Origin of the sequence: Bacillus cereus group sp. N6, assembly GCF_016483705.1 — a bacterium.
Classification (GTDB): Bacteria; Bacillota; Bacilli; order Bacillales; family Bacillaceae_G; genus Bacillus_A; species Bacillus_A wiedmannii.
This window is the reverse complement of the sequence record NZ_JAEHBI010000013.1, coordinates 1-56,669: the sequence shown is the minus strand read 5'-3', so window position 1 is coordinate 56,669 and position 56,669 is coordinate 1. Positions and strand designations below refer to the sequence as shown.

Below are 56,669 nucleotides of genomic sequence, written 5' to 3'. Positions count from 1 at the left end.
CTCTTCTGATTTTTGTAAAATACGCGGAAGATGTACTTCATGATAATATTGCTTCGTTTTCGTTAATACTGTCTTTGCGGCCGCATAAGCAGCCCACTTCTTCACTTGTTCACGCACTTGCGCTTTTTTCATTTCCCATTCGTGCAGTAAATCACCGTACGTACTACCTTCTTCTAAATTCGCGATTTCCATACGATGTTTCGCAATACGCTCTGTCAGTTCTTTCTCTTTCATAAGACAATTTTGCGCAGCTGTCATTTCTTGCTTTAATTTTTCATCATAACCGTCAGCCTCATAATGTTCAGCTAATGATAAACTCGTTAAACGCTGTTCTAACAGATCAATTTGCGGTAATAAACGCCCGACTTGCTGCTCAGCATCTTCACGTTTTTCTGCCAGTTTACATGCTTCTAAAAACATCTCTTCATCTGTAGAATGTGCGATATGCCATAAACTATCTCGTTCTACTAACAGTTGTTTCAATTGCTCTTGCATGAACTCATATTCTTCTTGCCATTCCACAAGCTTCTCTTTTAACTGCTTACAAGTTTGGCGCTTTTCTTTCTCATTTTGCATACGGCTTTGCGCCTCGTGCAGCTTACTATATTCCACACTACCGATAACAGTTTCTAGTTTATGTTCAAATTGCGAAATCATTTCATATAATGAAGATTTCCGCTCACTTTGTTTCTCTAACTCGCGATATAATTGCTGCATTTTTTCCATACGCTCAAACGCCGGCAATATGTGTGCATACGTATAAAATTCAGGGAACATATAGCGCACTTTATACACATTTACTTGTTCGCTAATGCGGAACGTTTCTCTCTCCCATTCCTCATACGATGAAACGACTTTATCATAAGCTCGCTCCATTTGCTGTAACTTATACGACTCACGCTCAAATAATTTACGTATCTCTTCATCTTTTTCTAATTGATAACGAACTGACATTGCTTCTTCACTTTGTCTCCCACCAGCACTTTGCTGAAGAGTAAGAAGCTCTTCTTGTAATCCACTTGACGGATCTTTATATAAAACGAGGGCAAGAACAATCCCTACAAAAACAATGACACTAATAAATAAGAGCGGGCGGTTGTCTATAAATAAGCTTGTGAATAAAACGACTGTGTTAATAAGAAGTAACAGAAGACAAACTCTTTGCCACTGTTTTTTCTTTTGCACTGCCGCTCCTGCCTTCTCTTCATACTTGCGCTTCATTCTCTCTGCGCCCATACCGATAAACGCCGCATCTTGGAATGACTTTTCTTTCTCAACTAGCGTATTTCGTTCTTCATCCGCTAACATTTGGTGCTTAACCTGTCTTATGTTTTCTTCTTGTTCTTCTAATTGCTCCTGCGCTACTTTGAAACGATCGTCAAGCTGTACTTTTTGCGTTTCTAGTTCGCGCGCCTTTTGCACCGTTTGCGTAATTAACTCTTTCGTTGCCAAACTCATATCAAACGAAAGAACTGTTTCTTTTTCAAAAGTAGCACCAATTTGTTGCTCTAATTCTGTCAGTTCTTCTTTTATATTCGTAATCGTTCCTGTTATATCACGCATTTCTTGGCGTGCATTTTCGTAAGACATATGCTGCATACGAAGTTCTTCTACATAACTTTCTTTTTGTAAAAATTCTTCATCTATTTGAATCGATTCAATTTCCGTTTGCACAGTCTCTATTTTCTTATGGAGTGAATCCACTTGTAATTGAAGCGGCTCCATCTTCGCCTTAATCGCTTCATAGCGCGCCATCCCGTTTACAGGAAATTGTCCGCCCTCGTTTTCTAACACTTTCTCATGCGCACGCTTTTCAATAACGAGAGGCTCTAGCACTGCTAATATTTCATAATCTTGCTTTCGCTTTTCTGCACTCTCTTTTTCCACGCGAACAAAAGCTAGCTGCTCTTCACTTTCTTTTAACTGCTCCACTTGCTTTTCATACGTGCCAATTTTCCATTGCCACTCTTTCATCTTCTCTTCAAGCTTCTTCATTTCTTGCAGTGATACGTTAATTTCAGGTTTACGCCCACTCGGCTTAAAACGCTGATCCATTTCTTTTTCTAGCTTTTTATCTAGCTGTAATAACGCATCGCTTCCGACTGCGCTTGCTGAAAATAAATAATTTCCGATATCCGCTTCGCCGAGCTGATGAATATTTTGAAGGCCGTGCATATCAAATGAAAAGACAGATTCAAATAAACTTTCATTCATCCCGCTTAATATATCGTGTAAAATTTCCTCGTTGCCCGTTTTCCCGTCTTCAAAATAAACGGTCACCTCACCAGCTGCCGTCTTTGGCAACCGTTCAATTTTCAAACGGCCGTACTTCTCTGTTTGCACAGTCATCGCACCGCCATACTTGCCGCCTTCTTTCGGCTCATAACGGCGCTGTCCTCTCGTTGGAAAACCGAATAAAATACTTTTCATAAATGAGCGAATTGTCGATTTCCCCGCTTCATTTTCACCGTATAACACTGTCAGCATTGACAGATCCATTTCCACATTTTCTAATTTTCCGTACCCATAAATATGGAGTTTTTCAATTCTCATTTCTTATCCCTCTCTTGCTGGAATAATTGCTCTAAAATAATATTTTCTGCTTCCTTTTGAATCTCTTTCTTCTCTTCTTCTGTAAAAGATTCAATACTATTACGCGCTACAGGAGATGTCCAAATACTGCGCAATACGCCGTCCATATTGGTGAAAGCTTCTAACTCTTTCAGCACACTACCGACGAAATGATTTTCCTCTTTCAAACGCTCGATTTCCGCAAAAGAAACCGTCTCATTTTTCCACTTCATCGCATATACGAAGTCTTTTCGCTCTTCGCCAGCTGCTAAAATATGAAAGATCTCTTCCACACGTTTTTCATCACGTAAATAAGGAGAAAGTGGGCCTTGTCCTGTAAATACGACAGTAAGTAGCGTCCCTTCCTCTTCTCTTCGGCACTCATTCATCGCACTCGATGCGCTCGTCATAAGTTCATCAACAGTTTCAAGTCCATCAATATTCACTTCTATCTCATCCCACACAACATCCGCCGTATGGAAAAATGAACAGTGCGTTCCTTGTTTCGTGAGTTCAATCAGGTATGAACCCTTTTCCCCTGTCTCCTTACGATGACGTCCTTGTATATTACCTGGATAAATAATGCACGGCTCTTCTGATAAAATTTCACGTTTATGTATATGACCAAGAGCCCAATAATCAAACTGCTTTTCTTTCAGCTCACGAATTTGAAACGGTGCATAACGATTATGCTCTGCATCTCCTTCCACACTTCCGTGAAGCATGCCAATATGAAAAGGCGCATCACTCATTTTCGTAAACTGCGCTGTCATATTATCCGTTACCGCTTGCTGCAAATAACTAAACCCGTAAATAGAAGCTAACAACTCACCATTTTTATAAAATGATTTCTCTTCTACATAAGGCTCCGTAAACACATGAACATTTTCCGGAAACTCAATTGCTGCCCAGCTTCCCCCTAAATGATCGTGGTTACCGTGAATAATAAAAACAGGGATATCATACTGCGACAGTCTCTTCATTTGCTCGCGCACAAACACTTGCGCTCTCAAACTTCTCGTCTCCGCATCATACAAATCCCCGGCTAGTAATACGAAATCAACGCGCTCTTGAATCGCTTTATCAACAATACGCTCGAACGATTCAAACGTACTCTGCTTCATTCTCTCCCAAACAGACTGCGGTACATTCATCTCCATTCCTTTAAACGGACTATCCAAATGCAAATCAGCCGCATGTATAAACTTCACTTGTTTCACAAATAACGATCCTTTCTATATTTCAAAAGTTTCATTTTATCCGCATGAACACAAACACTACATGCTCAATTGGTGAAAACTAGTAATAAGCAGGAAATAAAAAACTCCCCACTGATTAAAGTTTCACTTTACCCCGTATTAACGGGCAGTAGGCAAAGAAGCCAATCTGAAAGTAAACTGCCCATAAATACCCGATTGGTTCAACTAATAACTAGTGGGGATGAAAAAACTCCCCACTAGTTAAAGTTTCACTTTATTGTAACACGCAATGTCATATATTTCTTTGCATATTCTAGCGATTTATGCCAAAATAGTTATAAGATTCTGATTTTTATTATTGGAGGGAATTTTCATGGGAGTATACGTTCTAACAGTCTTTGAAAAAGATGGTTCTAAAGCATTAGACGAATCATTCGAGGCGGCAACTGAAAAAGAAGCGAAAGCAAAAGGTGAATCTATTTTACAAGAAAAAGGATTGTATGAAAAAACACATCGCTGCACATCTTCTGCAGGTAAGCTCGTTTTATTCCAGCGCTAAAAAAAGAAGCGTCATCCGCTTCTTTTTCACTCTACTATATCTTCGTCACACCACGTAAACACCACATCTAGAATGCGATTACCGATACGTACGCGCTTATTCCATTTTCCTGTTTGGATCTGATGTTGCAATTCTGCTTTCATCTTTTCCGTCCAGTCGTGAATCGTTTCACTACCGTTGTACGGATATACGCTCGGAAACTCTTCCTGCAGTAGATGCAAGCTCTCTGCATCAAAATGAAAATGGAAGAAGTAGTTTGCTGTAAGCGATGGTTCTTGCAATCGTAAAAAATGATCATCAACTTGCTTTCTATTCCTATAGAAAGTAAAGATATTCACTTTACCGCTCGTAATTTGGTCAATTTGAATTTCGTGCTTCTCTATAATCACGTCTTGCCCACCTCGTTATATACTATCCTTAGTATATATGTCTTTTGCAACAAAGTTAACCATTTTCGCGCGAAATTCATTTCCTTCATTATATTACCTGTACCTCCATATGCAATCAGAACAGATAAAGTGAAACTTTAATCATTGGGGAATCTTTTCATCCCAAATGATTATTAGTTGAACCAATCGGGCATTTACGGGCAGTAAGACTCCCACCTAACTGCTTTGCTTCATAGCCCAATTTCAAGGTGGGAGTCTTACTGCCCGTTAATGCGGGGTAAAAACAAAGTTGAAGGGGAGCGATCACATGTATTTCGGAAGCAAAGGTTGGTATGTAAAAGAACTTAAAAAATTAGGTATTCGTACTTATGAAGGTAAAAAACTAGAATCTTATCGTACACATATTTTATCTAGTTTACTTGAGAGAATGAAGAAGGCTTCGGCTTAATAGATGTAGGAAGCAGCTGCGGTTGCTTCCTTTTTATTTTGCACATATCCCCTCCTACATGTAAATGAAACAAGCAATTGAACTACAGGTGTTATAATAAATCCAACTACACTAAGGGGGAACATTACTTTGCACGGAAAACACATTCAATTTCACAAGTTTGGTAACCCAAAAGATGTATTACAAGTAGAATATAAAAATATAGAACCATTAAAAGATAATGAAGTTTTAGTTCGTATGTTAGTTAGACCGATTAATCCATCTGACTTAATTCCAGTAACCGGAGCGTACGCACATAAAATCCCTTTACCTAGCATACCTGGCTATGAAGGTGTTGGCATTGTAGAAGATGTTGGCTCTTTCGTTTCTAGAGACCTTATCGGTAAACGTGTTTTACCGTTACGTGGGGAAGGTACTTGGCAAGAGTATGTGAAGACGTCAGCTGATTTTGTAGTCCCTATCCCTGATTCTATCGATGATTTTACAGCGGCACAAATGTATATTAATCCCCTTACAGCTTGGGTTACATGTACAGAAACACTAAATTTAAAACAGGATGACGTTTTATTAGTGAACGCTTGTGGATCCGCTATTGGTCATCTTTTCGCGCAGTTATCACAAATTTTAAACTTCCGATTAATTGCTGTTACAAGAAATAATAAGCATACAGAAGAATTACTACGCCTTGGTGCTGAGTATGTAATTGATACCTCCACTGCCCCGCTTTATGAAAAAGTTATGGAATTAACAAACGGGCTCGGTGCAGATGCTGCGATTGACTCTATCGGAGGACCAGATGGAAATGAATTAGCTTTTTCCTTACGTCCAAACGGGCACTTTTTAACAATTGGTCTTCTATCAGGAATACAAGTGAACTGGGCAGAGATTGTCACGAAAGCAAAAGTGCACGCGAACATATTTCATTTACGACATTGGAATAAAGAAGTATCACCATATAAATGGCAAGAAACGTTTCGTCACTTAATTCGCTTAGTGGAAAACAAACAATTATATTTTATGAAAGTCCATTCTACGTATGACTTAGCAGATGTGAAAGCGGCAGTTGATGTTGTGCAGTCTGCTGAGAAAACGAAAGGGAAAGTGTTTTTGACGAGCTATTAAATGCAATTGAAGGATCTATTTTGATTGATTTTTTCAAAATAGATTTTTTTATGTCTTATAAACCCTATTTTAGTATCCCATTTCAACTACCTAAAAAATAACATTGTCAACCGAACTTAAATTGGTTATCATAAAAACGAATATAACAGGAGATGAGCAGATGAATATGAACGAAAAGAAATCTTTTTCAAAAGTTTCTCGGCGGAAATTAGTCGATGAAGTGTTGGAACGTCTACAAGAGAAAATCTTTTCTGGCGAGTATGAAGTTGGTGATCGCCTCCCTACAGAGCCGCAGTTAATGGAAGAGTTAGGGGTAGGACGTTCAACACTGCGAGAAAGCATAAAGATATTAGTACATGCTGGCATATTAGAAGTTCGACAAGGACAAGGTACTCGTATTGTCTCACTCAATACAACGCAAGATTCATTTGAAAAACGACTGCAAGCAGCTAATATAAATCATGTGTATGAAGCACGAAATATGTTAGATAAAGAAGTGGCGATGTTAGCGGCACAGCGCCGAAGCGACGAGGATCTTTTATACTTAAAAGGACATTTGAATAAAAGAAAACATGCCCTTCAAGAAGGAAATTATGTAGCATACATAGATGCAGACATTCAGTTTCATCTAGCCATTGCAAAGGCGAGCAAAAACGAAGTTCTACTTGATTTGTATCAATCTTTCGTACCTGCCCTTCGCCACATTTTAAGCCAATTCATATTAAATACAGTGGACTATGAAGATAACTCTGACATTCATGAAAAGTTATTCCAAGCTATTTTTAAACAAAATGCCGAAGAGGCACGAACATACGCCGTTCAAAATTTGGAGCTGAAATAAGCTCCTTATCTATTACACACAAACATCAGATGATATACCGAATAACATCTGATGTTTAAGAGAGGAGAAAATGAAATTGAAACATCAAGAACGAACTTATTTATATATACTAGCACTATTTTTTGTTTCTATTAATTTACGTATCGGAATTACATCTGTTTCACCTGTATTAGAAACAATCCGACAAGACTTAAATATAAGCAATTTTTCCGTTAGCTTTTTAACAGCTATTCCTGTTTTTTGTATGGGGACATTCGCCTTACTGACTGGGAAGGTAATTAAAAAATACGGGGCCGAAAAATCAATTATGGCTTGTCTTATTTTAATTGGCTTGGCAACATGTATGAGAGCTTTTACCTTTTCTATTTCCACATTATTCACAAGCTCTTTATTTATCGGTATTGGAATTGCACTTGCAGGCCCGTTACTATCAGGGTTTATTAAAGAAAAATTCCCTACGAAAATCGGCTTAATGATTGGCATATATTCAGTAGGTATGGGAACTGGTGCTTCTTTAAGTGCAGGGTTAACGATTCCTTTACAACATGTATTAAAAGACGATTGGAATATGGCACTCGCTTTTTGGGGTGTACTTACTATTATCGCTATTATGTTTTGGTATCCCGTTATGAAACGAAAAAAGAATACGAGTACACAAAATAAAAAGAATAATAGCTTACCTTTAAGAAATAAAAAAGCATGGTTGTTCACAATCTTTTTCGGGATACAATCAGGAATCTTTTATTCCATTACGACTTGGCTTGCGCCGGCAAATCAAAGTATGGGTGTGAGTAGCGAACAAGCGGGGACTCTTATAACTGTTTTTACAGTGATTCAAATGATATGCAGCTTTTTAATTCCAACATTAGCGGATATTTATAAAAACAGAGCACTTTGGTTATTAGGGAGTATATGCTTTGTACTCGTAGGTTTATCGCTTATGATTTACCCATTAACCACACCATGGGTCCCTTCTATTTTACTAGGTATCGGGCTTGGCGGCGTATTTCCACTCGCTCTTATGCTACCGCTATATGAAACAAAAACTTCAGAAGATGCGAGTGCATGGACTGCTATGATGCAATCAGGAGGATATATTATGGGCGGATTCATTCCTGTCCTAGCAGGAATCGCTCGTGACTATTTTAATAGTTATACGCAAGTTTTTATTATAATGGCACTTTTAAGCTTCATTTTATTCCTATTAACTTTAGTCATGAATAAAAGGAAAAGAAATGCAGAAGATCTTGTCTCCGCTTAAATTTAAAATGTTAATATATGGTATAATTTAATTAAAAAGCGAAAGGAGCTTCTAACATGTGGCTAATTTCGGCAATTTGGCCTGTTATACTAGTCGGGGGAATTGTAGTATTTGTAATAAAAAGATTGGAACATAAATATAAGCACGGCAAATTGGGTAAGAAAAAATCAAATGAGGCTCAAATTTTATTAGACAGTTTAATACCTATAGGAATGCTCGTTGGCTGTATAATCGGTTTGATTTTCGGCATGTTTTTCCCGGACTTCTCACTGCTTTCCATTAGTTTAGGGTCTGGAATAGGCTATTTATTTGGTTATTTCGCCTATGAAATTTATAGCAAGACAGGAAATAATTTTTCATAATCCAAAAGAAATAAGTGAGGACAGTACATAGTAGTCATATACAATATGTACTGTCCTTTATTTTTGCATCAACGTTATCACCTTACCTTCCACATCCTATACACCTTTTTTATTGATTTTCCTCTCCTCCCTCTTTTGTATATCCGCTTTTTTATTTTCATTGGATCTATACCCATAGTAAAGTAGAGCACATGTAATAACTGAACCTACAATATATCCTAAAAAACATCCTAACCAAAACATAATGTAACCCCCTCTATTCATTATAAATTTTATGTAATACAACTCTTTACATGCTCAATCGTTTATTTCTATAAACTATACACCCTCTAAAGTTATTCATACCATTATTTCTCTCCTTACCTCAAATAACAATTTTATTATTTATCATAAAGTTAACACTCTCGTTAAACATATATAAAGATTGTTGTATTTCTTACTTTTCTCCTTGAAAACAATATATACTACATTTGAAATAAGCAGGTACGTCTGCTTATTATCTAAATTCCCGTGCAATACCCCCTCACGAAATGCTAGGAGCAATCCTAGCATTTTTTACAATAACGTTTTACTTATTTTAAACATATGTACAGTATAGTTTTTTTTCAGCTTATCCCTTAAGCTGTTATATCATTTTAGCGAGCCAGTACATTCGCCATCAACTCTTATTCATTTTAACTGTAGTCATGAAACAAAAAAATCCCCTCAAAGCATGAACTTCAAGGGGGAGCCTGTTTTTTATTTACTTATATACGTACAGCTGTACCACTTACAGCAACCATTAACATTCCATCACGAACAACTTCGTAATCTACGTCAATACCAACGATAGCGTTCGCACCTTTTTGTTTTGCAAGTTCTTTCATTTCATCCATTGCGATATCACGAGCTTCTTTTAGCTTGCTTTCGTAAGAACCAGCACGACCACCGACAACATCACGAACGGAAGCGAATAAGTCGCGGACAATATTTGCACCCATAATAGCTTCACCATTTACAATATCGATATACTCAATAATTTCTTTACCTTGAATTCCAGACGTTGTTGTTACAATCATGACTGACACTCTCCTAATATGTTGTAGTTTTTTAATGCGCTTTCTTATGTCTTTATTATGACACAGAAAAAGTATCTAATCTATTGAATTACCTTACAGGAGTGTGACAATTTTGTAAGAATGAAACGGCTATTATTTAATAAACCGCTTTTACGTTAGGATACATAAACGATTTTCTATTTTCTTTCCAATCCTTTTCCACTTCTTTAAAGGTTGGTCGCCCTAATTCTTCATTGTTTTCCTGTTTACTAAACCATTTCTTCACATACTGCTCTCCATTTTTATTTTGAACCGTACAAAGGAAACTATTACTACTATCCTTTAATATTTTTACAATCACGAAAAGACACCCCTTCTCTCTTAAACTTGATCTTTTACTATAAGCCCTTCCTCTCTTATAGTCATACGACTCCTCGGCCGTGCCAAAGTTGTAAGATCAAAAACGATATTCATTATGTTTAAATATGTGACGTACATATTATTTAAAGAAATCAGAGTTATACGCATTATGCTTATCAAATATTTTATAGATTTCTAACTTATCATCTAATTTTGCATCTACTAAAATTAATATATTTCCATCGTAAATGTATTCTTCATATTTCTTAGCATGTTCTTCGGGAATTCCTAATCCGATAAATGCTCCTATTAAACTTCCAGCTCCTCCGCCAATACCGGCTCCTCCAATAGCTGCTGCGATAGGTCCCGCTGCTACGATTGGACCCATTCCAGAAACGGCAAGTATACCAAGACCTGTTAATAAACCACCGAGTCCGCCTGCTACTTCTCCTGCCACAAGCCCTGTCGCTGAAAAGATATCCGCTTTATGTGCAGTTTCATGATTCACTTTTTCACCCGATTTTTCTTCCAGATGTTCAATTTCCTTTTGATCCTTCGCAATAGCTGAAATATTATCCGCCGAGTATCCTTTATCATTTAATTCATTAATAACGAACGCCGCATCATCAATTGTTCTAAAAACACCTACTATTTTTCTATCTACATCCATAACTATTAACCTCCTAAAGTTTTATATAATGTATCTTTATCTTTCTTCATTTCTGTATACACTAATCTTCTTATTAACATAACCATTTACGAAAAAAGCGAATAATAAAAGGATCACAAGCGAACTACTTAACAAGTAAATTAAATCAAATGTAATATTAATCATCATTTCATTCATGTATACCAGACTCCTTTTTATTTAAAGTAAAAGTATATTTTTATAGACTAGAACTCTTATAATTCATCTTCAGTCAATCTCTTTCTAGTATATGTATACCCTTCATAACCCTTTCTAAACCTAAAATACTATAATTATATTTTTTCTTATTTATATGTTTAACATTTTTTAAAACGGGTATGTTTATATTGTTATGCTTATTATATGGAAAGGAATATTTCGATGAATGCAATCCAATCTACTACTATTCTTTATAATGAAACACCTACAATAACGCAGATTCATCATTTTTATGCTTTAATGACAACATTTCAAACGAATTTATTTATAAGTAAACACGGAACACTTACTTCTATTAAAAGCTTAAGCACATTAATATCCTTTTTCCTTACTGTAAAAAAGAGAGAGCTTGTATTATTTATCTTTGAAGGAATAGATGCAAAAAAAGCTTTAAGAACACTCTTTCCTTCTTAAAAGTTTTATTATCCCCCTATTCCCTCGATCGTTACTTTTCATATATGTTTTTATATTTCAAAATGATTTCCTCTATTAAAAAAGAACCCCCTAATACAATAGGGGGATTTCTAGTTTGGCCTTATGAAAACTGATATAATATATATTACGTTTTTCATTCTTTACAATTGAAAACTTTGAATAACCTTGAAGGTAGGAATTTTTAATGAAATCGAAAGCAAAATTTAGTATTCGCTTCAAAATTATGGCTGGTTATTTAGTTATCATTTTGTTCTTGCTTATTTCTTTCATTATGTTAAACAATGGGATTTCCAGTTTACAAAAATCTCGTAATTTTATTATTGATCACGATTTTAAAGTTCTTAATTTAACGAATCAAGTGGAGAAAGATTTACTAACAATTGAAAATAAAGCGAAAGGATTTATCACTTCTAATGATGCAAATTACGCTCAATCTCTTAACGCTGCGGAAAAGGATCACGAAAAACATTATCAAGATCTTTTAGCTCTATTAGAGGATAACCCTTCTCAGCAAGAAAAATTAAAACAGATTAATGAAAACATTACTAGTTGGATTAATAAAGAGATTCACCCATTCATTACGAATCACAATAGTAATAACGTACAAGCAATTGACACGACTCAAATTCAATCACTACAATCGCAGCTAACTAACTTCCGTAGTGTAGAGGAACAACTAACGAAAAAAAGAGCTGCACAATTAGATACTCAAAATAATAAATTAGAGATTTGGTTATACGGTTTATTGTTCTTACTTTCTTGTATTTCTATTATCATTTCACTCTATATTTCGAATTCCATTACAAAAACGATTAAAAACGTAATTCAAGCTATTAAATCCATTTCTTCTAAAGAAAAAATTACGGAAAGAATTCATGTAAACACACGGGATGAAATAAAAGATCTTGCTCATACAACGAACCACCTACTAGACGAAATATCTAAAAGAGAGTGGTTACAAACCGAGCTTGCAGAATTAATTTTAATGTATCAAGGTGTACCTTCTATTGAGATATTAGGTAAAAAAATTCTTAGTGGAGTTATACAAAAAACGCAAACCTCTTGCGGTGCATTCTATGTACGTGAAGAAATTGAAGAAACTGTCTACTATGTAAAGAAAGCTTCTTTCGCCGATCAAGGTGCTGATATTGGAAAACAATCCATTAAAATGGGTGAAGGTTTAATTGGACAATGTGCTTTAGAAAAACAAAGCTTTATTCTTCGAGAAATACCAGAAGAATTTCGTTATGTCACTAGCGGCTTATTAGAAATACGCCCTAAAAACCTACTAGTCGTCCCTATCTTATTTGAGGATGAAGTAATCGCAGTAATGGAATTAGTAAGTGTAACTGAGATTTCAGACTTACATCAAGATTTAATTCAACAAACTGTTGATAACCTAGGTTTAACAATCCATAGTATTATGGGACGTATGCGAATTCAAACTCTTTTACATGAATCACAAGCAATGACAGAAGAGTTGCAAGTTCAATCAGAAGAATTGCAAACGCAAGCTGAAGAACTACAAATGCAAGCCGAAGAATTACGAACAACGAATGAACAACTAGAGTCTAGAACGGAAGAGGCAGAGCAAAAGACAGCTGACTTACAAATTACTAAATCAGAATTAGAAGAAAAAGCAAGTGAGTTATTACGTAGCTCAAAATACAAATCAGAATTTCTAGCAAATATGTCTCATGAATTACGCACACCGTTAAATAGTATTTTACTATTATCTGAAATGTTAAAAGAAAATCATGATAATCATTTATCCGACGATGAAATTGAATTAGCAACTGTTATTCATTCATCAGGAAAAGATTTACTTACTTTAATTAATGACATACTTGATTTATCTAAAGTAGAAGCTGGAAAACTAGATGTTATTTTCGAAGCAACAAACATAAGTGACATGGCAGCAAGTATGCATCAAAACTTTTTACATATAGCTGCACAAAAAAATGTCGAATTTACGATTGAAGACAGTGATACGATTCCTGATCTATTTTATACAGATGCAAAACGGATTGAACAAATTATTAAAAACTTATTATCCAATGCATTTAAATTCACGGAAAAAGGATCCGTCTCTTTACATTTCAATTCAATAGAAGCAACTAATTTAAGTCATGAAATGCAGTCTATAAGTAATGATTGGATTACAATTTCAGTAAAAGATACTGGTATTGGTATCGCTAAAGAACAGCAGCAACTCATTTTCGAAGCCTTTCAACAGGCAGATGGAGCAACAATTCGGAAATATGGTGGTACAGGCTTAGGGTTATCTATTTGTAAAGAGTTTGCTAGATTGTTAGGTGGTTGGATTACGTTAGAGAGTAATGTAGGAGAAGGCAGTACTTTCACTGTATATATTCCTAACCTTCCAAATGGATTAACTGATATACAAGTATCCAATTTAGAGGTTGCAGCAACGATAGAAGATGTTACCCCTGCTGAAGTTGTGGAGGAAACTATCGTGACTCCTGAAACAAATAATGTCTTCCAAGAGAAAACCATTTTAATTGTCGATGATGATCACCGAAATATATTTGCATTACAAAATGCATTAAAAAAACAGCATGCCAACATTATTACTGCACAAAATGGCATAGAGTGTTTAGACATACTAAAAAACAATACAAATATTGACCTTATTTTAATGGATATTATGATGCCGAATATGGACGGTTATGAAACGATGGAACATATCCGAATGAACTTAAGGTTACATGAAATACCTATTATCGCATTAACTGCGAAAGCAATGCCAAATGATAAAGAGAAATGTTTATCTGCTGGCGCTTCAGATTATATAAGTAAACCATTAAATTTACATCAACTCTATTCGGTAATGAGTGTATGGTTAATAAAATAAGTGAGGTTTAATTTAAGTGGAAAATAAGTATTATAATTTTGATCCATCCGTCGATATGGATAAGCGCACGAACTTAGAAATTGAATTACTATTAGAAGCGGTATTTAAACTATCTGGCTTCGATTTCCGCCAATATGCTCGTACATCTATTTATAGAAGAATTTGTAATCGAATGCAGATCTCTAATATACCAACCATTTCAAAGTTAATTGAAAAAGTAATTCATGAGGAAGGGTTTTTAGAACAGTTATTAAATGATTTCTCCATTAATGTAACTGAAATGTTCCGTAACCCTAACTTTTTTAAAGCGCTAAGAGAGCATGTCATTCCTGAATTAAAAAAGTATCCTGAAATTAGAATTTGGCATGCTGGATGCGCAACTGGTGAAGAAGTATTATCCATGTCCATCTTACTTCACGAAGAAGGATTAAGTGAAAAAGCTGTTATTTACGCAACAGATATGAATACAAATGTGTTAGAAAAAGCAAAACAAGGCATCCTTCCGTTAAATAAAATGCAAACTTATACGAAAAACTATTTACAAGCTGGCGGTACACAAGCATTTTCTAACTACTATTCAACAGATAATCGTTTTGCTTATTTTAATCCATCTCTTTTACAAAACATTATCTTTGCGCAACATAATTTAGTAACTGATCAATCTTTTAACGAATTTCATATTATACTTTGCCGTAACGTTTTAATTTATTTTACAGGTAAACTTCAAAACCAAGTACAGCAACTATTTTATGAAAGTTTAGGCCACAATGGATTCCTATGTTTAGGAAATAAAGAAACTCTTCGTTTTTCAAATATAATGCCGCATTATATCCAGTTTAATCCGAACGAACAAATCTATCAAAAAATACAATAAAAGCGTATGAAATCCTCTGTTTGGATTTCATACGCTTTTTATTTCGCATTCGTTTGTATCATAATGAGGCACATATCATCTGATTGTGTTTTCTTCTGTTCTTCCTTATAAAACCCTTCTATCTCTTCTTCTAAATCTCCCCATTTTCTTTCTGTAAAAGCACGTAATTTCTCTTCAGACTCAAATTCATCATTTGCAATTGCTTCAAGCACACCATCTGTAAATAATAATATTTGAGCGTTCTCCTCAAAAGGTATAACTGTCTTTTCAACTTTTATTTCATCAAAAAATCCTACCGCACAACCCCCGCGATTTAGTTCCACTACATTCGCTTCATCGACTAAAACGTATCCAGAAGGATGTCCTGCATTTACATATTCAATTGTTCTCTTTTCTGTATCAACTACTAAGTATATCGCTGTAAAATAATATGGAATATTATCATTCTCATTATGTAAAAGAGTCATATATTTATTTAAGTCTTTAATGACAAGTTCTGGATCGATTAAAGATTTAATCGTTTCACGTAATACAGACGAAATAAACATACAAACTAATGAAGCAGATATACCATGTCCCATCACATCTAATAATATAATACCGTAGCGGTTTTTATCGATTTTATACCAATAATACATATCTCCAGCTAGTTTGAATGAAGGTAAATAGCTTGCTTCAATTTTTATATGATCTTCTCTTAATGGGCTACTTAATAAGTTTCTTTGTACTTGTGTAGCTAAATCCAATTCATTACGAAGGTTTTCTTCTTGTTCTTTATGCCAATTTAATTCCGATTTCAAGCGTAATGCTACACGCATACGCGCTAACAATTCAACTTTATTTATCGGTTTCGTAATATAATCCATTGCGCCTATATCAAGCGCTTCAGCTAATTTATTCGCATCTTCTAAAGCTGTTACAAAAATAATAGGAATATCTTTAAACTTCTCCTCTTTTTGTAATCGCCTACAAACTTCAAGTCCGTCAATTTCAGGCATCATAATATCTAATAGTATTAAATCAATTTCATTATACCTGGAAGAATCTTTTCCAAATTGAATGTATTCGAAAAGCTCTTGTGCAGAATTAAGCGATACAAGATCCTGATATCCGGCTTGTTTTAAAATTTTTTCAATTACAAAGATGTTAACCGGATTATCATCGACAATTAAAATGGACACAAGTTATTTCCCCTTTTCTTATATAAAATGTAAATCTATGATCATTTTCTATTTTTCTAGTATTACATACTCAGTTACAAAATGAAAATTTCCTACTCAAACATATTTTTTATACAGCAAAAGAACAAACCCCCTAGAAATGAGAGTTTGTTCTTTCACTCTATAAATTAATTTAACACCATTGCTTTATCACTTAAAAGACGATCTAACTCTTCCATATGATTTGTTTCATCTGCAATCATATCTTCTAACTTTACAACTAACTCTGTCATATTTAATTTCGCGGCCTGTTCTTTTCTCGTTTCATAACGCTTAATTGTTTCATATTCTGACTTCCTAGCTTCTTCTAACATTTCTCTAACATCTTCTACTTGTTTCACTGGTAAAGGGATCGTAGTAGGTGTACCACCTAACGTCTTAATTTTCTCCGCTAAATATAGGGCATGTCCTTGTTCATCACTAATTTCAGATTCAAAGAAAGGTTTTAACACTTGTCTATATATACCAGAAACTGTAGCAGCATTATGGTTATACATAATAATTGCCGAGTATTCTCCTGCTAAATCTTTATTCAATCCTTCGATTAGTTCTTTCACATCGTGTGACATTTTTATATCTCCTCCTATACTTAATAACTACCCCTTTTCTCATGTTTTAAACATAATTCTTTAAAATTTTTATGTATCTAAAAACGCTGCTTGCTTCAATTTACTTATCGCTTGTCTTTTAATACGAGAAACGTGCATTTGTGAAATACCTAACCGTTCCCCTGTATCCTTTTGATTTAAATTCTCTCCAAATATATAATGAATGACACTCTTTTCCGTCTCATTTAATACGTTAAAAATATCCTTTAAAACGAGACGTCTTTCTGTCTCTTCATATCCTTGCTCTACTTCACCTACAGATTCAATTCTCGCTACCGAACTGCCATCAGATGAATTTTCAACTACATCGTCTAAGGAAGATACTCGATAATTATTTTTCGCATCCATAATTTCTAGCACTTCCTCTTCGGATAGTTCTAAATGATCCGCAATCTCTATAATCTTCGGTGAACGTTGCAGTTGATCTGTTAGCTCCTCTATCGCAAGTTTAATCTTCCCGCCTAAATCTTTAATTCGCCTTGGAACATGAATACCCCAAGTTTTATCACGTAAATACTTCTTTATTTCGCCTACTATCGTAGGTATTGCAAACGGCTCAAAAGCATTCCCTATCGAGTAATCATACCTTCTTATTGCGCCTAAGAGCCCTAACATTCCTACTTGTATAATATCCTCATGCATCGGCCCACCTTTTGAATAGCGATATGCAATGGAATGTACGAGATTTTTATAGTGATGAACTAATCTTTCCTGTGCTTCATCACATTGGTTTTGTTGGAAGTCTGCAATTAGTTTAATAACGTCTTCTTTAGCAAGATTTGTAGGTTGAGATTGGATTTCCATCATTCTCCACCTGCTCTCTTTGTATATATTTTGTCATTAAAACTGTCATGCCCTCATCATGCATAATTTGTATATCATCCATTAACGTATTGATTAAATATAAACCTAAACCATTTTCCGGCAAATGTTCTACTGGTTTACTAATATCATACGGACCAACTTTCTCTTTTAAGGTGCTAAAATCAAAGCTAATCCCATTATCAGCAACCATAATTTCTAATCGATCTTCATATAGCCCAAAGACAATTGCAATTTCTCCAACGTCTTCTTTGTATGCATGTTGTACAATATTTGTACATGCTTCACTAATAGCAATTTTCATATCTTCTATATCGTCATAAGCAAAGCCCATTCGATTCGCAACACCAGCCATTGTTAAACGAATAATAGCCACATATTCTGCCTTTGCAGGAATTTTCATTTCTATCTTTTCAAATCTCTCCATCATCCCTAGTCACCTTCTTTCTACTTTTTCAAAATCGGAATTCAAATTTAATATTTCTGTTAGTCCTGTAATATCGAATAATCTTTTTAGTCTTTTAGATACACCAATAAACTCTAGCTTTCCATCATTTTTCTTAATTGCTTTTAATAGAGCTATAAACACACCTAAACCTGTACTATCCATATACTCTACCTCAGTAAAATCTACTACAATATGAACCTCTTTTTCGCTTGCAATAGGCATAATCTTATTTTTCAAATCTGATGCCGTATATGCGTCAATTTCACCATTAAGTTGTACTGTATAACCTACATCATTTTGCAAAATATTTATTGCCAAATTCATCATTTCCGCCCCCTTATCTCAAACTCTTACTATTTAATTACCCATAAAAATTAATTTTAAACATATTTTTTTATTTTCATTATAAATAAATTTTCTACACCTTTCTCGGCTTAACACTTAAATCGTACTAATAAATGTTTAAAACTTATAATTTTGTGTATGTATAATGTATAAACATTATTTTTAGGGGGATCTATCTATGGAAGAGCACAACTTTAAAAAGGGAGATTTTGTTCAATTTTCTTATCGACACGATCATGCTACAAAATTAATTGGTTCCATTATTAACATACTAACGAATACAATTGTAGTGGATATCGGTAATAGCGAAGACTTATCTCATATAGAACCAAGGCAGGTCGTAAAAATAAATAATTGTGAAAAAGTAACGATGGTTTAATACATAATAGAAAGTGTAATTTTAATGAGTGGGGGTTCTTCATCCTCCACTCTTTCCTATGCAGATTACATAAAAAAAGCATCCAAATTAGTTTAATTGGATGCTTTTTTTATGTATTTTTACGAGCTTATTAACCTTATAGTCGCATATAACAAACTTAAGATTACTATTCATTATCATACTTACGCTTTCCGCAGCATTCTAGAAAAGAATGTAACGATTAAAATAAAGACGATTGCACCTAATAAAGCTGGAAGAATAAAGATGCCTCCCCATTCAGGACCCCAATGACCAAATAACGCACTACCTACCCAAGATCCGATTAATCCGGCAATCACGTTACCAACTATACCTAACGGAAAGTCTTTTCCTGTAATCATTCCAGCTAACGCACCAATAAGTCCACCTACAATACACGTAATAATAAGTCCCACAATTAAACCTCCTATATTCGTTTTATATTGGATTCATCAAGCTTTGGTATGTAACCAAAGCTTGATGAACATATATTATTCTTTATTATCCAATTCATCACTTATCTTTTGTTTCACTTTTCCGACTTTTTCTTTTATCGTTCCCTTCGTTTTTTCCCACTTCCCTTCATTTTTCAACTCTCTATCTTCTGTAACTTCACCAATTCCTTCTTTTACTTGTCCTTTTTTCTTTTCAACTTTACCTTTAACTTGTTCTTTTAGTCCGTTCTCACTCATATTTACAATCTCCTTTTCGTAATAGATTTATAGATTTACAGGATACAAATTTAAATAGAATACATGCATCTTCTTTCTTGTAACCATTCACCGACTCTTTCTAAATCCTTAACGAATAACAAGATTTTTCCTTCATCCAGCTTTTCTTCGTAGAAGTTCGCTTCTTCCTCATTAAGCCCTAACTCTTGCATCTTATTTCTTAACTGATCTCCCGTGTTTTGAAAGACGTTAATAATGCTTGTCCCAAGTCCTTCCTCTTTTATCCCAATTGTATTCACGTCTGCATTGTCTGCAATTCTATCTGTCCTCTCTTTCTCATGTGTTAATACGTAAATATCTTTTTGGTCTATCCCTTTCTTCACTAGATCATTCGCCGCATTCATGACCTCTTTCTCCGTAATAAATTCATATACAAAAGGTTTACTATACTTCGTTTCCATCTTTAACTTCCTCCTTTAAAATGAATTATTTGTTATATTATATGTAGTACACCCATTTTCGAAATGTTAAACATAAAATATGAAAAAAGTTATATGAATTTTTTCTATCCTAAAACTAGTAGAATAAATCTACTTACAATAACTACCTTAAATAACAGAAAATTTTTATAACTAATCATAAGGAGGGATAATATGAAAAAAATCATATCTATATGCGCTCTAACCGCTCTATTTTTCACTTTAATAGGCTGTGCAAGTACCTCAGCTACAGACAACGCTCCACAAGCTAAGCAAGAACATACACAAAATACCTTTCAATTAAACTCCGCAAATATTACAGATATCGAAATACTTCGGACAACCGATAACACTACTTCTAAATCTCAAACAGACAACGAAGAAATGATATACTCTATCGTTTCAGCAGTTCAAAGCGGAACTCCTAAAGCAATTACACTAGATCGAAAAAGCCAGAGTCTGCGCATTCTACTATAACCGTTACATATAAAGATGACGCAAAAGAAGAGTTTTTTGTGTGGGTTGATAATAAAGAGCAAATTACGATTGCTAAAGATAAGAAGAAAGATAAGGTTGAAGGTGTAGTAGTGAACATTAGAGATGCGAAAATGATGAAGGATTTCTTTTAAAATTCTAATATAATTGATGTTAAAAAGAGTAGGATTACATCCTACTCTTTTTTAATCTTGTCCAATAAATAAACTTTTATAAAATCTATTTAAGATCTAATTTTGCTAAATCATGTTGTAAAACATTATTTCCTTCTTGTGGGTTAAATACTATTGCACTAAGACCAAAAACATTCGTAACAACATCTCTATCTTTCGAACGAATGATTCTTACTTCATAAGCAAAAACTCCTGGAGGAAGAGCTGCTGAACGAAAAGTAACATATCGATTAGGTGCCAATGTTTGTGTTGAAGGGCCTACTAATGGTAACAATACCGGAGAACCCGATGACCAATCAAACATTTCAACAGTTACTGTATGAGTATCATCTGGATCAACATTCATAGCTTCCACAGTAAGAAACAACGTAGCGGAATGTCTACGTAATACACCCGTTGACAAAGTTTCATTGTGATGTTTATGACATTTTCCAGGAGGATGACCATAGCCATAACTCATATCAATTCCCCCCTTTCATTTACAATTAAGGACAAGTATTCCTTATAATATATAATGCTAGTATTATTTTAATGAAAGGTATAAAAGCGGATTTCTATCTGTATTTTTGGATATTTTATTTTTTATTTATTCCTTCTTAAAGAATAATATAGATTCTCCTATTTTGCCCTTGAACTCTTTCTAAGAATAAAGTGAAACTTTAATCAGTGGGGGTTTTCTTCATCCCCCACTGATTATTAGTTGAACCAATCGGACTTTAATGGGCAGCCCGACCCCCACCTAACTTCTTTGCTTTCGCTGAATTTTGAGGTGGGGGGCTTACTGCCCATTAAAGCGGGATAAATAAATCTATTTTGGAAAGGACCTGCTCCATTCATTTGTAAAAGCATAAAGTAAATTGAATCCGTTAAAACACATGAGTGAACTCTTGGTTTTCCTCTCCTATTAAAAGGAGGAACTATTATGGGCTTTGGTGGTAGTTGTGGCGGCTGTGGCTTCGCCGGAGGATTTGCTTTATTAGTTGTATTGTTTATTTTATTAATCATCGTTGGAGCTGCTTGCTTCTGCTAAAAAACTATCGAAAAGACACTCATGTGAGTGTCTTTTCTTCATATGTAAAAAAAGCCCACCTATTTCCGTAGGCGGGCCTTATCTTTATTACACAATATCAAAGTATACTCTCTTTTCCCTTGATTTTTTATGTAATTATACATATTCATGAAAATAGAAGAAGTAAAATTGTCATTACAACATATTTCCCACTTTCAACTTATTTATCAGTAGAATGTTTTTCTACAAAATCAAGGATTCTGGCATTAACTTCGTTAGAGAACTCACCATTAATTGCGTGAGATGCATTTTTCCAGTTCACTATATCTATATCTTTAACGTATTTTTTTCCAGTTTCGACTGCTTTTACCGAATTGTGCATTGTACTTTTTTCAGCCATTAAGGCAAGCACTGGAACATTGATATTTTTTAAGTCTTCTTTACTAAATAAATCAGGCGCTGGTGTTTTCAATTTATAGTTACGCATGCCCGACTCGATTAACTTAGCGATTGGCTCATCATCATTTGTTTCTGCTCCTCCAGAAACATAGCTTAACATCTTTTCTCTTAAAAACTTAGGTACAATAGGAACGGAAGCTGGAATAGATGCCAGAATCATCTTTATGGATATTTGTGCAAATACAAAGACTGGGTCCAATAAACTAGCCGTAGCAATATGCTTAGGGTTATATCTGGCCAAATTCATTGCTGTCCAACCTCCAATAGAGACACCCACGATATGCACTTTTTTTAAACCTAATCCTTCAATTACTTCATTTAACCATTCTGCTTGTTGTTTTTGGTTTTCAATCACCTTCGTTTGCACGCTCATTCCAGGTTCACCAAGTAAATCGATTGTGTAAACAGGCCTTTTCTCCCTTAACCCTTCTAAATTCGGTACCCACATTGGAGTAGATGCACCACGTCCAGGGAGTAAGAGTATTGGTTCCTTATGTTTATTTTCCTCTTTAGTAAAGTAATACGTACGAATTGTGCCAAATGTAGTTTCTATATCTTTCATATCGTTAGGTGTTGGAAGAAGTGCCATTGATTCATCGTAGGCAATTTGAAAGTCTTCTTTTCCTTTTTCAGATATAAAGTGACCAACCTTATTATCCTCTCTCTTCATTTGAATCCCTCCTTTCTACAAATATATGGATAAACTTTATTTATATATTCATGGGAATCATCCATTGAAAATTTATCTTCTTTAAGCCAAAACTGTCATTTAGAAAAAAGAAAAAGACACCCTAAGGTGCCTTTCTCTGACTTGAACCATCTTAATTTTAATAATATGTATTGGACTCCCATCCCATAACAAAAACGCTACCTTTTTAAAAGATAGCGTTTTTATATTATCCTTGCTTATTCTTCGCTTTCATTTGCTCTTCATAAACAAACTTTGCGGTCATAAAATCGTTAGGAAAATCTCCCAATGCCTTCTTCATCACATTTAATTCTTCTTGTGATTTGATCTCTACTCCGTTTAAGAAATCAAATGCTTTTGATTGTTCATCCGCAACAAAGTTTTGCGTCATATAGTCATCTTGGAAGTCTTGCTTCGCTTTTTCTTTCACTTTGTTCATTGCATCTGTTTTATTTATACTTTTCACAGGGTTTGCGAATGCGCCTGTAGGCTGTTCTGGTTTCAGCTCTTCTTTCGTTTCCGGCTGTGGAGCTGGGGCTGGTTGTTGCTTAGGTTGTTCTTGTTGAACTGGCTGTTGTACTACTTCTTGCTCTTTTTTCGCTAATTCATCTTTTAACTTCTTAACTTGCGCATCAAGAGATTTTTTTTCAGTTTCTAATACACTCATATCACTTTTTAACTTTTGCATTTCCTCATAATGTTCATCTACTAATTTATTGTATTCTTTCTCAGTGTACATTTTTTCACTAGTTGATGTCGTTTTTCCCTTCGCAATAACTACATTAATAATTACAAGTAACACTATGATTCCTATTAACGCAGCTAAAATCTTCTTTTTGTTCATTATTAATCCTCCAAAATGTAAAATTACCAAAGTCATCATAACAGATGTAGCTACGTTCCTTTGTCATATTTTGTCGAACTAAAATAATAAAAAAGCATCTGAAACAGATGCTTTTTCTCATTCTCACTACATAAACGTAATCGTCACTAAAGAATATCCTTCTTTCGCATTATACGGCTCCGCTTTATAAGAAACACGGTTTGCCCCTTGCGGATAACCGATTTCTCCAATTACTTTTTTCACATCTTGCAACGCACCATCCATTGATTGTTTATAAAGGATTTCAATCTTTGGTGACTTTTCGTTATAACGTTGCTGCATTTTATTTTTGAATTCATTATAGTTGTTTGCAATGTATTCATTTCCTAAATAATTTAACTTTGTATCTTTTAAAATTTGCTGATATGCAGGGTTTTTCGTACTACCTGCCGCAATTTTATTTGTTAATGTACTATAATAATTTGTTGTAGCTTGCGGATAGTCACTTCTGTTCCACTCATGATTTCTTGCGATTTGCTCATCTGATAAGTTGAAATAAGAATATGTTACGCGGCCTTGTTCATCTGGTATTGGATCATCGAATGTTGTATCAAGGTGATACCATTTGTTTTCGATTTTCACTAAATTCCAAGCATGAGGCTGACCGTCCCCAGTTCCTACTACAAAATGATTCTCAATACCTGCTTCTTTTAATAATTGATAGGTTAATAGTGCGTAACCTTGGCAAACTGCAGAACGATTTACGAGTGCTTCATATGCGGTGTAAGCTTTATAAGACGTATCGTAAGAAATATGCTTTACGACATAATCATGAATTGCCTTCACTTTTTCGTGATCATCCATTCCAACTTGCGTAATAGAAGAAACAATTGCCTTTGCTTGCTTCATTACATATTCCGTTTGTTCTTTCGTTTCACGATATGTAATCTTTAACGTAAACGTATAATTTCCAGGTGATCCAGAAATTCCATATGAAACATTCGATCTATTATAATTTGTATACTCATTTTTACTTGCGACTTCTTTATAGGCGTTGAAAAGTGTCTTCATTACTTCTTCCTGATTACCATTTTTCGTTTTATATGGAAGTGTAATATTCGTTTCGTACGCATTAATACGCTTTTGTACTTCATCTTTAAATGCTGCTAATAATGCCGCATCCCCTGTATCTTGCACCGCAACTTCAGGCTTTTTATATTTCAAAGTATTATATAAAAACTGTGCATACTGTTCACGTGTTACCGTTTTAGATGGCTCAAATTTCCCTTCGCCTGTACCAGAAGCAATCCCGTTTGATTGCACCGCACTAATGGCATTTTCACCCCAAAAACCACTTGGAATATCGTTAAACGTATGCTTTTGTTTCGCAGAAAGATGGAAAGCGTTTGTAAGAATTTGTGCCATTTCTGCGCGGCTAACAGAATCTTTCGGTCTAAATCCACCGTTTGCATCACCTTTAAAAACCCCTAATTTCGTTAACGTTAAAACCTCTTCTGGGAACAATGTTGAACCTGAGCGAATATCTCGATACGGATTATTTAAAGTAGATCCATCTTTTAATACGTAACGAGCACCTTCATTACTGAACGTACCACCTTGCTTATTTGGTACTAACACACGATAAATTAAAGCTGCAACTTGTTCTCTCGTCGCAACATCTCCAAAACCAAATATTCCATTTCCATAACCAGAAATAATATTTTTACTCGCTAAATCTTTAATCGCTGGATACGACCAATGCGATGTAGGCACATCAGAAAAAATACCCGCCTCAGCAGCCTTCACATCACTGCCGTTTGTATACAATAAAGCACCACCAATAAGTGATAATGATGTAATTGATTTTAATAGTTTTGTGTACATAATTCCTTCTCCCAATACGTTCTCTATTTTATATTTTGTCGAAAAATCTAAAAATATGACAAAATACATTATACAATTAAAAGGTTTTGAGGGATATATTGAATTTTAAAATATGCAAAAATTCATATTAATATATTTTTCCGTGTTAATATTATGTTGTTTTATTTATGAATATGTATAGGTAGTAACTCGTTATAACTCCCCTCATGGTAATCTCTAATTTTATATTGAAATTCTTTAAAATAATTCTTCTTTATTTCTCAATATAAGGAGTCTTGGATTTCCATTAACACTCCTGTAATATTATTAACAAAGAGTAAGGTAAGAGTTACTCTTTGCCATTTTAGAAGAGGTTCTGTTGGAGACAACAGAACCTTTTTTCATATAGAGGTAGTTTTATTAAATTTTTCACCACTAACTATAAAAAAACATCTTATAATCATAATGTAACAAATTGATGCATTTAGGGTAGATCAACTGCCAGTTACACTAGAACTTATTCTTTTCATTCTTATAGTAATCAGTGCTGTTGGCTATTTAATAAAAGAATACCGACTATCATAATCTAATTTATAAAACATGAATTCCTTCGAATAAAACTCAATATTATGTCCATAATGTTGATAGGCTGTATGCCAACATTCATTTAGTTTTCTCTGTATCTCCTTGTATTGAGCAGTTAGCCATTGCTAGCTGCTCTTTTATATGTAACCTTATTAGACAAGTTTTCATATAATGTAGTCATTCCTTTCTTATAAAGTGAAACTTTAATCAGCCCTCACCAATCGGGCTGCCCGCAAATAGTGGGATAAATTAAACTCGTCACTTGAATTATAAAAAAGTGCTTTACTTTACTGAAAGGTGGTTGCGGAAACAACCGACTTTTTATTTATGGCAAAATGAGATTTCTATTAAGATTTATTACAAAGTATGTTATTACTGGTACAATCTAGTATAATAAATACAGATCAAACATTGAAAGGAAATATGACAATGAAAAGATATTTTAACTTCATTTCACTTTTCTTAACTGTACTCGTAATAATTAATCTTACAAATATACATACAAAGTATCAATTCTTTATAGGTGCATCTATAGCATTATGTTTAACTATTATTTCTACAAATGAAATTATAAAATTCCTTGCTACTAGTAGCTTATTAGTTTACGCATTTGCCGCTTTTACTCTTTTAAGTATTGCTTGCTAACTTTCAATGTCGCTTTTATTAAAATAGCGTTTTTATGTAATTCTAATATTGAAGCACATACGACTTTTTTGTTTATGGGTTCTTACGTAATAGTAAGAACCCTTTTTTATTCCAATCACGATTTGTTCATTTTTTTGATACATTTATGGAACATTCATACGTTACGTGGGATAAATCCTTTTGACAGAATGAATAATGAGCTATATCTTTTTCTCAATGAATTTATGTATTTAGCATGATAAAATAATAGTTGGATGGGAGTCCAATACATATTATTAAAATTAAGATGGTTCAAGTCGCAGGAAGGCACCTTTGGGTGTCTTTTTTGTACATATTAAAATCCTCACCACCTTATGAAAACGGTAAGCCCTTTACAACAAACAATAATTGCAACTACATTATTTTTACATTACATTAAGGTTAGGGAATATTCTTTTACTAATAAAGTGCTAGATAGTAGGTGGAAAAATGGAATTTAACGATTTGGGTATTATCATTAAAGAACTTAGAATGAAAAAAAATATATCACAATCCGAATTATGTCATGGAATATGTTCACAAAGTCAAATTAGCAAGATCGAAAAAGGTATGATTTATCCATCTAGTATATTGTTATATCAGTTATCAGAAAGACTTGGTATTGATCCAAATAATATATTTGCACTAACTCAAAACAAAAGATTAAAATATGTAGAAAATGTAAAATATGTAATAAAAGACTGCTTAAAGCAAAAACAATATAAAGAACTTTATGAAATAGTAAAAAAAGAGAAAAACTTAAATAATTTTCAAACTAAAGAAGAGAAACAGTTTCTAATATGGCACGAAGCAATTGCTATATTTATGGTGGATAGATCAATAAAAACTGCTTTAGATCTTTTAAATAATGCATTAAAACTGACTTTAACTAATTCTGATTTTTTATCAGAAAGAGAAATAGATATTATGCAAACAATGGCTATATTTTATGCGGAAAATAAAAATTATGAAAAAGGTATTAATATATTAAGAAGATGTTTAACTAATTTTAATAAGTTAGATTTTCCTAGAGATAAAGAAATTAAGTTAAAAATCATTTTAAATTTAGCAAAATGTTTAGACTCCACATATCAACATGAAGAGGCAATAAAATACCTTGATAAGGGTATAAAATTAGCAATTAATCTAAATACTTTATACCTATTAGGTGAACTATTCTATTTAAAAGGTCAGTATTTATTAAAGATTAAACAACATAATGTAGAAGATGTTGTTTATAACTGGAAAAAAGCATTATTTATATTTGAACTAACAGAAAAAGAATATTATACAAAAATGCTACCAGATGAACTTATTGAAATACAAAATAAAAAACACTCATAATTTCGTAAAAGCTACTTACAAAAACCACAGGAAAAATCCCTGTATTTTTAAAATTAAAGTGGTTCAAGTCGCAGGAAGGCACCTTTGGGTGTCTTTTTTTGTGGAGAATCAGTTTAAAAACTAAAAGAACCTCAATAAATGAGGTTCAAAAAATCTACTATTTTAAATTACCTTCGTAAAAAGCAACTCCATTTTGAACATGTTTTAAATACCACGTAATCGTCCCACCACAAACATTTTCATTAAAACTATTAGCATATACTCCATTTGAGTAATAAAGAGTTCTTTTGAATTTACCATTAGAATACTCATAAGGAATTGAGCATGTTGCTTGCTTCGGAGAGCTCACAGCTTTTTGCGTATCAGCTGAAGCTGCCCCAATTCCTCCTGTTAATGCAATACCAGTTGCCAATAGCCCTACTACTAATTTCTTGAACATAATAAATCCCCCTTTAATAGTTTTTATAGCTTACAATTTAAATGTATCACTTCTGTAATTTATGTAAATATCTTGAATACGTAGAAATATTTATTTAATTTTTGGTAATATTAGGATTTTATTTTATCAAATGAAAAATAGAGGAGTTAGAAAATTATGTAACAATGCATAATAAATCAATCAGATATTATGATATACTCACAAAGAACTGATACAAAATTTCTTTAGATTGGAAAACTAAAGTCTTATCTACCTAACAGGAAGGCGCCTAATGGCGTCTTTTCTTTATTTTCAAAAGGACCTGCTCCATTCATTCTTTAAAACATAAAGTAAAGTGAACCCATTAAGATCCATGGAATGAACCCTAGTTTTACCCTCTTATCTAAAGGAGGCACTATTGTTATGGGATATGGTGGTAGTTGCGGCGAGGGCTGCGGTTTCGCTGGAGGATTTGCTTTATTAGTTGTATTATTTATTCTATTAATCATTATCGGATGCAGTTGTTTCTGCTAAAAAACTATTAGAAAAGGTACCTATACTATATATAGGTACCTTTTCTTTATGTGCCTTATTCATTATCTGGTTCCAAACTTTTATCACGATTGGATTTGTTTTTTTCATTTTTCGCATTCGTCATACCTCAAATATGAATCGATTTCAGACATGAGCTTTTAACTAAAAGAATTTGGGACCACTTTTTCCCACAAAGGAAATACCTTTTTGAAAACCTCTACTATAGAAGGATCAAATTGTGTACCAGATCCTTCTATAATACGTCTATAAGCTTCTTCAGGAGATAGAGCCGAACGATATGCTCTTGAAGAAGTCATTGCATCGAATGCATCTGCTATTGCAACAATTCTTGCGCATAATGGTATTTGATTTCCTTTTAGTTTTTGAGGATATCCCTTTCCATCCCATCTTTCATGATGAGAAAGAATTATGTCTTCACTACCTTTTATTAAAGATATATTTTTAAAAACTTCTAATCCTAATTGTGGGTGTTTCTTAATAATATTATATTCTTCTTCTGTAAGAGAAGATGCTTTCTTTAAAACTTCATCCGGAATGCCTATTTTCCCTATATCATGTAATAAACAAATAAAATGAAATTGTTTTAAAGAATTATCATCATATTCATTTGTTTCTTTAGCAAGAATAGTAGCATAATTGGCTACACGTTCACTATGCCCTTTAGTATATTGATCCTTTAATTCCATTATCCTCATTATCGATAAAGCTGTTTCTTTCATTTGTTTTTCATAGGATGCTTTAATTTTTTGTACTAAAAATTTTAATGAAAGAAATACAAAAAATGACGTAACAAAAATTGTTAGAAACAATAATATTAATGATATTGGATAGTTAATTTCAAAATAATAAATAGCAATTAAAAATCTACATATCATACAAATAGATACCGATAGAAGATAATGAATACTTAAAAATAAAGGTGCAGAAATTACTAAGAAGCACTCTAAATAAGGGATATGTAAAGAAGCACCTGGATTACGTATAAACATAAGATCGTATGCCAAAAGATAACTAATACTAACGCCAAGAAAAATATATTTTGTAAACATTTGTTTATTCATTTTTTGTAAACATTTACTATATAAAAAAATGAAATGAAAATAAATAAAAATACGAGTTCAAATAAAAGCTTCTGTAGTGTAAAATCCTTTCTAAGAATAAAATGTTGATAAATATTATCAAACAAAAGAGTACTACAGGGAATAAATAGAAACATGTTTATCGGTTCTTTCGTTTCAATATTTTTAATCCCTTTAATCATTTTACACACCGCCAAACCTTTTTAATAAAAAAATAAGTTCATATAGATATTATTAATAATATCCAAGAATAGATAATAGTACAAAAAATACCCTTTCTCATAACCTATAAATGGGGTACCGCCATGATAGGAATGTATAAAAAGATAAATAGGGTTATAGAAAAAGAAAAAGGCGAATTCCTTTTGAAAGTAGGAATTCGCCTTTTTCTTGCTACCGATAATAAGATGTTATGTAAACCTAACTGTATAGAATATACAGTTAGGTTTACATTTGAAAATGAACAATAAAAAACAGTAGTGTATAAAATCACTACTGTTTTTTATTGTTTCTTATAAGTGAATTATTTGTATTCCTGTTTATATAATTTAAACGAATAAATAGCTCCAATAAAGAATACAAAAGCTTCAAATAATATAAAGATTTGACGGAAATTCTCAATATCTTTACCAACTAAAGAAATAAATATAGCATTCATTAGAATTTGAATAGTAAACATACGAGAAGTAATTTTTAAATAAATAGCATTTGTTCTTTCATATGGTTTACCAATTTTTTTGTAAATAATAATAAGTGCAATTACTGAACCCAAAAATAGAAGTGCTGTAAGTCCTACAACGATATTGAAATTGCCTGTACTTTCTAACATCCATTTATTTAATAGATCAATCATTATTATCTTCCTTTCCTACATACGAGAATATTTCGTTCTTCTTTTTCACTATAATAAAAAAAGAAAAAGGAAAACATCGAACTTTCTTACAAACATTCGTGTATTCTTACAATTTTGTCATTTTGTAAATGTATTCATCGCCTTGCCTTTCACTATTTTCTTTGGAAAACATAGTGAATTACAAATTTCAAACTTCTTTTAACTAAAATAATAAAAAAGTATATAGGATTATATTAATATTCAAAAAAACTATAACGAACAATCTAAAGTTTCTTATTCAAATACTTTAGACTCTCTTATCTCGGGGCATCATTCATGGCCTATCGACTTAATATTTGGAAGTATATACAAATACCCTAAACAAAAAATTAATTTGGGGTATTTGCTTTTCTTAGCTTGATAGCGATACCCTACTATTTAACATCAAAAAAACCTCGCTATTAATAACGAGGTTTTCCATCACGAAACTTTATCTTCAACCAGTATTCCCATGTGCATATTGAACGATGACATCTTTAATAAATTGAGAGGCTTCCTGATGATTGACCGAATTATGAGACACATTCAAAAATAACGTAAGAGCCGTGACAACACCAACTAAGGTAACACTTATTTTTTTCATTTTAATGCCTCCTTTTTAAAAACCTCTTCACTCGCTTTATGGCTAGAGAAGAAATAATAACTCGCTTTTTCAAAGTTATGTTCTTTATGGAATAGAACCGCTAGTACTTCAGTATATTCTTTCACGTATTCCCAAAGCTTCTCTCTTTCGAAATATTCAATACCTTCTAATACAATTTCTTCTAGCTTTTCTCCATTTAATCCTTCATTTAGTCCATTTAAAATTTTAAAATGGTGTTGGTACTCTACCAATTCTAATTTATCGCAAATCTCCGTGCCTTTTCGAACAAGTACTGAAGCTAGTGAATTTTCGTCTAATTTAAAATGTTCTTTCCCCTTAATATATATCGCTTTATAGTTTTCAGGCATTTTTTCACAGACCTCATTTAAATGACTGATAGCTAACTCCGAAAGATTCTGTCCAGCATACATTAAACCTAAATTTTGTTTTACAACTAACATACCGTTTTCATTTTTAACCTTTTTAAAGATATCCATTGCCGAAATATAAAGTTCTTCAGCTAATTCCCATTCTTTCAAATGTGTACAAGCTAACGCCATTAGGTTGTTACAATAACCGATTTTCACTTCATACCCTTCATGTTTAGCAAATATTTCTTTTGCTTTTGTTGCTTGTTGGAAGGCCACAAAAGCCTGATAATAATGATATTGGAAAACAGCTTGGTTATAATAAAACTCTGCTTTTTCAATTTCATCTGGAATACTTTCAAGTAAATTTTCTGCCATTTCATAATGCTCTTTTGCTGCATTGTAATTACCAACTGCATTAGAGTAGATTGCTTTATAAAAATGATAATAATACGATAAAAAATCATCAGTTGGTTTACCCAAAGATTCAATTTGATCAAAACTATTTTTTGCTATACTCAAATTATCTATTAAATATTTATAACCAAAATCAAGTAACGAATAATACAGTAATAGATTTTGGTCTTCTTCAATATTATTTATAGAACTCTCAATTTCTTTTTTAAATTTATATGCATTCGCAACGTTTCTATTTCGAATTTCAATATACCAGGCATTTAACAGTTCAGTAACTTTGTTATTTACGGTAGTTTGAACATTCAATTTACATCCCCCTTTTCCAAAATTATCTATATACTCTTTTCCTCATACTACCATACAACATTACCTCGTGATATCTTCATAAACTTGAGATAATTTTTACAGAAAATTCAGAATTACATTCGTTTAACTAACATTTATTTAAACAATTAAATAATTGATTTTACACAAACGAAAAGATAATAATCTTAAAATCGCAATCTCGGCTGCACCCCATGCCTATCAAGCTAGTATTTTAAAATGTCCCCTAAACGAAAATTTTATTACTTTCCAGTTATCTATGAGAATTTAGTTCATTTTTTCATTTTGAGTAGTTTATTTTGGGTAGCATGATAGTGATGTGGTGCTATCCCTGTTAGTAGTAATTTTAATATCACTATGGATAAATTACTTTTAGAACTTTACTTCCAAGAACGAATTTTATGTAAATAATCAGTTAAAAATTCCCTTTTTTAATTGATTAAGTAATATTTTGAAAGAAAATTTAGTTATAACAGAAAGAATATTCAGTGTATTACCTCGACGCGCTGAATAAGTACATTAAAGTATGTTAAAAATTTAGCTTAAGGTGGGATTGTATATGACTGAAGATAAAAGACTGAAAAAGCCGGTGGTAAGTTTTATATTACTAACCAACATTATTTTTTGGCCACTTTTTCTGCTTGTAGGAATTACAAAGTTATTACATTTTCCAACTTGGATTTTTGATGTAATGCTCTGCATATCAGCTTGGTCTTCCACTTTTGCTTTTATATTTCTATTTAAAAGAATTTATCCTGGACAGAGTTTTATTCAATTTGTAAAAGATAGATTTAAAAATAAACTTAATTACTTTTGCTAAATATGAATATTTTTTAAAGAGGTAAAGTTAATATAGATCAACTAAATAACGCAAAGAAAATGTTTTATTTCATAAAAAAAGGCTCCATTGCTGGAGCACTCAAAAATAAAATAAGTAAATGAATTAAAACAAATAACAGACAATTTAACTATATAGATTAAACATAATTAAATCTATATATATTTAATATTACATATTAAAACCTGTTTATTGATGCTATAATAGGTTCACTCGATGATTGTTATATTTTTTTATGGTTTTTAAGCAATATGATACCTTCTTAACACCAAGTGTACAAGTAAAAGAAGACATCTTAATCGATGTCTTCTTTTCTTATACAATAACAACACAATAAAATTAAGTTGAGTCAAGCTGCAGGATGGTACCTTGATATGACAGTAAAGAATACATCATCACGGTATCAGCAAGCAAAAGTGTATTCTGCATTTCTGAAAACAGTAGATGGCAGATTGTGACCTGCTGAATCTGCTAAGAAAGAATATACAAGAACATCCTTAACATCATCTTTATTTCCACTAACGATGACATCAAGAAAATCTTCTATTTGGAATTCTGGCGTAAACAACACAATCTTAGTTGTTCTGTTTGGTTCTAAAGAAACAAAAGTACGAGAGATTTCAACTAACTCATTTTGAGTCGGGAAAGAAATGTTTCGACTTCTCTTAACAGTTACCGTTACATTACTAGTATGGCAGCGTGAATCATTGTTTAACATAATGTTGAGAGCAGTTGGAATAATCCCATTTTCAGAAACTGGAACTCGAAACACTCCCGTAGATTTATGAGCCATATAATCACATCCTTTCAAAATAAAATATACTTACAATATATTAGATGCAAAAAACGTTCATTTTGATAGGGACAAATTATATGATTAATATATCTATAATAACCCTCAGTATTACTAAGCCAATGATTTAAAAGATTAAAAAATATCGTGAGAACCAATCGGATATATATTAAAAGGAAAAAGAATAAGGTATCTAAAAGAACCCCTATTTTGAGCCAATAATGAGACATTATGTTAATCTTATATGTATAGTTGCACAAAATTGAGAAACTTAAGGAGACAGATTAATTTTATGAGAAAATCATTCATATTGCTTACTTTAATTCTAGTATTAGCCAGTGTTACGGCTGCTTGCACACAAGATAAAAAAGATAGTGCCGTTGAAAATGGTCCAATAGAAGAACCAACCGCAAAAAATGAAAATGAAGAATTAATAAATCTTGAAGAAAAAGAAGATATGAGCCGCTTGGAACAAGGTATTTTATTAGTTGGTGAGAGTGTTAAGGGAGGCTATTACTTGACCGCCGTTCAAAATGCATATTTAAATGCTAGTAACGATTCCGTCGTTGTTAATGTCTCTGTAAAAAATGTACGAGGTCAAACGATCGGACTATCAGAATTAAAATATAACCTAAAAGATGAAAAAGCCGGAAAGGCCTATGAAGGAAAGGTGCTTGATCAAAACCCTTCTGATATACAAGTTAAACCAAATGAAACGGTAGAATTGAAAATAGCTTTTGAAGTACCAAGTACCCCAGATGAATATATGTTTTATATTGAAAGCTCTTTAGATCCTCTAGGAGCACACTGGAAAATCGATAAGCTGCAATCACAAAAAAGCTAAGTCTCAAATAAGCAAAAAGCACTGAAAAATTTGATATAGATACAAATGAAGAATATATAAAAGTCCCTCCACCTTAAGGCAAAGGGACTTTCTAACTCCTATTTCAAACTACCCGCAATCTCCGTAAAGATAACTCCAAGTGCATGCGCACCTGCATCTGGATAGCCTAAGCTTCTTTCGCCAACTGTACCAGCGCGGCCCATGCGAGCTACGATTTCTTTCGTGTACTCTGCTCCTTTTTCAAAGGGAATTTTCACTATGTTTAAAATATATGAACACATAAATTCATTTACTTTTCACGAAAATATAATTGTATTTTTTAGAATTTCAATGTTAATCAATTTGAAACTTTATGAGTTAATTAAATGTGATATTTAAAGAAGGAATTTGTGATGAAGTACTCACATGATGGAATTAATGTCAAAAAACAAAAAAACTCTAACTAATTCGTCATGGCGATTTAGTTAGAGTTTTTTTGTTTGAAGTATTCACGAGTATCTACCCTTATCTTTTCAGGTAAAACAATATCAAGTTCTTTATCTAACCATGCAAGAGTCTTTTTACGAAGAAACTCACGCATGTGTTCTTCTGCTTCAAGCATGACTAAGTTAATTGTACAAGAAGAATTGCTAGGGTCACAAGAATTACAAGCGTCGTCTCGATATAGTAGACCATTCTGTACAATATTTTTACATTGAAAAATAGGTTTTGGGCCTTCGACGGCTTCTATTACATCCCAAAAAGAGATATCTTCTGGAGACTTAGCTAACCTATATCCTCCCTTTACACCTGGGACAGAATTCACAATGTCAGCTTTAGATAATTTACCGAAAACTTTTGAAAGAAATGTTTCAGAAAGTCCTTGAAACTCTGCCAAATCTTTTATTCCAACACTTTCCTTGGAAGGAGTATTAATTAAATAAACTAGGCAATGCAAGGCATATTCAACCCCAACACTATATTGCATATACAAATCACCTGCTTTTTATTTTAAGGGTTATCAAATTGTATCTTAGGACCATTTAGAATTTTAGTCAAATAAAAAAAGGCTCTTTTAGAATAGTATGTATTTCATTTGACAAAAATAATTTCAGAGCTTACATTAAAGACTAAGTTAATCGACGATTAACTTAGTCGGCAATTAAAACGTAAAAACTTTTAAAAAGGGGAAATACAAATGAACAAAACACTTATCATAAACGCACATCCGAAAGTGGATGATACATCATCAGTCAGCATTAAGGTTCTTAACCACTTTTTAGTATCTTATAAAGAATTAATTCCTAATAATGAAACGATTGAACAGATTAATTTATACGATGATGTAGTACCAATGATAGATAAAACTGTTTTAAGCGCATGGGAAAAGCAAGGAAATGGACAGAAGTTAACTGATGAAGAACAAAAAGTAACAGAGCGTATGTCCGAAATTTTACAACAATTTAAAAGTGCAAATACGTATGTTATCGTATTACCTTTGCACAACTTTAATATTCCATCAAAGTTAAAAGATTACATGGACAATATCATGATTGCACGTGAAACATTTAAATATACTGAAACTGGATCAGTGGGATTACTTAAAGATGGAAGAAGAATGCTTGTTATACAAGCAAGTGGAGGAATCTATACAAATGATGATTGGTATACAGAAGTGGAATACTCTCATAAATATTTAAAAGCAATGTTTAATTTCCTAGGTATTGAAGATTATCAAATAGTTCGTGCACAAGGAACAGCAGTACTAGATCCAACTGAAGTATTACAAAATGCATATAAAGAAGTTGAAGAAGCAGCTTCCAGATTGGCTAACAAATAAATTTTTTCACTGGAAGAATGATGGTTATAATTAAAGATCCCCTCCACCACAAGGCAGAGGGGACTTTCCAATTCCTATTTCAAACTACCCGCAATCTCCGTAAAGATAACTCCAAGTGCATGTGCACCTGCATCTGGGTAGCCTAAACTTCTTTCACCAACTGTACCGGCGCGGCCCATGCGAGCTACGATTTCTTTCGTATACTCTGCTCCTTTAACCGCTGCTTCTGCTCCTTTTTCAAAGGCAGTTTTCATGTCTTCTTCGTTTGAAGCGCTAGCTAACCAAGAGTCTACACATGGAGCAAGTGCGTCAACAAGCGTTTTATCACCAACTACTGCTCCTCTACCGAACGATCTTTCACCGATAGATTGTATGCCTTGCAGTGCTGCTTGTAACATTTCAGCGAATTCTTTCACTGTTAGCTCACGCTTCTCGCCTGCTGCTTTACTAGCTGCGCGGAATGCTCCACCCCAAATTGGACCAGATGCGCCACCGCAATGTTCCATAATAATCATCGAACAACCGTCAAGGAACGATCCGATTGTTACGTTTTCTTGATCTACAATAGAATGCCACTCACGTTTTAATTGCTTAAATCCTTTTGCCACACTCATTCCGAAGTCGCCGTCACCTGCATGTGTGTCTAACTCACAGAACGGTACTTCATTTTTAATAATAATATCGCTCATTTTATCAACGAGATAAATCATGTTGTTTAATGTAATGACATTATTTTTAATAACAGCGTGCTCTTCCGCTGTTTCTATTTCAAAGGAAACTTCCTTCTCTTCTGCTCCTTCAAGCACATTCACATACTCTACACTTTCAACTGGACCATCTACTTTAAACGCTGGTGTATTACATTCTTTAGATAGTAATGTTTTTAGCTCATCATCTAGTTTCATTACTGTTAAAGACATACCAGCCATATCGATACTCGTCATATAGTTTCCGACAAATACTCTATTAATTTTAATGTTTCTAGCAGCTAATTCTCGCGTCACTGCGTTGTTAAATAAGTAAAGTTCTTGTAGTGGTGTTCCGCCAAAACCGTTAACTAGAAGTGCGATTTCTTCGCCGTCTTTTACTCCTAAATCTTTTATTAAATCACTTGTCATACGGTTAGCTAATTCATCAGCTGACATCGTTTTTTCACGCTTAATTCCTGGTTCACCGTGAATACCAACGCCGTATTCCATTTCATCTTCCGCAAGTGTGAAAGTAGGTGATCCGCTCGCTGGAACTGTACAAGAAGTTAACGCTAAACCGATTGTGCGCACGTTAGCCGCTGCTTTTTCTGCGACAGCTTTCACCGCTCCTAAATCCATACCCGCTTCCGCTGCTGCGCCGGCAATTTTATGAACGAGAATAACCCCCGCAACGCCGCGGCGTCCTACTGTGTACAGGCTATCTTCTACTGCAATATCATCGTCCACTTTTACGTAGTCGACTTCAATTCCATCTTCAGTCGCTAAATGCGCACCGTTTTTGAAATTCATAATATCGCCGCTGTAATTTTTAATAATTAATAACGTACCTTTTTTACTAGCTGTCTCTTTAATTGCTTGATACACCTGAATTTGTGAAGGCGAAGCAAACACATCTCCGCACACTGCCGCATCTAACATTCCTTTTCCGACTAATCCTGCATGCGCTGGCTCATGACCACTACCGCCGCCACTAATTAACGTTACTTTATTTTCGTTCATTTCTTTCTTCTTAATTACTTTATATTTTTTCAAAAGCTCAAGCTCTGGATGAGCCATAACCATTCCGTTGCACATTTCCATTACTAATGTTTCTGGTTTATTTATAATCTTTTTCATTGTGATTCTCCCTCAATTCCTTTAATATATTGTGATATATTTGAAATCTTCTTCTTACTACTCATGTTAAAATGAAAGCGTTTTATAGTAAACGGACAAAATGGACAATCTGTCTAAAGACACCGCTCTCATTTGTAGGTAGGATTTTCATATTACTAACATTCTAGGGATGATTCAGATGACCTCTTCTATAATTTCTAAAAAGATAATCGCGAATTCATTGAAGTATTTAATGGAAACAGAGTCGTTTCATAAAATATCAGTGAGCGATATTATGTTACACTGTCAAATGCGTAGGCAAACTTTTTATTATCATTTTAAAGATAAATTTGAACTATTAAGCTGGATTTATAGAGAAGAAACGAAAGAGAACATTATCGACTTTCTCGACTATGAAACGTGGGAAAACATTTTCGATTTATTATTTGATTACTTTTATGAAAATCAAAAATTTTACCGAAATGCTTTTAAAGTCATTGAGCAAAACTCGTTTAATCACTATTTATTTGAGCATACGAAAAACTTATATATGAAGATTATTGATGAATTATCTGTGAGCTGTGGATTCAGCCCTTCTGATGAGACAAAAAATACGATTGCCTCCTTTTATAGTCACGGCTTCGTTGGAACGATAAAAGATTGGATTGAAAGCAAATGCGAAGTAGATCCTTCCATTATGTCTTCTCTCATGAAAAATATGATAAACAATCAATTACTACTATTACTGGAACAATCAGCAAAGTAATTAAAGGGTGGCAAAAGCAATGAAAAAGATTATGAATGATGTAGAAAATGTTGTTCAAGATATGATGCATGGCTTTTATTTTGAACATAACGAAAAAGTAAATTACGATGAAACAAATAACATCATTTATGTAAAAGATATAGAAAAACTGACGCAAAACGTTGTTATCATAAGCGGCGGTGGTAGCGGACATGAACCTGCTGATATTGGTTATGTAGGAAAAGGCATGCTTACAGCGGCCGTAAACGGTAGTATTTTCACTCCGCCTACAGTGGAACAAATTATTGCAGCAACTCGCCTCATGCCAAAAAATAAAAGTATTTTATTCATCATCAAAAACTTTAAAGATGACGTAGCAAACTTTCTTGCGGCAGAACAAATCGCAAAAGAAGAAGGAAGACAAATTGACCATATCATCGTAAATGACGACGTTTCAATTGAAGATGATGCTTCGTTTAATAAAAGAAGACGTGGCGTCGCTGGTACTGTTTTCGTTCAAAAAATACTCGGTGCGGCCGCTCTTGCAGGTCACTCTTTAGATGAACTAACGACACTCGGCCATTCTATCACCGAAAACTTACACACATTAGGCGTCGCCCTTTCACCTGCAAACAATCCAGTGAAAGGAAAAGCTTCATTCACATTAAACGACGATGAAGTCTTTTATGGCGTTGGTATCCATGGTGAAAAAGGATACCGTAAAGAAGCACTATCCTCTTCTGAAATATTAGCGATCGAACTAATGAATAAATTAAAAAGCATTTACCGCTGGAGAAAAGGCGACAACTTCGCTATTCTCATTAACGGATTAGGCGCAACCCCACTAATGGAACAATACATTTTCGCAAATGATATTCGCCGTTTATGTGAGCTGGAAGGTTTACAAATTACATTCGTAAAAGTTGGTACGCTCCTAACTTCTTTAGATATGAAAGGTGTTTCGCTCAGTTTGCTTAAGGTGGAGGATTCGGATTGGGTGAAGTGGTTGAAAGAAAGTACTGAAACTGCTAGTTGGTAATATAAATAAAAATAGGATGGCTTCAATGGGCCATCCCATTTTTGTACGTAATTCAGCTATTAAAAAAATTCTGCCCTCAATATTACAGCAAATTTACATTAAAAATGTAAATCCTCATTTTCCTGATACTTTCCTTTATTAAGTCTTTTTCTTATGAATAATTCTGCAACAATTAAATTAGGTACCCACGCTAACCAAGCAATAATAGCGTAACTAAGTTCAAACCGCTCTATTCCAAATAGAACGATAAACAACGGTAGCCAAATTCTTAATGTAACTGCTCCAAAGGTTAAAGAATAATTTCTAATCATCCAATTCCGATGGTCTTTAATTTTTTTATTCTTAACTCTATGTAACGCTTGATATGCTGATGTTAGCCAAAATACGGATAACAAACCGAAACCTAGCTTCGCTACCAATCCTCCCGTAGCATAAAAGGATAGATATAGTCCAGAAACGCCTCCTAATAATATACCAACCATATAGATTCTCCCAACTATTCGATGACGGTTGATATTCCTTTCTCTAAATTTAGTCGATAATGTAAAAGGACCAATTACTAATGCTACTATACTAGTTGTAATATGTATAAATAACATCATATACCAGAATTCACTTAATTTAGATCCAAACATAAGCTTCGCTTTTACAAGTCCTGTTTGAAATCCATCCATAATAAAATATTGGACAACAACATAACCAGATACTAAAAGAGCAAAAAAAGTAAATACAAACCAAATTTTCCTGTTCAAATTTTAGTGCCTCCTTATTACATTAAGGAATTAGATTATACATTACTGTTCATTCTAGAGAAAAATAGAAAAGCCTTCTCCATACATAAAAACCCTCCCGTATATCGTTCTATACTTGAGGGTTTATTCATTTATTCCTTCTCATCTCTCATTTTCTTACATCAATAGTTAGCTCATCTGTAATCTGCTCAAGATGAAAAAATCTTTTTATATAATGGGTATCAGACCATTTCTCTTCTCCACCAATAATAAATAATTCTTGCGCATCATACATAAATGAAAAGCTTGGGTAAAAACTGTCAGCCTTTATTTCAATCTCATCATTACGATTACTGATAATCTTACAGTCTGCTGAATAGCTTAATAACGTATAGAGCGAATCTTGTGCTGATTGGAAGAAATACGAGAATCATTTTATAAACGAGATAGCACAAGAGCATAATCACCTCACTAAAGGATGACAGGTCTTCCAAATAAAGCTGGATGATAAATTAACATCGCACCTACAAATGAACACACTAAACAAAAAACGGCCTCGTATTTTATGACTAAAGAAGAGTTCGTATCAAGCTTTTTCCCCTCTCTTTTACATATCATTTTAAACATTTTAAATAAAACTCTATATATTACATACCCAATAATCGCCCCGAGGGTATTCGTAAATAAATCATCAATATCTGTAATTCTATTATTTAGTAATTGATTTAACTCAATTGCCAATGAAAAAAAGAATCCCGCACATACGGTGTTTTTCATTTTTCTAAACTGTGGCCAAATAGTCGGTAATAAAAAACCGAACGGCATAAACAGTACAATGTTCAAAAGATAGGTAGTACTACCTGCCGTATCAAATAGAGTCAAGTTAATTTGACTGACACGAATCCACTTTTCATATCTACTTATATCCCATACAGTCGCGATTTGAGTCAACTTATACACTAGCGAAAGGTAGAACAGAAAAACATATACCCATAAAAAATGCCGAATAGATATATTTCCTTTCACTTTAAAATAACATCCAATTTGAAACACAATACAAAAAATAATAGTAAAAAAATAAGTATACAAATAACTCATCAAAACTCCTGTATGCATGTAGAATCCCCTAACTTTACATTTTCATCTATAACTTTATCGTTTTTAATATCCTTCTTGATGTAACTCATTTATAGGATAGGAAAAACTTTTAAAATAAAAAGTGGGGTAAACATAAAATTTTTCTTAAATCTTCAGTTAGGTTTTATTATTACTCTTCTTAGGAATCCACCATTGATAGCTAGGCAACAACATGCTTAAACCTAACAATATTATCATTTTTGTCCGTAATCCTCGTAATACTTTAACCGATGAAGCATATATAAAATCATGTGAATCGTTTGTTCAGTTAACACATGAAATTAAGAAATATATGACGTACTATAATCACGCTTGCTATCAATAGAATTTAAAGAAGATGACTCCTGTTTGCATACAGAAATCATCTTTTTTAGGTTGCCTAACTTTTTTTAGAATGTCCTTTACAAAGGGTACAGATCAAGAACACCTTCTTCCCTTAAAATCACTAAAACCCATTTACAAATCTATAAAAGTAGATATAATATCCTTATGGAACCTTTATTAATTTATAAAGCATTGTCAAATGAAACAAGATGTCAAATTTTATCATGGTTGAAAAATCCAGAAAACCATTTCGATGAAAAACCTTATCTAGAACAAGACCTTAACTTTCAAGTTGGCGTATGTGTAGGAGATATCCAGCTTAAAACTGGCTTAGCCCAATCGGTTATTTCTAGTTATTTATTAACTATGAAAAAAGCAGGATTACTAGAGTCTGACCGAATTGGAAAATGGACCTACTATCGTCGAAATGAAAAAACAATACGAGAGTTTTCTGAATACGTCCAAAACGAATTATAAAATGAAAGCTAATAATTAATCAGCATACTAATTGATTATTAGCTTTCACACATTCTGCTTTTTTACAGGTATCCAATGACTTTTTTTATAAATTGCACTGCCTATAAAAGCAAGAAACATCGAAAGGAGAAATTTTTTAACATATCATATCTAGTTATTTAGATATCTGTTATTGTATTTAGAATTACATACTCCTGATAATATTGGCATCCAATCATGCTTATAATACTGCTTCTTTGTTAATGAATTTACTTTCAAAATACTGATACGAATGGAGAGTTTAATAAATGAAAAAAGTAAATCCTTTACTTATTCTGACACTCGCAATAGGTGTGTTCGGAATTATTACTACCGAGATGGGTATTGTCGGCGTATTACCACAAATCAATGAAAAATTCGGAATTTCAACTACACAAGCTGGATTTTTAGTAAGTATATTTGCACTAGTTGTTGCTATTTCTGGTCCATTTTTAATTCTGCTCGTCTCTAGTATTAATCGCAAAATAATTTTATTAACAGCAATTTTCATATTTGTTATTTCAAATTTAATCTACGCTTATACAACACAATTTGAAATCATGCTTATTTTTCGTATTTTACCGGCAGCGCTTCACCCACTCTTCTTTTCAATCGCTCTTGTAACAGCTGCTAAACTTGTCCCTCCAGAAAAGAGCGGTCAAGCAGTTACAAAAGTTTTCATGGGAATTACTGTTGGCTTTGCTTTAGGTGTACCACTAACCTCTTACCTTGCAGACCAATTTTCACTCGAAATGGCTTTCTTATTCGGAGCATTCGTTAACACTGTTGCATTCATTGGAATACTACTCCTACTTCCTTCTATGCCTGTTAAAGAAAAAATGTCTTTCGGCAAACAAATTCGTATACTCGGCAAACCAGGATTATGGTTAAATATTTTAACCGTCACATTCCTTTTTGCAGCCATGTTTTCCGTATACAGCTACTTCGCTGAGTACCTTGCAAAAGTAACTTCCATGAATGGATCTCTCATCAGTATCATGCTATTCATATTTGGTATAGTTATGATTTTAGGTAATCATTTATTTGGTGGTCTCCTGCAAAAAAGCATAATAAACACTGTAATATCATTCCCTATTCTATATTCTATTGTTTATATATTGGTTTATTATTTAGGTTCCTACCTTGTTCCCATGATTTTTATAGTATTCATTTGGGGAATCGTACATGCTGGTGGATTAATTGTTGGTCAAACATGGTTAATAAGTGAAGCTAAAGAAGCACCTGAATTTGGTAACAGTCTATTCGTTTCGTTCTCAAATCTCGGAATTACTTTAGGAACCACTATTGGAGGCTGGTTCATTTCAAACTTAGGTATTCATCAGCTTATTTGGAGCGGATTTATATTCACACTACTCTCATTTCTATTAATTATAATAAAACTAAAATTTTTCAATTCTAATAGCCAGGCTTCATTATCAAGCTAGTACATTTTCAGTTCCAAATTCGATAAAAAACATTATAAATTCTTCTTATACGATTTTATTAACTAAAAAGTATAATGCTCAAAGCCTTTAGCCATAATTACGACTAAAGGCTTTTTTGTATATAAAAATAATTCTAAAAGGAGCTAATTTTATGGAACATAATCAAAATGGAGTACTTGCTTTAATTGTTTTTTTTTTAGGATTAGTGTTTTTTGTTAGTGGAATGGTTTATCATTTATGGGGTTCTTTTTAATGGTATGATTGTAATCACTCATAAAGTGAAACTTTAATCAGTGGGGGTTTTCTTCATCCCCCACTGATTATCAGCCCTCACCAATCGGACTTTTATGGGCAGCCCGACCCCCACCTAAATTCTTTGCTTTCGCTAAATTTTGAGGTGGGGGTCTTACTGCCCATTAAAGCGGGATAAAAACCCTCAAGTATATCGTTCCTTTATTAATTTCAACGTTTAGACAGATACATAATTCCAAAACTAAAACGTTTATTGCAATTATCGATATGGAACATTTCCAAAAACAACTTAACATGGTAAAATAATATTCGGACGGGAGTCCAATATTATTAAAATTAAGATGGTTCAAGTCGGAGGAAGGCACCTTAGGGTGTCTTTTCTTTATTTTCAAAAGGACCTGCTCAATTATTGTGTAAAAAACATAAAGTAAGTTGAATCCATTAAAATACATGAGTGACCCCTTGTTTTCCCCTCTTATTAAAGGAGGAACTATTATGGGATTTGGTGGTAGTTGTAGTAGTGGTTGTGGCAGCGGCTTTGCTTTACTAGTTGTATTGTTTATTTTATTAATCATTGTTGGAGCTTCTTGCTTCTGCTAAAAAACTATCGGAAACGACACTCTTATATGGGTGTCGTTTCTTTGTAATAAAAAGCTATCTATAAAGGAAAGTTTTCACATCCAAATTAGTGATTTACACAGCACTTTATTTCTTCGCATCCCTCATACTGTAATACCCCAAATTAATAATAACCAAGAAATACCCACCCATAATTCCAGCAGCAAATGTCCACATGTACTCACGGTGTTCAATTTCATACATAATAATCGCGCCGAGTATTGCGGCTGCGAACCGATTTATCATGCCAAGCATCGGTGCTTTTTCTTTTTTTACAATGCTATTTCCGAACTTTTCAATACGCCTTCCTAAAATCCAGGCGCAGTACATACTAACTAAAAGGCCGATGCTTATCCCTACAAACTGTGCTGAAAAAGGTGTCACCAACCATCCCAATAACATCACGCCTAGTAAACAATATATTTGTATGTTGAATGATCTTAATGCCATACGAATCATGTTATGCTCCTTATCTTTCCTATTAATCCCATCTTTCGGACTTCAAGCTTTCCGATATATCTTTTGTAAAATGGGGGAATTTGATTTTGCTCACCATTAAATAAGCGAGTAAGCATGTGCCCAACGCTACGGAAACTGGGTTATTTAGGAGGCATAAAATGAGGAGACACATTGCCGCAAATGGAATGGGCATTCCGATGAATGTTGGGAGTTTGCTTTGTTGCGTGTTAAATCTAGCAAGCCGCAGCATTCCGCAAAGACTATAAGCGAGCGCACATATCATCCCAATAGACTGCAAGTCTTTTAAAGCGACACTATATGCAAGAATAGATGGTGCCACACCGAAGGTCACTAAATCCGCAAATGAGTCTAACTCTCCGCCTATTTCCGAAACAGCATCTAGTTTCCGAGCGACCATACCATCAAACAGATCAAATACCATACCTGTAATAATGAACATAACTGCACCATGCATATCGTGAACGAAAACAGCGTGAATAGCCAAAAGCCCACACACAAAATTTGCTATCGTAATCATATTTGGTATGTAACTCATCACACGCTTCTCCTCCTTTCTGCTAATTGCCTCATCTTGCTTCCTACTCATTAGATTCAAGATCCTTCTGTTTTTCTTCCAATATCACTTTATTTATTTTCGTTAACGTATCAGTCATTTGCTGCAAAGCTTCAATATCAATTTTCGAGAAATATTTCTCGATCAATACATCATCTAACTCAGACAATCGTTCGATATATTTACTACCGTTTGGGCCGAGCGTAAGGAAATACTCCCGTTTATTGTTCGGATTAACTTGCTTCGATATCATCTTCTGCTTTTCCAATTTCGATAAAACTTGGCTCACAGCACTTTTCGTTATATTAAAAGTAGTCGCAATGTTATTTGCTGTCGTGTTTTCATTTAAATTAATATGAAATAGCATGCTCTCTTGCTGCCCAGTAAGACCGAACTCATCCTTTAAATCTTGAAATAGTAAAATGTAGAGTTCCGTGTAGGCTCGGTTCATTTCATTAATTACTTCTTTATATGATTTAGTCATAGCGTTCTTCCTCCATGCTGTTATTTCGTTTTCAATAGTTTAGTTCACTTAACTAAACTATATTATACCTTTATGTTCGTGTAAAGGGAAATATCGCTCCGTACTTTATTCGCAATGAAAAAAGAAGACATCAATCAAGATGTCTCCTTTTCATACTTAAGACTCCAAACTCTTACCATTCGTCTTAATTACTTCCTTATACCAATCGAAGCTTTTCTTCTTCGATCTTTTTAATGAACCTTTTCCTTCATTATCTTTATCAACGTATATATATCCGTAACGTTTTTTCATTTCTCCAGTAGAAGCACTTACAAGGTCAATTGGGCCCCAGCTTGTATATCCGATAATGTCTACTCCATCTTGGATTGCTTCCGACATTTCAATCATATGTTTTTGTAAGTAATCAATACGGTATTCATCATTCACTTCTTCTTCACCATTTAATTGATCGATTGCACCAAGACCATTTTCAACAACAAATAACGGTTTTTGGTAACGATCGTACAGTTGGTTCGCTGTAATACGGAAGCCTTTCGGGTCAATCGTCCATCCCCACTCTGATTTTTCAAGGTATGGATTTTCAACAGAACCGAATACATTTCCGCTCGTTATGCTTTTTAACACTTCTGGATCGGTACTTGTTGCTCGGCTTGAATAGTAGCTAAAGCCAATATAATCAACTGTATACTCTTTTAAAATTTCCTCGTCTTCTTTTTCCATTTCAATTGCTACATTGTTATCTTTAAAGAAGCGTTTTGCGTATCCAGGATATGCTCCTCTTGCTTGTACATCAATGAAGAAGAATGATTCACGGTCTTGTTCCATTGCACGAAGTACATCATCTGGATTACATGTGTACGGATACGTCGCACCAGCAGCAAGCATACAACCGATTTTTGCATCTGGAATGATTTCATGACACGCTTTTACAGCTAACGCACTTGCGACAAGTTGGTGATGCGCCGCTTGATATTGAATTTGTTTTTTATTATCACCTTCTTTAAATGCTAGACCTGCTCCCATGAAAGGTAAATGTAAAAGCATATTAATTTCATTAAACGTCATCCAATATTTCACTTTATCTTTATATCTATTAAAGATCGTTTTTGCGTACGTCTCGAAGAAGTTTACAAGCTTTCTACTTCTCCAGCTTCCATACTTTTCTACTAAATGAACAGGTACATCGAAGTGAGCCATCGTAACAACTGGTTCAATACCGTGCTTTAACAGTTCATCAAACAAATTATCATAAAACTGTAATCCTGCTTCATTTGGCTTTTCATCTTCACCACTTGGGAAAATACGCGTCCACGCAATAGATACACGTAACGCTTTAAATCCCATTTCTGCAAAAAGAGCGATATCTTCTTTATAACGATGGTAAAAATCAATCGCTTCGTGTGACGGGTAAAACTCTCCTTCTACCGGCGTAAAAGAATGAATATTTCCTTTCATAATATCCCAACGATTTTCACCAGTTGGTAATAGATCAACCGTCGTTAATCCTTTTCCGTCCTCTACATATGCGCCTTCAACTTGATTGGCTGCAGTTGCTCCACCCCATAAAAATCCTTTTGGAAAATTAACTTTAGACATATAGAAAAACTCCTTTATATAAGAATGAACGAGGAAAGCTATTGTAAGTTTTAAAGAATACCTTTCTTCGTTTGAACCTGTATGAAATGTAACTACTATTTAACTCCTAACTTTAGTAAGGAATCTCCTGCTTGAATCTTTTCTATTTCCGTTTTTGTGATGCTATATCTATCATAATTTGTAACAACAACTGGTGTTGTCACAATATAACCCGCCTTTTGAATTTCAGCTATATTAAACTCAATAAGTAATTGCCCTTTTTCTACTCTCACTCCTTGTTCAATACGAGAAGAGAAAAATTCGCCATTTAATTTCACAGTATCCATCCCAATATGGATTAAAATTTCAGCACCTGAATCCGCCGTAATTCCTACCGCATGATTCGTCGGGAACAGCGCAGAAACCGTACCTGAAACTGGTGAAAACAACTTTCCTTCTGAAGGCTCAATCGCAACTCCTTCACCTAACGCTCCTGATGCAAATGCAGCATCGTCAATATTTTGAAGCGGCATAACAGCGCCATGGAAAGGACTAAAGATTATTTCATCATCGTTTGATGCAGCAATTTTATCAATTGTTTCAGCTGTTTCTGTAGATGTTTGCTTTTTCGTAAAACCAAATAAGTAAGTCAAAATAAAACCTACTATTAAAGAAACAACCATTGAAACAATTGCTCCCCAAAATCCAGCTGTAATCCCATCTTTCGGACTAATAAATGTAGGAAGCGTAAATATACCAAGTCCGCCTGTCATATAACTTTGTGTACCAAATACGCCAAGTATTGCGCCGCCAATTCCTCCAGCAATACAGCTCATAATAAACGGCTTTTTAAGAGGAAGTGTAATACCATAAATCGCTGGTTCTGTAACGCCGAAAATCCCTGAAATAAAAGCTGGAATACTAAGTGTTTTTAATTTTTTATCTTTCGTTTTCATCCAAACGCCAAGCACAGCACCAATTTGAGCAAATGAAGCAGCAAATATAAGTGCTAATATTGGATCAACACCGTTTACTGCTAAATTGTTATAGCCAATCGGAACAACGCCCCAATGAAGGCCAAATATGACAAGTACTTGCCAGAAAGCACCGAGTAAAGCACCTGCTACTAATGGGCTTGCATGATACACCCAAAGCGTCGCCTGTCCTAAAAACTGCCCTGCCCACGTCGCAATTGGACCAATAACGAGAAATGTAACTGGTACAACGATTAATAATGTGAAGAATGGTAATAAAAATGTTTTCACAACATCTGGAATAACTTTCTTTAAAGAATGTTCTACTTTCGCTCCAAAATAAGCAGCGAGAATAATTGGAATAACAGATGATGCATAGTTCATTAAAATAACTGGTATTCCTAAAAACGTAATATGAATTGGTGATTCAAACATCGTTCCTGCAAATAGCGTATATAATGGCTCACTTGCTTTTAAACCGGATAAAGCCGGATAGACTAACGCTCCCCCAATTGCCATACCGATGAATGGTGATCCCCCGAATTTCTTACTTGCTGTATATCCTAAGAAGATCGGGAAGAAATAAAATAACGAATCGCCAACTGCATTTAATATTTGATACGTTCCTGACTGTGTACTTAACCAGCCTAACGCTACAAATAATGCGTTAAATCCTTTAATCATCCCAGTTGCAGCTAACACTCCTAAAATAGGAGTAAAAATGCTAGAAAGAATATCTATAAGACTACTCTTTTTCTTATCACTCGCATTTTCTTCCTCATTTTCTTGAAACCCTCCAGCAGCAATAACCGCTTTGTATACGTCGGATACATGGTTACCAATTACAACTTGATATTGTCCGCCGCTTTTCATAACAGTCACAATATCTTCCATACTTTTCAGTACTTCTGTATTTGCTTTCCCCTCATCCTTTAACTGAAATCGTAAACGAGTGATACAATGTACAACGCTATGTATATTTTCTCTCCCGCCAACATGTTTCAGTATGTCTTTTGCTAATTTTTCATACTTCATAGTAACTTTCCCTCCCTACAATCATCCCATTTATTATTTTTTATAAAAGAAAAAACCTAAACTAACCGTAACGGCGTGATACATACGAATCACTCCATTACAAGTCAATTTAGGTTTTGCCTGCCAAACAGTAACAATCCCGTTTATTCAATTACATAATTCATTACGTTTCGTTACACGATGAATGTGCAACGTTACATACACTTTTTCATCTTTTGAAAGATGACTATTATGTGCTTTTCGTAAGTATGCTTCAATTTTTTCTGTACAACAATATGCCTCTTCATACTTACTTTTCACTTGCTCGTATAAAAAATCATCATCGGCCGAGTTCAATTCCTTCTGCATTAAACGCTGCGCAAAATACCGTAAATGCGTTACAAACCGACTATAATTAAATGAACTTTCATCTAAGTTCATCTTATAGTGGTACTTTACAACATTTAAAATATCTTGGACGATTTTCGTCATCGCTACCGTTTGTTGCATCGCCGGCTCTCCTTGCTGCGCATTAACGAAATGTAGTGCAATTGACCCTGCTTCATCTTCAGAGAGTGTAAACCCAGTCTCTTCTTCAATTATGTTCAAAGCTTGTAGACCAATTTCAAACTCTTTCTGATAGAACCTCTTAATCTCCCAAAGCAAAGTATTTTTGAGATCCATTCCTTCTTTATGCCGAGTTAAGGCGAAACTTAAGTGATCCGTTAATGTAAGATAAATATAATCACTTAAAGTCCCCGGCAAAACTGTCTTAGCAAACTGAATAATTCTCTCGCTAATCTCTAAATTTTCTACAGGAATTTCAGTTAGCAACCTAGCAAGTTTCTCTGATAATTCTTTTGTTTCTAGCACAAAGGTCTTTTCTATCTTAGATTCATCAATCGTATCGCCTATTTTTTTCTGAAATCCCAAACCTCTGCCCATCAGTACAACTTCTGTCTCAGTATCCTTCATCGTACAAACAACATTGTTATTTAAGATTTTATGGATTCTCATATTGTTCCGCCTTCTTCTTCTTTAAGTCACAAAAGGTAATAAAAAAACCTAAACTGATTCCAAAAGCCACACTACACCCGTAGCCTCTAGATCAATTTAGGTTTTGCCTGCCGAACAGTAACAATCCTTTTACTTATTAACTTACCTTTATTATACACAAAGAGTAAGCGGTTGCAATAATAAATTATTGAATATTTTTTTACAAAGAAAAATACTAACAATCGATCAGCTGTTGCTTACATTCATTACAAGACTAGTTATATACATCATTATATTTTACAATTACCGTAGATAACACATACCTTCCACTACATGTACAATTTTGAATAATCAAGCACAATTTTTAATAAAATTCCATATAGACCCATTAATGGTTAAAATGTTATAATAAAACTACCCTACATAGTTACTCATATTCAAACTGAGGAACTAGCGTCTTATTAAGCAATGCGCATAACTCAAATAAAAAAGACACTTTACAGTGTCTTTTTTATTTATTTTCATAAGAATTATCTCTTTTATAAACAAAATCTACTCAACAACAAAGGAGAATATCGAATGGAGAATACTGTATCGAGAGAACTACGTAACATACGTATATGCCTTATCATCTTGATCATTGTCATTGCGTTTTGGGATCGTGAGAAAACTGTGGAAATCACTGACCACGGTAGCGATCCTATCGTAAACACGAGCAATATGACCCCAGTTGGCGATAATACATTTGCCTATAAAGACGAATCTAATCAAATTAAAATATTTAAATTTAACCCAGATACAAATGAAATAAAACTAATAAAAGAATTTTATGCTAACGAATATTAATTACATAAAGGCATCTTAAGGTGTCTTTTTTTATTTTCAAAAGGACCTGCTCACGTTTATGCATCAAAACATAAAGTAAATAGAATCCGTTAAAAAACACGAGTGACCCTTTGTTTTCCCCTCTTATTAAAGGAGGAACTATTATGGGATTTGGTGGTAGTTGCGGCGGAAGCTGCGGTTTTTCTGGAGGATTTGCTTTACTAGTTGTATTGTTTATTTTATTGATCATTGTTGGAGCTTCTTGCTTCTGCTAAAAAACTATCGGAAAAGACACTCTTATATGGGTGTCTTTTCTTTGTAAACTAAAATGTATGTGAAATGAAAACATAGTAAAAACGGGATACTTACTCAAATTGTTTTTCACCTTATAAATTATATCCAAAAAGTTGGATAGCTCCTTTTACTACTCATATTATTAATAAATAAAGCAATAACTACAATAACAAGGGAACCAACTAAAGCCGGTGTTACTAAATAACTCCAACTGTATGCTCCTAAAATAACGACAATGGGATCAGCCCCTGCCGGAGGATGCGTTGTTCTTGTTAACATCATAATAGCAATCGACATACCAACTGCTAAAGCAATTGTCCAATATTCATTCCCAAACAAATGATATATTGATAGACCAATGAAAGTTGAAATCAAATGTCCTCCGATAATATTACGCGGCTGAGATAGCGGTGCATTCCAAACTCCAAACGCTAATACACAACTCGCTCCAAATGGAGCCATTAGTAATTCTGTAGAAGTTATACTCGTTAAATATGTTAAGGTGAGAATCGTTAAAAATCCCCCCAATAATCCCGTTAAAGAGTCCTTTATATTTACTTGTAATGGACTTCTTCCTTTCCCTTTCATTTTTGCAAAATATCGTACACTTATTGGTTGATCCTCTTTCTGCTTAGCTGCTGTTATATTACTCATCATTCTCCTCCTTTATTTACCAATAATTATATTAAGAACAAACTAACCAGTCAATATTAATTTTAGAGGTTAGTTTAAAAATACAGAAAAAAAGAATCAACTGTTATAAGTTGATTCCCTAAACTTCTTCAGACTTTCGAACCTGAAATTTTGCTACCTTTTTTCGGTTCCCACATATTTTCATAGAACACCATTTTCGCTTTCCACTTTTATCTATAAATAATAAAACACAGTCAGGGTTTGAACACCTTTTAAGAGAAATAAGCTCATTTGATGCTATTAACGTTAAAGCATCAAATGCAATTAACGATACAAGTACATCCTCAATTTTTCCAACTGGAATAGGTACTAAACTCTGTTCAATAACTTTATATGTAAATGGTGCCTTCTCAATTTGTTTTTCTAAATACGTAATAAAATCATCAGAAATTTCGTGCTGATCGGCAATTGCCTCAAACTGTTTTCTCAGTAATTCTCTTAGCTCTAGTATGCTAGATGTAACTTGATTCATTCGCTCTTGAATTCCTATAAGTGGTTTTTCGTCCGAAAAAGGAAGATTAACCTTTATTACATGTAGCCATTCTAATACATCTTCATCTGTTATTAATAAATCATAACGTTGTCCACGCCTAACTAACTCTGTATTCACTAAATCTAATGAGAGATTTCCAGATATAAGCGGGAATTGTTTTCTTTCCTGCATGTACTCATCACCTACTCTTTAAACAATCATATTCCAAATTAATACAGAAGTGCAACTTTTTTATAAACTACAAAGTATGAAGACCAAAGCCTTTAGCCATAATTATGACTAAAGGCTTTTTGTATATAACTTAAAAAGGAGCTGACTGTATGGAACATAATAAAAACGGGATGCTTGCTTTAATCGTTCTGTTTGTAGGACTAGCTTTTTTTGTTTTCGGTATGGTTTATCATTTATGGGGAACGGTTTAAAACGAAAATGAATCGCATCGTTAGAAACGTTCTCAAACAACTCTATCCCCACCTACAATTTGTGAATAATCCTTGAGATAATCTCCTTACATACTACATGTTGTAAAATGATAATAAAGTTATTAAATTTTAAAAGCTCAAACAAGCATAACCCCGTTCTAAATTTAGGACGAGGTTATGCTTGTTTAATTTTTAAAGTAAAATATTTACTACACTAAAAAAATATAATAATAAAGTCATTTAAAAATCTAAGTTTTATCCAACAATAGCTGCCGTTTGTTGAAAAGAAAAAATATTGCTTTTTGAAAAAATTTATAACATATATTTCTTTCTCTTTGTTCAATTTAACCTTATTTTTCTAACAATAAGGCTATAGTTTGACTTCCTCCGTTGCCAGTTTCACCAGAAACATCATCGTAAATTTCTTTTACAGTAAACCCTACAGCAGTTACCTCTTTGATGAATAATTCTTTTGTGAAGAATTGATACCAAATGTTGTAAGTTTCTATTTTATCATCGGTTACCACTGTTGTTTGTTCTAATGTTACTCTATCAGGAAATTTGAGATTTCTACCGATAGCTAAATAGCAATCCTTTGACCAGAAACCACCATTTTCATTCATACTCCAATATTGTTCTTCCTTGAACTGATCAAATTTATTTTGAGAGAAAACATCCAATAACAACTTTCCACCATCCTTCAGACTGTTCCAAATGTTGAAAAGTAATTTACTACGATTTTCAGGCGCAAGAGCACCATAATCACAATATATCAATAGGGCCAAGTCATACATATTTGAATCATTTAATTCCAAATAATTTTCATAACGATATTCAATATCATAATCTAACTTTTTTGCTTGTTCTTTAGCATAACGAATTGAGTTTTCAGAGAAGTCTATCCCTGTTACTGTATAACCTTTTCTAGCTAATCGCTCACTATACAGACCTGGGCCACAACCTAAGTCTAGTACTTTTTGACAATATTTTTTGGGAGCTATTTGTTGGATAAATTCAATAGATTTATCAATAAACTGAAAACTCCTACTAGCTCCTTCAGTATCAGAGCTTAAATGAACCTCTAATAATTTTTTAGCAATATAAGGATCTTGCCAAAAAACATTATCAGTTTGTTCAAATCGTGAAGGTACCTGCAATTGATTTAATAAATTATTCATAAAAACTTCCTCCTAAAAATTTTTAAACACAAAAAAACCGCAGAGCTTTACTCTGCGGTTAAAAAAGAGAACAAGTCCGTAGAGTAAAAAAATCAAATGGGCATACCGAATAAACACATAAAAATGCGTATTTCAGTTTGCTTCAAATTGATTTATTTACTCTTTTCCAGTCATAACAAAGTTCCCGAAAACCAAACTTCTGCTATGCCGAACTTCTTCACCTATCCTTTTAGTGTTTGTATAAATATAACAGACCATAAACTACGAGGTCAACTACTAGTTTAACCCATTATTCAAGGATATGGCCCGATTGTTGAGTAGAATGAATTGCATTTTCAAACAACTTTTTACATGTAAATTTTTTTATGAATAGATACCTATTAAATAAAGAATGAGAAATGTATATTGAATTCTATAAAAATAGTGTTGTGCTACTCAAATTGGTCTTGTCTCAAAAACAGATGCTACCAGTTCATCGTCTATACTAAATTATCATTTGTAATGGAGAAGCAAAATAAAACTGAGCATGTGAATTGAATTTCTCTGTGATGTTCAGTTTAAAAAATATGTTAGACTGAACAACGGTAGTTTCATTAGATTTTCCTCTTGTTACATTCTTAATGTAACAAGATAAAGATGTATATTAGTGAATAATTTTGATCTTGTAACAAAATTTAATCTCAGTCGGAAGTTCAACTGCTAATTTTGCTGGTTACAAAGCAGACGATTGATAGACGAAACTAGCTTGATTGAATCCTTATTTGTAACTACTCAGCTTCCTCACGGAAGCTTTTTTAATTTTACTAGTTTCATATGCCTCTCATTTGTAAATACT

At 33.6% G+C, this 56,669-nt stretch carries 63 protein-coding genes and 5 pseudogenes (1 of these 68 running past the window's edge); 27 read left to right on the top strand and 41 right to left on the bottom strand.

What is annotated here, in order from left to right:
* Both JDS99_RS12240 and JDS99_RS12235 read right to left on the bottom strand, forming a co-directional pair.
* Positions 1–2,553, bottom strand: the 5' portion of a protein-coding gene (locus JDS99_RS12240) for an ATP-binding protein (RefSeq protein ID WP_199695137.1). 372 nt of this gene lie to the left of the window's left edge; only the first 2,553 of its 2,925 coding nucleotides appear in the window; its start codon is at positions 2,551–2,553; its stop codon lies beyond the left edge, outside the window.
* The gene (locus tag JDS99_RS12235) at positions 2,550–3,791 is read right to left on the bottom strand and encodes a metallophosphoesterase family protein (protein WP_098082719.1); all 1,242 of its coding nucleotides are present in this window, start codon (positions 3,789–3,791) and stop codon (positions 2,550–2,552) included. Before JDS99_RS12235 ends, JDS99_RS12240 begins: the two co-directional genes overlap by 4 nt.
* Before the next feature lie 352 nt (positions 3,792–4,143).
* Between JDS99_RS12235 and JDS99_RS12230 the strand changes: the two genes are divergently transcribed.
* Positions 4,144–4,329, top strand: a complete 186-nt coding sequence (locus tag JDS99_RS12230) for a YhzD family protein (protein ID WP_000539551.1) — start codon at positions 4,144–4,146, stop codon at positions 4,327–4,329.
* Positions 4,330–4,355: 26 nt separating this feature from the next.
* Here JDS99_RS12230 and JDS99_RS12225 read toward each other — a convergent pair whose 3' ends face one another.
* A complete protein-coding gene (locus JDS99_RS12225; RefSeq protein ID WP_000582797.1) occupies positions 4,356–4,718 on the bottom strand; it encodes a hypothetical protein in 363 nt (120 codons plus the stop codon).
* A 307-nt stretch (positions 4,719–5,025) separates the two neighbouring features.
* Between JDS99_RS12225 and JDS99_RS12220 the strand changes: the two genes are divergently transcribed.
* From JDS99_RS12220 to JDS99_RS12200, 5 genes are all read left to right on the top strand, one after another.
* On the top strand, positions 5,026–5,166 hold the full coding sequence (locus JDS99_RS12220; protein ID WP_000273535.1) for a YflJ family protein: 141 nt from the start codon (positions 5,026–5,028) through the stop codon (positions 5,164–5,166).
* A 129-nt stretch (positions 5,167–5,295) separates the two neighbouring features.
* Positions 5,296–6,288: a zinc-dependent alcohol dehydrogenase family protein gene (locus tag JDS99_RS12215; protein ID WP_199695136.1), complete on the top strand. Its 993-nt coding sequence runs from the start codon at positions 5,296–5,298 to the stop codon at positions 6,286–6,288.
* 160 nt (positions 6,289–6,448) lie between these two features.
* Positions 6,449–7,129 carry a FadR/GntR family transcriptional regulator gene (locus tag JDS99_RS12210; protein ID WP_088121492.1) on the top strand — a complete coding sequence of 227 codons (681 nt, stop codon included), beginning with the start codon at positions 6,449–6,451 and terminating at the stop codon, positions 7,127–7,129.
* Positions 7,130–7,199: 70 nt separating this feature from the next.
* Entirely contained in the window at positions 7,200–8,390 is a 1,191-nt protein-coding gene (locus tag JDS99_RS12205) for an MFS transporter (protein ID WP_199695135.1), read from the top strand.
* 56 nt (positions 8,391–8,446) lie between these two features.
* Positions 8,447–8,752, top strand: a complete 306-nt coding sequence (locus tag JDS99_RS12200) for a hypothetical protein (protein WP_097906875.1) — start codon at positions 8,447–8,449, stop codon at positions 8,750–8,752.
* 96 nt (positions 8,753–8,848) lie between these two features.
* On the opposite strand, the gene JDS99_RS12195 is transcribed toward JDS99_RS12200, so the two are convergent.
* From JDS99_RS12195 to JDS99_RS12175, 5 genes are all read right to left on the bottom strand, one after another.
* Positions 8,849–8,995: a hypothetical protein gene (locus tag JDS99_RS12195; protein WP_000498635.1), complete on the bottom strand. Its 147-nt coding sequence runs from the start codon at positions 8,993–8,995 to the stop codon at positions 8,849–8,851.
* A gap of 503 nt (positions 8,996–9,498) precedes the next feature.
* On the bottom strand, positions 9,499–9,810 hold the full coding sequence (locus tag JDS99_RS12190) for a YbjQ family protein (RefSeq protein WP_000637510.1): 312 nt from the start codon (positions 9,808–9,810) through the stop codon (positions 9,499–9,501).
* A 136-nt stretch (positions 9,811–9,946) separates the two neighbouring features.
* Positions 9,947–10,150 (bottom strand): DUF4028 family protein, encoded by a 204-nt coding sequence (locus tag JDS99_RS12185; RefSeq protein WP_088062281.1) that lies wholly within the window; start codon positions 10,148–10,150, stop codon positions 9,947–9,949.
* Between the two features lie 138 nt (positions 10,151–10,288).
* Positions 10,289–10,819: a general stress protein gene (locus JDS99_RS12180; RefSeq protein ID WP_199695134.1), complete on the bottom strand. Its 531-nt coding sequence runs from the start codon at positions 10,817–10,819 to the stop codon at positions 10,289–10,291.
* A 36-nt stretch (positions 10,820–10,855) separates the two neighbouring features.
* On the bottom strand, positions 10,856–10,996 hold the full coding sequence (locus JDS99_RS12175; protein WP_080377776.1) for a hypothetical protein: 141 nt from the start codon (positions 10,994–10,996) through the stop codon (positions 10,856–10,858).
* A 222-nt stretch (positions 10,997–11,218) separates the two neighbouring features.
* On the opposite strand from JDS99_RS12175, the gene JDS99_RS12170 reads away from it, so the two are divergent.
* The 3 genes from JDS99_RS12170 (at position 11,219) to JDS99_RS12160 (ending at position 15,240) form a co-directional block, all read left to right on the top strand.
* Entirely contained in the window at positions 11,219–11,470 is a 252-nt protein-coding gene (locus tag JDS99_RS12170; RefSeq protein ID WP_000991707.1) for a hypothetical protein, read from the top strand.
* Positions 11,471–11,675: 205 nt separating this feature from the next.
* Positions 11,676–14,366: an ATP-binding protein gene (locus JDS99_RS12165; protein ID WP_199695133.1), complete on the top strand. Its 2,691-nt coding sequence runs from the start codon at positions 11,676–11,678 to the stop codon at positions 14,364–14,366.
* A 16-nt stretch (positions 14,367–14,382) separates the two neighbouring features.
* A complete protein-coding gene (locus JDS99_RS12160; RefSeq protein ID WP_088062275.1) occupies positions 14,383–15,240 on the top strand; it encodes a CheR family methyltransferase in 858 nt (285 codons plus the stop codon).
* A gap of 38 nt (positions 15,241–15,278) precedes the next feature.
* Here JDS99_RS12160 and JDS99_RS12155 read toward each other — a convergent pair whose 3' ends face one another.
* The 5 genes from JDS99_RS12155 to rsbV all read right to left on the bottom strand — a co-directional run bounded on the left by JDS99_RS12155 (position 15,279) and on the right by rsbV (position 18,665).
* Positions 15,279–16,421: a fused response regulator/phosphatase gene (locus JDS99_RS12155; protein ID WP_088062273.1), complete on the bottom strand. Its 1,143-nt coding sequence runs from the start codon at positions 16,419–16,421 to the stop codon at positions 15,279–15,281.
* Between the two features lie 167 nt (positions 16,422–16,588).
* The gene (locus tag JDS99_RS12150) at positions 16,589–17,029 is read right to left on the bottom strand and encodes a ferritin-like domain-containing protein (RefSeq protein ID WP_088062271.1); all 441 of its coding nucleotides are present in this window, start codon (positions 17,027–17,029) and stop codon (positions 16,589–16,591) included.
* A 69-nt stretch (positions 17,030–17,098) separates the two neighbouring features.
* The gene (sigB, locus tag JDS99_RS12145) at positions 17,099–17,875 is read right to left on the bottom strand and encodes an RNA polymerase sigma factor SigB (protein ID WP_088062268.1); all 777 of its coding nucleotides are present in this window, start codon (positions 17,873–17,875) and stop codon (positions 17,099–17,101) included.
* Positions 17,838–18,320, bottom strand: a complete 483-nt coding sequence (rsbW, locus tag JDS99_RS12140) for an anti-sigma B factor RsbW (protein WP_087957589.1) — start codon at positions 18,318–18,320, stop codon at positions 17,838–17,840. Before rsbW ends, sigB begins: the two co-directional genes overlap by 38 nt.
* A 6-nt stretch (positions 18,321–18,326) precedes the next feature.
* Positions 18,327–18,665: an anti sigma b factor antagonist RsbV gene (gene rsbV, locus JDS99_RS12135; RefSeq protein WP_001999229.1), complete on the bottom strand. Its 339-nt coding sequence runs from the start codon at positions 18,663–18,665 to the stop codon at positions 18,327–18,329.
* A 196-nt stretch (positions 18,666–18,861) separates the two neighbouring features.
* On the opposite strand from rsbV, the gene JDS99_RS12130 reads away from it, so the two are divergent.
* Positions 18,862–19,062 carry a methyltransferase gene (locus JDS99_RS12130; protein WP_000390989.1) on the top strand — a complete coding sequence of 67 codons (201 nt, stop codon included), beginning with the start codon at positions 18,862–18,864 and terminating at the stop codon, positions 19,060–19,062.
* 182 nt (positions 19,063–19,244) lie between these two features.
* On the opposite strand, the gene JDS99_RS12125 is transcribed toward JDS99_RS12130, so the two are convergent.
* From JDS99_RS12125 to JDS99_RS12115, 3 genes are all read right to left on the bottom strand, one after another.
* Positions 19,245–19,496: a GlsB/YeaQ/YmgE family stress response membrane protein gene (locus tag JDS99_RS12125; protein WP_000522902.1), complete on the bottom strand. Its 252-nt coding sequence runs from the start codon at positions 19,494–19,496 to the stop codon at positions 19,245–19,247.
* Between the two features lie 75 nt (positions 19,497–19,571).
* The gene (locus JDS99_RS12120; RefSeq protein ID WP_001293468.1) at positions 19,572–19,772 is read right to left on the bottom strand and encodes a CsbD family protein; all 201 of its coding nucleotides are present in this window, start codon (positions 19,770–19,772) and stop codon (positions 19,572–19,574) included.
* A 50-nt stretch (positions 19,773–19,822) separates the two neighbouring features.
* The gene (locus JDS99_RS12115; protein WP_000448812.1) at positions 19,823–20,212 is read right to left on the bottom strand and encodes a YflT domain-containing protein; all 390 of its coding nucleotides are present in this window, start codon (positions 20,210–20,212) and stop codon (positions 19,823–19,825) included.
* A gap of 192 nt (positions 20,213–20,404) precedes the next feature.
* Here JDS99_RS12115 and JDS99_RS12110 point away from each other — a divergent pair.
* Positions 20,405–20,859: pseudogene (locus JDS99_RS12110) on the top strand (hypothetical protein).
* 85 nt (positions 20,860–20,944) lie between these two features.
* Here the strand turns inward: JDS99_RS12110 and JDS99_RS12105 are convergent.
* Positions 20,945–21,358 carry a hypothetical protein gene (locus tag JDS99_RS12105; protein ID WP_199695132.1) on the bottom strand — a complete coding sequence of 138 codons (414 nt, stop codon included), beginning with the start codon at positions 21,356–21,358 and terminating at the stop codon, positions 20,945–20,947.
* A gap of 462 nt (positions 21,359–21,820) precedes the next feature.
* Here JDS99_RS12105 and JDS99_RS12100 point away from each other — a divergent pair, with 462 nt between their 5' ends.
* Complete coding sequence (locus JDS99_RS12100) at positions 21,821–21,928, top strand: YjcZ family sporulation protein (protein ID WP_000505670.1); 108 nt, start codon at positions 21,821–21,823, stop codon at positions 21,926–21,928.
* 199 nt (positions 21,929–22,127) lie between these two features.
* On the opposite strand, the gene JDS99_RS12095 is transcribed toward JDS99_RS12100, so the two are convergent.
* The 3 genes from JDS99_RS12095 to JDS99_RS12085 form a co-directional block, all read right to left on the bottom strand.
* Positions 22,128–23,036, bottom strand: coding sequence for an alpha/beta fold hydrolase (locus JDS99_RS12095; protein ID WP_199695131.1), 909 nt, complete (start codon positions 23,034–23,036; stop codon positions 22,128–22,130).
* A gap of 226 nt (positions 23,037–23,262) precedes the next feature.
* Positions 23,263–23,898, bottom strand: a complete 636-nt coding sequence (locus JDS99_RS12090; RefSeq protein ID WP_142310549.1) for a hypothetical protein — start codon at positions 23,896–23,898, stop codon at positions 23,263–23,265.
* Between the two features lie 126 nt (positions 23,899–24,024).
* The gene (locus tag JDS99_RS12085; protein WP_199695130.1) at positions 24,025–25,761 is read right to left on the bottom strand and encodes an S-layer homology domain-containing protein; all 1,737 of its coding nucleotides are present in this window, start codon (positions 25,759–25,761) and stop codon (positions 24,025–24,027) included.
* Positions 25,762–26,754: 993 nt separating this feature from the next.
* On the opposite strand from JDS99_RS12085, the gene JDS99_RS32575 reads away from it, so the two are divergent.
* Positions 26,755–26,970, top strand: coding sequence for a hypothetical protein (locus JDS99_RS32575; protein WP_137014997.1), 216 nt, complete (start codon positions 26,755–26,757; stop codon positions 26,968–26,970).
* Between the two features lie 468 nt (positions 26,971–27,438).
* Complete coding sequence (locus JDS99_RS12075) at positions 27,439–28,332, top strand: helix-turn-helix domain-containing protein (RefSeq protein WP_088062256.1); 894 nt, start codon at positions 27,439–27,441, stop codon at positions 28,330–28,332.
* Positions 28,333–28,489: 157 nt separating this feature from the next.
* On the opposite strand, the gene JDS99_RS12070 is transcribed toward JDS99_RS12075, so the two are convergent.
* Positions 28,490–28,771 carry an LCI fold-containing protein gene (locus tag JDS99_RS12070; protein ID WP_000473837.1) on the bottom strand — a complete coding sequence of 94 codons (282 nt, stop codon included), beginning with the start codon at positions 28,769–28,771 and terminating at the stop codon, positions 28,490–28,492.
* A 402-nt stretch (positions 28,772–29,173) separates the two neighbouring features.
* On the opposite strand from JDS99_RS12070, the gene JDS99_RS12065 reads away from it, so the two are divergent.
* Positions 29,174–29,284: a YjcZ family sporulation protein gene (locus JDS99_RS12065; protein WP_000540371.1), complete on the top strand. Its 111-nt coding sequence runs from the start codon at positions 29,174–29,176 to the stop codon at positions 29,282–29,284.
* Positions 29,285–29,442: 158 nt separating this feature from the next.
* Here the strand turns inward: JDS99_RS12065 and JDS99_RS12060 are convergent.
* A pseudogene (locus JDS99_RS12060) lies at positions 29,443–30,566 on the bottom strand (HD-GYP domain-containing protein).
* Between the two features lie 123 nt (positions 30,567–30,689).
* On the opposite strand from JDS99_RS12060, the gene JDS99_RS12055 reads away from it, so the two are divergent.
* Positions 30,690–30,854 carry a hypothetical protein gene (locus tag JDS99_RS12055; RefSeq protein ID WP_179196832.1) on the top strand — a complete coding sequence of 55 codons (165 nt, stop codon included), beginning with the start codon at positions 30,690–30,692 and terminating at the stop codon, positions 30,852–30,854.
* Positions 30,855–30,907: 53 nt separating this feature from the next.
* Here the strand turns inward: JDS99_RS12055 and JDS99_RS12050 are convergent, their stop codons facing one another.
* From JDS99_RS12050 to JDS99_RS12040, 3 genes are all read right to left on the bottom strand, one after another.
* A complete protein-coding gene (locus JDS99_RS12050) occupies positions 30,908–31,237 on the bottom strand; it encodes a hypothetical protein (RefSeq protein WP_000566288.1) in 330 nt (109 codons plus the stop codon).
* Positions 31,238–31,712: 475 nt separating this feature from the next.
* Positions 31,713–31,859 carry a hypothetical protein gene (locus JDS99_RS12045; protein ID WP_000724334.1) on the bottom strand — a complete coding sequence of 49 codons (147 nt, stop codon included), beginning with the start codon at positions 31,857–31,859 and terminating at the stop codon, positions 31,713–31,715.
* Complete coding sequence (locus JDS99_RS12040; RefSeq protein ID WP_060489132.1) at positions 31,856–32,950, bottom strand: Rap family tetratricopeptide repeat protein; 1,095 nt, start codon at positions 32,948–32,950, stop codon at positions 31,856–31,858. Before JDS99_RS12040 ends, JDS99_RS12045 begins: the two co-directional genes overlap by 4 nt.
* 577 nt (positions 32,951–33,527) lie before the next feature.
* On the opposite strand from JDS99_RS12040, the pseudogene JDS99_RS12035 reads away from it, so the two are divergent.
* Positions 33,528–33,779 (top strand): annotated as a pseudogene (locus JDS99_RS12035) (CPBP family intramembrane glutamate endopeptidase); the annotation flags it as partial.
* A gap of 430 nt (positions 33,780–34,209) precedes the next feature.
* On the opposite strand, the gene JDS99_RS12030 reads toward JDS99_RS12035, so the two are convergent.
* Positions 34,210–34,599, bottom strand: coding sequence for a hypothetical protein (locus JDS99_RS12030; RefSeq protein WP_088062252.1), 390 nt, complete (start codon positions 34,597–34,599; stop codon positions 34,210–34,212).
* Between the two features lie 292 nt (positions 34,600–34,891).
* On the opposite strand from JDS99_RS12030, the gene JDS99_RS12025 reads away from it, so the two are divergent.
* Entirely contained in the window at positions 34,892–35,443 is a 552-nt protein-coding gene (locus tag JDS99_RS12025; protein ID WP_199695129.1) for a DUF4352 domain-containing protein, read from the top strand.
* A gap of 98 nt (positions 35,444–35,541) precedes the next feature.
* Here JDS99_RS12025 and JDS99_RS12020 read toward each other — a convergent pair whose 3' ends face one another.
* Positions 35,542–35,724, bottom strand: a complete 183-nt coding sequence (locus JDS99_RS12020) for a DAK2 domain-containing protein (protein ID WP_097890602.1) — start codon at positions 35,722–35,724, stop codon at positions 35,542–35,544.
* Positions 35,725–35,903: 179 nt separating this feature from the next.
* Entirely contained in the window at positions 35,904–36,410 is a 507-nt protein-coding gene (locus JDS99_RS12015; protein WP_063222022.1) for an RrF2 family transcriptional regulator, read from the bottom strand.
* 210 nt (positions 36,411–36,620) lie between these two features.
* Here JDS99_RS12015 and JDS99_RS12010 point away from each other — a divergent pair, with 210 nt between their 5' ends.
* Positions 36,621–37,262 carry an FMN-dependent NADH-azoreductase gene (locus JDS99_RS12010; protein ID WP_060489122.1) on the top strand — a complete coding sequence of 214 codons (642 nt, stop codon included), beginning with the start codon at positions 36,621–36,623 and terminating at the stop codon, positions 37,260–37,262.
* Between the two features lie 74 nt (positions 37,263–37,336).
* On the opposite strand, the gene dhaK is transcribed toward JDS99_RS12010, so the two are convergent.
* Positions 37,337–39,088, bottom strand: coding sequence for a dihydroxyacetone kinase subunit DhaK (gene dhaK, locus JDS99_RS12005; RefSeq protein ID WP_088062247.1), 1,752 nt, complete (start codon positions 39,086–39,088; stop codon positions 37,337–37,339).
* Between the two features lie 178 nt (positions 39,089–39,266).
* On the opposite strand from dhaK, the gene dhaS reads away from it, so the two are divergent.
* Entirely contained in the window at positions 39,267–39,833 is a 567-nt protein-coding gene (gene dhaS / locus JDS99_RS12000) for a dihydroxyacetone kinase transcriptional activator DhaS (protein WP_199695128.1), read from the top strand.
* A 19-nt stretch (positions 39,834–39,852) separates the two neighbouring features.
* On the top strand, positions 39,853–40,851 hold the full coding sequence (gene dhaQ / locus JDS99_RS11995; RefSeq protein ID WP_199695127.1) for a DhaKLM operon coactivator DhaQ: 999 nt from the start codon (positions 39,853–39,855) through the stop codon (positions 40,849–40,851).
* A 98-nt stretch (positions 40,852–40,949) separates the two neighbouring features.
* Here the strand turns inward: dhaQ and JDS99_RS11990 are convergent, their stop codons facing one another.
* From JDS99_RS11990 to JDS99_RS11980, 3 genes and pseudogenes are all read right to left on the bottom strand, one after another.
* Positions 40,950–41,603, bottom strand: a complete 654-nt coding sequence (locus JDS99_RS11990; RefSeq protein WP_106383124.1) for a DUF2306 domain-containing protein — start codon at positions 41,601–41,603, stop codon at positions 40,950–40,952.
* Positions 41,604–41,751: 148 nt separating this feature from the next.
* Positions 41,752–42,006 (bottom strand): annotated as a pseudogene (locus JDS99_RS11985) (hypothetical protein); the annotation flags it as partial.
* 47 nt (positions 42,007–42,053) lie between these two features.
* Positions 42,054–42,698: a VanZ family protein gene (locus JDS99_RS11980; protein ID WP_199695126.1), complete on the bottom strand. Its 645-nt coding sequence runs from the start codon at positions 42,696–42,698 to the stop codon at positions 42,054–42,056.
* 244 nt (positions 42,699–42,942) lie between these two features.
* Here JDS99_RS11980 and JDS99_RS31995 point away from each other — a divergent pair.
* From JDS99_RS31995 to JDS99_RS11965, 4 genes and pseudogenes are all read left to right on the top strand, one after another.
* Positions 42,943–43,044: pseudogene (locus tag JDS99_RS31995) on the top strand (TetR family transcriptional regulator); the annotation flags it as partial.
* A 164-nt stretch (positions 43,045–43,208) separates the two neighbouring features.
* Entirely contained in the window at positions 43,209–43,520 is a 312-nt protein-coding gene (locus JDS99_RS11975; protein ID WP_000433539.1) for an ArsR/SmtB family transcription factor, read from the top strand.
* Positions 43,521–43,807: 287 nt separating this feature from the next.
* Entirely contained in the window at positions 43,808–44,983 is a 1,176-nt protein-coding gene (locus JDS99_RS11970) for an MFS transporter (protein WP_199695125.1), read from the top strand.
* Positions 44,984–45,730: 747 nt separating this feature from the next.
* Positions 45,731–45,835 carry a YjcZ family sporulation protein gene (locus tag JDS99_RS11965; RefSeq protein ID WP_080492803.1) on the top strand — a complete coding sequence of 35 codons (105 nt, stop codon included), beginning with the start codon at positions 45,731–45,733 and terminating at the stop codon, positions 45,833–45,835.
* Between the two features lie 105 nt (positions 45,836–45,940).
* Here the strand turns inward: JDS99_RS11965 and JDS99_RS11960 are convergent, their stop codons facing one another.
* The 6 genes from JDS99_RS11960 to licT all read right to left on the bottom strand — a co-directional run bounded on the left by JDS99_RS11960 (position 45,941) and on the right by licT (position 51,950).
* A complete protein-coding gene (locus JDS99_RS11960) occupies positions 45,941–46,312 on the bottom strand; it encodes an ATP synthase subunit I (RefSeq protein WP_199695124.1) in 372 nt (123 codons plus the stop codon).
* Between the two features lie 22 nt (positions 46,313–46,334).
* Positions 46,335–46,919, bottom strand: coding sequence for a CDP-diacylglycerol--serine O-phosphatidyltransferase (pssA, locus tag JDS99_RS11955; protein ID WP_199695123.1), 585 nt, complete (start codon positions 46,917–46,919; stop codon positions 46,335–46,337).
* Positions 46,912–47,370 carry a MarR family winged helix-turn-helix transcriptional regulator gene (locus JDS99_RS11950; protein WP_048561590.1) on the bottom strand — a complete coding sequence of 153 codons (459 nt, stop codon included), beginning with the start codon at positions 47,368–47,370 and terminating at the stop codon, positions 46,912–46,914. The genes pssA and JDS99_RS11950 overlap by 8 nt, the downstream gene beginning before the upstream one ends.
* A 156-nt stretch (positions 47,371–47,526) precedes the next feature.
* Positions 47,527–48,966 (bottom strand): 6-phospho-beta-glucosidase, encoded by a 1,440-nt coding sequence (locus JDS99_RS11945; RefSeq protein WP_098857816.1) that lies wholly within the window; start codon positions 48,964–48,966, stop codon positions 47,527–47,529.
* Between the two features lie 95 nt (positions 48,967–49,061).
* Positions 49,062–50,954, bottom strand: coding sequence for a beta-glucoside-specific PTS transporter subunit IIABC (locus tag JDS99_RS11940; protein ID WP_199695122.1), 1,893 nt, complete (start codon positions 50,952–50,954; stop codon positions 49,062–49,064).
* A gap of 147 nt (positions 50,955–51,101) precedes the next feature.
* The gene (gene licT, locus JDS99_RS11935; protein WP_106383120.1) at positions 51,102–51,950 is read right to left on the bottom strand and encodes a BglG family transcription antiterminator LicT; all 849 of its coding nucleotides are present in this window, start codon (positions 51,948–51,950) and stop codon (positions 51,102–51,104) included.
* Between the two features lie 558 nt (positions 51,951–52,508).
* Here licT and JDS99_RS11930 point away from each other — a divergent pair.
* Positions 52,509–52,775, top strand: a complete 267-nt coding sequence (locus JDS99_RS11930) for a YmzC family protein (protein WP_076535848.1) — start codon at positions 52,509–52,511, stop codon at positions 52,773–52,775.
* 143 nt (positions 52,776–52,918) lie between these two features.
* Positions 52,919–53,029, top strand: coding sequence for a YjcZ family sporulation protein (locus JDS99_RS11925; RefSeq protein WP_000505686.1), 111 nt, complete (start codon positions 52,919–52,921; stop codon positions 53,027–53,029).
* Positions 53,030–53,147: 118 nt separating this feature from the next.
* Here JDS99_RS11925 and JDS99_RS11920 read toward each other — a convergent pair whose 3' ends face one another.
* From JDS99_RS11920 to JDS99_RS11910, 3 genes are all read right to left on the bottom strand, one after another.
* Positions 53,148–53,702: an HPP family protein gene (locus JDS99_RS11920; protein WP_199695121.1), complete on the bottom strand. Its 555-nt coding sequence runs from the start codon at positions 53,700–53,702 to the stop codon at positions 53,148–53,150.
* Between the two features lie 118 nt (positions 53,703–53,820).
* On the bottom strand, positions 53,821–54,405 hold the full coding sequence (locus tag JDS99_RS11915) for a CGNR zinc finger domain-containing protein (RefSeq protein ID WP_087985704.1): 585 nt from the start codon (positions 54,403–54,405) through the stop codon (positions 53,821–53,823).
* A 601-nt stretch (positions 54,406–55,006) separates the two neighbouring features.
* The gene (locus JDS99_RS11910) at positions 55,007–55,834 is read right to left on the bottom strand and encodes a class I SAM-dependent methyltransferase (RefSeq protein ID WP_199695120.1); all 828 of its coding nucleotides are present in this window, start codon (positions 55,832–55,834) and stop codon (positions 55,007–55,009) included.
* Positions 55,835–56,669 lie beyond the last annotated feature (835 nt).

Excerpts from the sequence above, each read along its gene's own strand:
- JDS99_RS12230 (WP_000539551.1), top strand. The coding sequence starts at position 4,144 with ATGGGAGTATACGTTCTAACAGTCTTTGAAAAAGATGGTTCTAAAGCA.
- JDS99_RS12220 (WP_000273535.1), top strand. The coding sequence starts at position 5,026 with ATGTATTTCGGAAGCAAAGGTTGGTATGTAAAAGAACTTAAAAAATTA.
- JDS99_RS12210 (WP_088121492.1), top strand. The coding sequence starts at position 6,449 with ATGAATATGAACGAAAAGAAATCTTTTTCAAAAGTTTCTCGGCGGAAA.
- JDS99_RS12205 (WP_199695135.1), top strand. The coding sequence starts at position 7,200 with ATGAAATTGAAACATCAAGAACGAACTTATTTATATATACTAGCACTA.
- JDS99_RS12200 (WP_097906875.1), top strand. The coding sequence starts at position 8,447 with ATGTGGCTAATTTCGGCAATTTGGCCTGTTATACTAGTCGGGGGAATT.
- JDS99_RS12195 (WP_000498635.1), bottom strand. The coding sequence starts at position 8,995 with ATGTTTTGGTTAGGATGTTTTTTAGGATATATTGTAGGTTCAGTTATT.
- JDS99_RS12190 (WP_000637510.1), bottom strand. The coding sequence starts at position 9,810 with ATGATTGTAACAACAACGTCTGGAATTCAAGGTAAAGAAATTATTGAG.
- JDS99_RS12180 (WP_199695134.1), bottom strand. The coding sequence starts at position 10,819 with ATGGATGTAGATAGAAAAATAGTAGGTGTTTTTAGAACAATTGATGAT.
- JDS99_RS12175 (WP_080377776.1), bottom strand. The coding sequence starts at position 10,996 with ATGAATGAAATGATGATTAATATTACATTTGATTTAATTTACTTGTTA.
- JDS99_RS12170 (WP_000991707.1), top strand. The coding sequence starts at position 11,219 with ATGAATGCAATCCAATCTACTACTATTCTTTATAATGAAACACCTACA.
- JDS99_RS12165 (WP_199695133.1), top strand. The coding sequence starts at position 11,676 with ATGAAATCGAAAGCAAAATTTAGTATTCGCTTCAAAATTATGGCTGGT.
- JDS99_RS12150 (WP_088062271.1), bottom strand. The coding sequence starts at position 17,029 with ATGTCACACGATGTGAAAGAACTAATCGAAGGATTGAATAAAGATTTA.
- sigB (WP_088062268.1), bottom strand. The coding sequence starts at position 17,875 with ATGATGGAAATCCAATCTCAACCTACAAATCTTGCTAAAGAAGACGTT.
- rsbW (WP_087957589.1), bottom strand. The coding sequence starts at position 18,320 with ATGATGGAGAGATTTGAAAAGATAGAAATGAAAATTCCTGCAAAGGCA.
- rsbV (WP_001999229.1), bottom strand. The coding sequence starts at position 18,665 with ATGATGAATTTGGCAATAAATATTTTGCAAAATGATGTAGGTTATACA.
- JDS99_RS12130 (WP_000390989.1), top strand. The coding sequence starts at position 18,862 with ATGGAAGAGCACAACTTTAAAAAGGGAGATTTTGTTCAATTTTCTTAT.
- JDS99_RS12120 (WP_001293468.1), bottom strand. The coding sequence starts at position 19,772 with ATGAGTGAGAACGGACTAAAAGAACAAGTTAAAGGTAAAGTTGAAAAG.
- JDS99_RS12115 (WP_000448812.1), bottom strand. The coding sequence starts at position 20,212 with ATGGAAACGAAGTATAGTAAACCTTTTGTATATGAATTTATTACGGAG.
- JDS99_RS12105 (WP_199695132.1), bottom strand. The coding sequence starts at position 21,358 with ATGAGTTATGGCTATGGTCATCCTCCTGGAAAATGTCATAAACATCAC.
- JDS99_RS12100 (WP_000505670.1), top strand. The coding sequence starts at position 21,821 with ATGGGCTTTGGTGGTAGTTGTGGCGGCTGTGGCTTCGCCGGAGGATTT.
- JDS99_RS12095 (WP_199695131.1), bottom strand. The coding sequence starts at position 23,036 with ATGAAGAGAGAGGATAATAAGGTTGGTCACTTTATATCTGAAAAAGGA.
- JDS99_RS12090 (WP_142310549.1), bottom strand. The coding sequence starts at position 23,898 with ATGAACAAAAAGAAGATTTTAGCTGCGTTAATAGGAATCATAGTGTTA.
- JDS99_RS12085 (WP_199695130.1), bottom strand. The coding sequence starts at position 25,761 with ATGTACACAAAACTATTAAAATCAATTACATCATTATCACTTATTGGT.
- JDS99_RS32575 (WP_137014997.1), top strand. The coding sequence starts at position 26,755 with ATGAAAAGATATTTTAACTTCATTTCACTTTTCTTAACTGTACTCGTA.
- JDS99_RS12075 (WP_088062256.1), top strand. The coding sequence starts at position 27,439 with ATGGAATTTAACGATTTGGGTATTATCATTAAAGAACTTAGAATGAAA.
- JDS99_RS12070 (WP_000473837.1), bottom strand. The coding sequence starts at position 28,771 with ATGTTCAAGAAATTAGTAGTAGGGCTATTGGCAACTGGTATTGCATTA.
- JDS99_RS12065 (WP_000540371.1), top strand. The coding sequence starts at position 29,174 with ATGGGATATGGTGGTAGTTGCGGCGAGGGCTGCGGTTTCGCTGGAGGA.
- JDS99_RS12055 (WP_179196832.1), top strand. The coding sequence starts at position 30,690 with ATGATAGGAATGTATAAAAAGATAAATAGGGTTATAGAAAAAGAAAAA.
- JDS99_RS12050 (WP_000566288.1), bottom strand. The coding sequence starts at position 31,237 with ATGATTGATCTATTAAATAAATGGATGTTAGAAAGTACAGGCAATTTC.
- JDS99_RS12045 (WP_000724334.1), bottom strand. The coding sequence starts at position 31,859 with ATGAAAAAAATAAGTGTTACCTTAGTTGGTGTTGTCACGGCTCTTACG.
- JDS99_RS12030 (WP_088062252.1), bottom strand. The coding sequence starts at position 34,599 with ATGGCTCATAAATCTACGGGAGTGTTTCGAGTTCCAGTTTCTGAAAAT.
- JDS99_RS12025 (WP_199695129.1), top strand. The coding sequence starts at position 34,892 with ATGAGAAAATCATTCATATTGCTTACTTTAATTCTAGTATTAGCCAGT.
- JDS99_RS12020 (WP_097890602.1), bottom strand. The coding sequence starts at position 35,724 with ATGTGTTCATATATTTTAAACATAGTGAAAATTCCCTTTGAAAAAGGA.
- JDS99_RS12015 (WP_063222022.1), bottom strand. The coding sequence starts at position 36,410 with ATGCAATATAGTGTTGGGGTTGAATATGCCTTGCATTGCCTAGTTTAT.
- JDS99_RS12010 (WP_060489122.1), top strand. The coding sequence starts at position 36,621 with ATGAACAAAACACTTATCATAAACGCACATCCGAAAGTGGATGATACA.
- dhaK (WP_088062247.1), bottom strand. The coding sequence starts at position 39,088 with ATGAAAAAGATTATAAATAAACCAGAAACATTAGTAATGGAAATGTGC.
- dhaS (WP_199695128.1), top strand. The coding sequence starts at position 39,267 with ATGACCTCTTCTATAATTTCTAAAAAGATAATCGCGAATTCATTGAAG.
- dhaQ (WP_199695127.1), top strand. The coding sequence starts at position 39,853 with ATGAAAAAGATTATGAATGATGTAGAAAATGTTGTTCAAGATATGATG.
- JDS99_RS11980 (WP_199695126.1), bottom strand. The coding sequence starts at position 42,698 with ATGCATACAGGAGTTTTGATGAGTTATTTGTATACTTATTTTTTTACT.
- JDS99_RS11975 (WP_000433539.1), top strand. The coding sequence starts at position 43,209 with ATGGAACCTTTATTAATTTATAAAGCATTGTCAAATGAAACAAGATGT.
- JDS99_RS11970 (WP_199695125.1), top strand. The coding sequence starts at position 43,808 with ATGAAAAAAGTAAATCCTTTACTTATTCTGACACTCGCAATAGGTGTG.
- JDS99_RS11965 (WP_080492803.1), top strand. The coding sequence starts at position 45,731 with ATGGGATTTGGTGGTAGTTGTAGTAGTGGTTGTGGCAGCGGCTTTGCT.
- JDS99_RS11960 (WP_199695124.1), bottom strand. The coding sequence starts at position 46,312 with ATGATTCGTATGGCATTAAGATCATTCAACATACAAATATATTGTTTA.
- pssA (WP_199695123.1), bottom strand. The coding sequence starts at position 46,919 with ATGAGTAGGAAGCAAGATGAGGCAATTAGCAGAAAGGAGGAGAAGCGT.
- JDS99_RS11950 (WP_048561590.1), bottom strand. The coding sequence starts at position 47,370 with ATGACTAAATCATATAAAGAAGTAATTAATGAAATGAACCGAGCCTAC.
- JDS99_RS11945 (WP_098857816.1), bottom strand. The coding sequence starts at position 48,966 with ATGTCTAAAGTTAATTTTCCAAAAGGATTTTTATGGGGTGGAGCAACT.
- JDS99_RS11940 (WP_199695122.1), bottom strand. The coding sequence starts at position 50,954 with ATGAAGTATGAAAAATTAGCAAAAGACATACTGAAACATGTTGGCGGG.
- licT (WP_106383120.1), bottom strand. The coding sequence starts at position 51,950 with ATGAGAATCCATAAAATCTTAAATAACAATGTTGTTTGTACGATGAAG.
- JDS99_RS11930 (WP_076535848.1), top strand. The coding sequence starts at position 52,509 with ATGGAGAATACTGTATCGAGAGAACTACGTAACATACGTATATGCCTT.
- JDS99_RS11925 (WP_000505686.1), top strand. The coding sequence starts at position 52,919 with ATGGGATTTGGTGGTAGTTGCGGCGGAAGCTGCGGTTTTTCTGGAGGA.
- JDS99_RS11920 (WP_199695121.1), bottom strand. The coding sequence starts at position 53,702 with ATGAGTAATATAACAGCAGCTAAGCAGAAAGAGGATCAACCAATAAGT.
- JDS99_RS11915 (WP_087985704.1), bottom strand. The coding sequence starts at position 54,405 with ATGCAGGAAAGAAAACAATTCCCGCTTATATCTGGAAATCTCTCATTA.
- JDS99_RS11910 (WP_199695120.1), bottom strand. The coding sequence starts at position 55,834 with ATGAATAATTTATTAAATCAATTGCAGGTACCTTCACGATTTGAACAA.